This window comes from Bradyrhizobium sp. 33ap4, from assembly GCF_032654765.1.
Classification (GTDB): domain Bacteria; phylum Pseudomonadota; class Alphaproteobacteria; order Rhizobiales; family Xanthobacteraceae; genus Bradyrhizobium; species Bradyrhizobium australafricanum.
Map to the genome: position 1 here is coordinate 1 of NZ_JAUMTJ010000067.1, position 50,692 is coordinate 50,692.

Annotated in this window: 50 protein-coding genes and 2 tRNA genes; 33 read left to right on the plus strand and 19 right to left on the minus strand. The window is 64.0% G+C overall.

What is annotated here, in order from left to right; genetic code table 11:
- Positions 1 to 139: 139 nt before the first annotated feature.
- From Q2M23_RS36040 to Q2M23_RS36055, 4 genes are all read right to left on the minus strand, one after another.
- The gene (locus Q2M23_RS36040) at positions 140 to 1,204 is read right to left on the minus strand and encodes an MBL fold metallo-hydrolase (RefSeq protein WP_026191925.1); all 1,065 of its coding nucleotides are present in this window, start codon (positions 1,202 to 1,204) and stop codon (positions 140 to 142) included.
- Between the two features lie 216 nt (positions 1,205 to 1,420).
- Positions 1,421 to 3,565 (minus strand): methyl-accepting chemotaxis protein, encoded by a 2,145-nt coding sequence (locus Q2M23_RS36045; protein WP_141342965.1) that lies wholly within the window; start codon positions 3,563 to 3,565, stop codon positions 1,421 to 1,423.
- 250 nt (positions 3,566 to 3,815) lie between these two features.
- Complete coding sequence (locus Q2M23_RS36050; protein WP_316398570.1) at positions 3,816 to 4,559, minus strand: outer membrane protein; 744 nt, start codon at positions 4,557 to 4,559, stop codon at positions 3,816 to 3,818.
- 356 nt (positions 4,560 to 4,915) lie between these two features.
- Positions 4,916 to 5,236 (minus strand): hypothetical protein, encoded by a 321-nt coding sequence (locus Q2M23_RS36055; RefSeq protein ID WP_076830928.1) that lies wholly within the window; start codon positions 5,234 to 5,236, stop codon positions 4,916 to 4,918.
- 99 nt (positions 5,237 to 5,335) lie between these two features.
- On the opposite strand from Q2M23_RS36055, the gene Q2M23_RS36060 reads away from it, so the two are divergent.
- On the plus strand, positions 5,336 to 5,461 hold the full coding sequence (locus Q2M23_RS36060; RefSeq protein WP_256527829.1) for a hypothetical protein: 126 nt from the start codon (positions 5,336 to 5,338) through the stop codon (positions 5,459 to 5,461).
- Between the two features lie 56 nt (positions 5,462 to 5,517).
- Here the strand turns inward: Q2M23_RS36060 and Q2M23_RS36065 are convergent.
- Positions 5,518 to 5,592 (minus strand) — tRNA-Thr (locus tag Q2M23_RS36065).
- A 325-nt stretch (positions 5,593 to 5,917) separates the two neighbouring features.
- Here Q2M23_RS36065 and Q2M23_RS36070 point away from each other — a divergent pair.
- The 5 genes from Q2M23_RS36070 to Q2M23_RS36090 all read left to right on the plus strand — a co-directional run bounded on the left by Q2M23_RS36070 (position 5,918) and on the right by Q2M23_RS36090 (position 9,978).
- Positions 5,918 to 6,130, plus strand: coding sequence for a hypothetical protein (locus Q2M23_RS36070; RefSeq protein ID WP_194295391.1), 213 nt, complete (start codon positions 5,918 to 5,920; stop codon positions 6,128 to 6,130).
- Between the two features lie 41 nt (positions 6,131 to 6,171).
- Positions 6,172 to 7,869 (plus strand): FAD-dependent oxidoreductase, encoded by a 1,698-nt coding sequence (locus tag Q2M23_RS36075; RefSeq protein ID WP_316398573.1) that lies wholly within the window; start codon positions 6,172 to 6,174, stop codon positions 7,867 to 7,869.
- 168 nt (positions 7,870 to 8,037) lie between these two features.
- Positions 8,038 to 8,346 (plus strand): UBP-type zinc finger domain-containing protein, encoded by a 309-nt coding sequence (locus Q2M23_RS36080; protein ID WP_057018148.1) that lies wholly within the window; start codon positions 8,038 to 8,040, stop codon positions 8,344 to 8,346.
- A gap of 177 nt (positions 8,347 to 8,523) precedes the next feature.
- Positions 8,524 to 9,024 (plus strand): hypothetical protein, encoded by a 501-nt coding sequence (locus tag Q2M23_RS36085; protein ID WP_057018160.1) that lies wholly within the window; start codon positions 8,524 to 8,526, stop codon positions 9,022 to 9,024.
- A gap of 129 nt (positions 9,025 to 9,153) precedes the next feature.
- A complete protein-coding gene (locus tag Q2M23_RS36090) occupies positions 9,154 to 9,978 on the plus strand; it encodes an alpha/beta fold hydrolase (protein WP_050382324.1) in 825 nt (274 codons plus the stop codon).
- Between the two features lie 352 nt (positions 9,979 to 10,330).
- Here the strand turns inward: Q2M23_RS36090 and Q2M23_RS36095 are convergent, their stop codons facing one another.
- Positions 10,331 to 10,999 carry a TetR/AcrR family transcriptional regulator gene (locus Q2M23_RS36095; RefSeq protein ID WP_410469810.1) on the minus strand — a complete coding sequence of 223 codons (669 nt, stop codon included), beginning with the start codon at positions 10,997 to 10,999 and terminating at the stop codon, positions 10,331 to 10,333.
- A gap of 106 nt (positions 11,000 to 11,105) precedes the next feature.
- Here Q2M23_RS36095 and Q2M23_RS36100 point away from each other — a divergent pair, with 106 nt between their 5' ends.
- From Q2M23_RS36100 to Q2M23_RS36140, 9 genes are all read left to right on the plus strand, one after another.
- On the plus strand, positions 11,106 to 12,044 hold the full coding sequence (locus Q2M23_RS36100; RefSeq protein WP_316398576.1) for an SDR family oxidoreductase: 939 nt from the start codon (positions 11,106 to 11,108) through the stop codon (positions 12,042 to 12,044).
- 29 nt (positions 12,045 to 12,073) lie between these two features.
- Positions 12,074 to 12,733: an epimerase gene (locus Q2M23_RS36105; RefSeq protein WP_253638532.1), complete on the plus strand. Its 660-nt coding sequence runs from the start codon at positions 12,074 to 12,076 to the stop codon at positions 12,731 to 12,733.
- An 84-nt stretch (positions 12,734 to 12,817) separates the two neighbouring features.
- Complete coding sequence (locus Q2M23_RS36110) at positions 12,818 to 13,246, plus strand: DUF2948 family protein (RefSeq protein WP_057018152.1); 429 nt, start codon at positions 12,818 to 12,820, stop codon at positions 13,244 to 13,246.
- A 198-nt stretch (positions 13,247 to 13,444) separates the two neighbouring features.
- On the plus strand, positions 13,445 to 14,740 hold the full coding sequence (hisD, locus tag Q2M23_RS36115; protein ID WP_316398578.1) for a histidinol dehydrogenase: 1,296 nt from the start codon (positions 13,445 to 13,447) through the stop codon (positions 14,738 to 14,740).
- Positions 14,737 to 15,243 carry a UPF0262 family protein gene (locus tag Q2M23_RS36120; protein ID WP_316398580.1) on the plus strand — a complete coding sequence of 169 codons (507 nt, stop codon included), beginning with the start codon at positions 14,737 to 14,739 and terminating at the stop codon, positions 15,241 to 15,243. The genes hisD and Q2M23_RS36120 overlap by 4 nt, the downstream gene beginning before the upstream one ends.
- Before the next feature lie 114 nt (positions 15,244 to 15,357).
- Positions 15,358 to 15,822: a low molecular weight phosphatase family protein gene (locus Q2M23_RS36125; RefSeq protein WP_076828053.1), complete on the plus strand. Its 465-nt coding sequence runs from the start codon at positions 15,358 to 15,360 to the stop codon at positions 15,820 to 15,822.
- Positions 15,823 to 16,019: 197 nt separating this feature from the next.
- Positions 16,020 to 16,649 carry a Maf-like protein gene (locus tag Q2M23_RS36130; protein WP_018269043.1) on the plus strand — a complete coding sequence of 210 codons (630 nt, stop codon included), beginning with the start codon at positions 16,020 to 16,022 and terminating at the stop codon, positions 16,647 to 16,649.
- A 453-nt stretch (positions 16,650 to 17,102) separates the two neighbouring features.
- Entirely contained in the window at positions 17,103 to 17,297 is a 195-nt protein-coding gene (gene yacG / locus Q2M23_RS36135; protein ID WP_057018155.1) for a DNA gyrase inhibitor YacG, read from the plus strand.
- Positions 17,298 to 17,437: 140 nt separating this feature from the next.
- A tRNA-Phe gene (locus tag Q2M23_RS36140) sits at positions 17,438 to 17,513 on the plus strand.
- Between the two features lie 400 nt (positions 17,514 to 17,913).
- Here Q2M23_RS36140 and Q2M23_RS36145 read toward each other — a convergent pair.
- The 7 genes from Q2M23_RS36145 to ectA form a co-directional block, all read right to left on the minus strand.
- Entirely contained in the window at positions 17,914 to 19,230 is a 1,317-nt protein-coding gene (locus Q2M23_RS36145) for an MFS transporter (RefSeq protein ID WP_316398582.1), read from the minus strand.
- On the minus strand, positions 19,227 to 20,477 hold the full coding sequence (locus Q2M23_RS36150; RefSeq protein ID WP_316398583.1) for an MFS transporter: 1,251 nt from the start codon (positions 20,475 to 20,477) through the stop codon (positions 19,227 to 19,229). The genes Q2M23_RS36145 and Q2M23_RS36150 overlap by 4 nt, the downstream gene beginning before the upstream one ends.
- Positions 20,478 to 20,497: 20 nt before the next feature.
- On the minus strand, positions 20,498 to 20,950 hold the full coding sequence (locus Q2M23_RS36155) for a hypothetical protein (protein ID WP_316398584.1): 453 nt from the start codon (positions 20,948 to 20,950) through the stop codon (positions 20,498 to 20,500).
- Positions 20,947 to 21,825, minus strand: coding sequence for an ectoine hydroxylase (gene thpD, locus Q2M23_RS36160; RefSeq protein WP_283812345.1), 879 nt, complete (start codon positions 21,823 to 21,825; stop codon positions 20,947 to 20,949). Before thpD ends, Q2M23_RS36155 begins: the two co-directional genes overlap by 4 nt.
- A 65-nt stretch (positions 21,826 to 21,890) precedes the next feature.
- Positions 21,891 to 22,304, minus strand: a complete 414-nt coding sequence (locus Q2M23_RS36165) for an ectoine synthase (RefSeq protein WP_076827282.1) — start codon at positions 22,302 to 22,304, stop codon at positions 21,891 to 21,893.
- A 15-nt stretch (positions 22,305 to 22,319) separates the two neighbouring features.
- Positions 22,320 to 23,648, minus strand: a complete 1,329-nt coding sequence (gene ectB / locus Q2M23_RS36170; RefSeq protein ID WP_253638567.1) for a diaminobutyrate--2-oxoglutarate transaminase — start codon at positions 23,646 to 23,648, stop codon at positions 22,320 to 22,322.
- Between the two features lie 4 nt (positions 23,649 to 23,652).
- Positions 23,653 to 24,198 (minus strand): diaminobutyrate acetyltransferase, encoded by a 546-nt coding sequence (ectA, locus tag Q2M23_RS36175; protein ID WP_225160841.1) that lies wholly within the window; start codon positions 24,196 to 24,198, stop codon positions 23,653 to 23,655.
- Between the two features lie 250 nt (positions 24,199 to 24,448).
- Between ectA and Q2M23_RS36180 the strand changes: the two genes are divergently transcribed.
- Complete coding sequence (locus tag Q2M23_RS36180) at positions 24,449 to 24,937, plus strand: MarR family winged helix-turn-helix transcriptional regulator (RefSeq protein WP_057017678.1); 489 nt, start codon at positions 24,449 to 24,451, stop codon at positions 24,935 to 24,937.
- A 406-nt stretch (positions 24,938 to 25,343) separates the two neighbouring features.
- On the opposite strand, the gene Q2M23_RS36185 is transcribed toward Q2M23_RS36180, so the two are convergent.
- A complete protein-coding gene (locus tag Q2M23_RS36185) occupies positions 25,344 to 26,147 on the minus strand; it encodes a hypothetical protein (RefSeq protein ID WP_316398585.1) in 804 nt (267 codons plus the stop codon).
- Between the two features lie 368 nt (positions 26,148 to 26,515).
- On the opposite strand from Q2M23_RS36185, the gene Q2M23_RS36190 reads away from it, so the two are divergent.
- Positions 26,516 to 29,359 (plus strand): autotransporter outer membrane beta-barrel domain-containing protein, encoded by a 2,844-nt coding sequence (locus tag Q2M23_RS36190; protein ID WP_316398586.1) that lies wholly within the window; start codon positions 26,516 to 26,518, stop codon positions 29,357 to 29,359.
- A gap of 1,137 nt (positions 29,360 to 30,496) precedes the next feature.
- Here Q2M23_RS36190 and Q2M23_RS36195 read toward each other — a convergent pair.
- Positions 30,497 to 32,284, minus strand: a complete 1,788-nt coding sequence (locus Q2M23_RS36195) for a tetratricopeptide repeat protein (RefSeq protein WP_246786640.1) — start codon at positions 32,282 to 32,284, stop codon at positions 30,497 to 30,499.
- 272 nt (positions 32,285 to 32,556) lie between these two features.
- Here Q2M23_RS36195 and Q2M23_RS36200 point away from each other — a divergent pair, with 272 nt between their 5' ends.
- The 11 genes from Q2M23_RS36200 to Q2M23_RS36250 all read left to right on the plus strand — a co-directional run bounded on the left by Q2M23_RS36200 (position 32,557) and on the right by Q2M23_RS36250 (position 42,091).
- Positions 32,557 to 32,802: a hypothetical protein gene (locus tag Q2M23_RS36200; RefSeq protein WP_229192917.1), complete on the plus strand. Its 246-nt coding sequence runs from the start codon at positions 32,557 to 32,559 to the stop codon at positions 32,800 to 32,802.
- A gap of 32 nt (positions 32,803 to 32,834) precedes the next feature.
- A complete protein-coding gene (locus Q2M23_RS36205; protein ID WP_316398587.1) occupies positions 32,835 to 32,975 on the plus strand; it encodes a hypothetical protein in 141 nt (46 codons plus the stop codon).
- Positions 32,976 to 32,990: 15 nt separating this feature from the next.
- Complete coding sequence (locus tag Q2M23_RS36210; protein WP_316398588.1) at positions 32,991 to 33,965, plus strand: formylglycine-generating enzyme family protein; 975 nt, start codon at positions 32,991 to 32,993, stop codon at positions 33,963 to 33,965.
- A complete protein-coding gene (locus tag Q2M23_RS36215; protein ID WP_316398590.1) occupies positions 33,965 to 35,671 on the plus strand; it encodes an arylsulfatase in 1,707 nt (568 codons plus the stop codon). The genes Q2M23_RS36210 and Q2M23_RS36215 overlap by 1 nt, the downstream gene beginning before the upstream one ends.
- 74 nt (positions 35,672 to 35,745) lie before the next feature.
- Positions 35,746 to 36,759, plus strand: a complete 1,014-nt coding sequence (locus Q2M23_RS36220; protein WP_316398591.1) for an HAD family hydrolase — start codon at positions 35,746 to 35,748, stop codon at positions 36,757 to 36,759.
- 96 nt (positions 36,760 to 36,855) lie between these two features.
- Entirely contained in the window at positions 36,856 to 38,160 is a 1,305-nt protein-coding gene (locus Q2M23_RS36225; RefSeq protein WP_316398592.1) for a DUF3300 domain-containing protein, read from the plus strand.
- A 173-nt stretch (positions 38,161 to 38,333) separates the two neighbouring features.
- Entirely contained in the window at positions 38,334 to 39,758 is a 1,425-nt protein-coding gene (locus tag Q2M23_RS36230) for a lytic transglycosylase F (RefSeq protein WP_316398593.1), read from the plus strand.
- Positions 39,759 to 39,818: 60 nt separating this feature from the next.
- The gene (locus Q2M23_RS36235; RefSeq protein ID WP_233475664.1) at positions 39,819 to 40,163 is read left to right on the plus strand and encodes an HdeA/HdeB family chaperone; all 345 of its coding nucleotides are present in this window, start codon (positions 39,819 to 39,821) and stop codon (positions 40,161 to 40,163) included.
- Positions 40,164 to 40,395: 232 nt separating this feature from the next.
- Entirely contained in the window at positions 40,396 to 41,007 is a 612-nt protein-coding gene (locus tag Q2M23_RS36240) for a DUF502 domain-containing protein (RefSeq protein ID WP_253606523.1), read from the plus strand.
- Positions 41,008 to 41,325: 318 nt separating this feature from the next.
- Positions 41,326 to 41,535, plus strand: coding sequence for a DUF2945 domain-containing protein (locus Q2M23_RS36245; RefSeq protein ID WP_028338922.1), 210 nt, complete (start codon positions 41,326 to 41,328; stop codon positions 41,533 to 41,535).
- On the plus strand, positions 41,528 to 42,091 hold the full coding sequence (locus tag Q2M23_RS36250; protein ID WP_168857746.1) for a DUF488 family protein: 564 nt from the start codon (positions 41,528 to 41,530) through the stop codon (positions 42,089 to 42,091). The genes Q2M23_RS36245 and Q2M23_RS36250 overlap by 8 nt, the downstream gene beginning before the upstream one ends.
- A 41-nt stretch (positions 42,092 to 42,132) precedes the next feature.
- On the opposite strand, the gene Q2M23_RS36255 is transcribed toward Q2M23_RS36250, so the two are convergent.
- Together Q2M23_RS36255 and Q2M23_RS36260 are read right to left on the minus strand one after the other, a co-directional pair.
- Complete coding sequence (locus Q2M23_RS36255; protein ID WP_316398594.1) at positions 42,133 to 43,287, minus strand: caspase domain-containing protein; 1,155 nt, start codon at positions 43,285 to 43,287, stop codon at positions 42,133 to 42,135.
- Positions 43,288 to 43,354: 67 nt separating this feature from the next.
- On the minus strand, positions 43,355 to 44,587 hold the full coding sequence (locus Q2M23_RS36260; protein WP_316398595.1) for a hypothetical protein: 1,233 nt from the start codon (positions 44,585 to 44,587) through the stop codon (positions 43,355 to 43,357).
- Positions 44,588 to 44,784: 197 nt separating this feature from the next.
- Between Q2M23_RS36260 and glf the strand changes: the two genes are divergently transcribed.
- Positions 44,785 to 45,993: a UDP-galactopyranose mutase gene (gene glf, locus Q2M23_RS36265; RefSeq protein ID WP_316398596.1), complete on the plus strand. Its 1,209-nt coding sequence runs from the start codon at positions 44,785 to 44,787 to the stop codon at positions 45,991 to 45,993.
- Positions 45,994 to 46,060: 67 nt separating this feature from the next.
- A complete protein-coding gene (locus tag Q2M23_RS36270) occupies positions 46,061 to 47,329 on the plus strand; it encodes a serine hydrolase domain-containing protein (protein WP_316398597.1) in 1,269 nt (422 codons plus the stop codon).
- 111 nt (positions 47,330 to 47,440) lie between these two features.
- Here Q2M23_RS36270 and Q2M23_RS36275 read toward each other — a convergent pair whose 3' ends face one another.
- Entirely contained in the window at positions 47,441 to 47,728 is a 288-nt protein-coding gene (locus tag Q2M23_RS36275) for a hypothetical protein (protein ID WP_075969423.1), read from the minus strand.
- Between the two features lie 458 nt (positions 47,729 to 48,186).
- Here Q2M23_RS36275 and Q2M23_RS36280 point away from each other — a divergent pair, with 458 nt between their 5' ends.
- From Q2M23_RS36280 to Q2M23_RS36290, 3 genes are all read left to right on the plus strand, one after another.
- Positions 48,187 to 49,488 (plus strand): sorbosone dehydrogenase family protein, encoded by a 1,302-nt coding sequence (locus Q2M23_RS36280; protein WP_316398598.1) that lies wholly within the window; start codon positions 48,187 to 48,189, stop codon positions 49,486 to 49,488.
- A gap of 137 nt (positions 49,489 to 49,625) precedes the next feature.
- The gene (locus Q2M23_RS36285; RefSeq protein ID WP_141340053.1) at positions 49,626 to 49,952 is read left to right on the plus strand and encodes an ArsR/SmtB family transcription factor; all 327 of its coding nucleotides are present in this window, start codon (positions 49,626 to 49,628) and stop codon (positions 49,950 to 49,952) included.
- Positions 49,949 to 50,452 (plus strand): SRPBCC family protein, encoded by a 504-nt coding sequence (locus Q2M23_RS36290; RefSeq protein ID WP_225646597.1) that lies wholly within the window; start codon positions 49,949 to 49,951, stop codon positions 50,450 to 50,452. The genes Q2M23_RS36285 and Q2M23_RS36290 overlap by 4 nt, the downstream gene beginning before the upstream one ends.
- 31 nt (positions 50,453 to 50,483) lie before the next feature.
- On the opposite strand, the gene Q2M23_RS36295 is transcribed toward Q2M23_RS36290, so the two are convergent.
- A complete protein-coding gene (locus tag Q2M23_RS36295) occupies positions 50,484 to 50,633 on the minus strand; it encodes an SDR family oxidoreductase (protein WP_316398600.1) in 150 nt (49 codons plus the stop codon).
- Positions 50,634 to 50,692 lie beyond the last annotated feature (59 nt).

Here is a 50,692-nt window from a genome sequence, read left to right on the forward strand (position 1 = left end):
GACAAAGCTCGCACCAAACTGGGGCGCGCCTATCCAGGCATACCCAAAGAGTCAAAATCACTGTGACGAGCTACTAGCCGGGGCCGTTCGGCTCGATTTCGGTCAAATCGCCGGGCGATGCCTTGCCGCCCGGCCGGGTTCAGGTGGTCTTGAAGCGCAGCATGCCGTCGGCGTGCATTTCGGCCGTCAGGCGGCCCTCGACCAGCATGTAATTGACATGGGCGACCAGCTCACCGGCGGCGAAGCCCATCTGGTGCTCGTCCAGCACGTGCTTGTGGAACACCACGGGCACCAGCTCCTTGGAGGTCTGCGGCACCTCGCGGCAGGCCTCGGCGATCAGCCGGCAGCGCTCCTCATGGTGATCGGCGAGCTGCTTGATCCGGGTCTTCAGCCCGTAGAACGGCACGCCGTGGCCCGGCAGCACCATCACGTCGTAGGGCAGGGTGGTGGTCAGGCTTGCCAGCGAGGCCAGATATTCGCCGAGCGAGTTCTGCTCGGGCTCGACCGCCCAGACGCTGACATTGGGCGAGATCTTGCTCAGCACCTGGTCGGCGGACAGGAACAGCTTGTCGGCCGCGCAATACAGCATCACCTGGTCGAGCGCGTGGCCGCCGCCGGTGATCACCTTGAAGCGCCGCGTGCCGATCACGACCTCGTCGCCATGGGTGAGGCGGTGATAGGACGGCGGCAGCACTGACACGCGCTTCAGGTAATCCTGGCCACGGCCGAGCAGCTTCTCGGTGAGGTCCTCGTCCATGCCATGGCGGCGGAAGAACAGCCGCTGCGCGTTGCGCCGCTCCTCGGTGCCGCGGTTCTGGTGATAGACCGACTGCAGATATTCCACCTGCGACATGAACAGCGGGCAGCCGAAGCGCTCGGTGATCCAGCCGGCGAGACCGACATGGTCGGGATGCGAATGCGTCACGATCAGGCGGGTGACCTTGACGTGTTTCAGCGGCCCCTCGAACAGCGTGGTCCAGGCCGCGATCGATTCCTCATTGCCGAAGCCGGCATCCACCATGGTCCAGCCGTCGCCGTCGGCGAGCAGATAGATGTTCACATGGTTGAGGCGGAACGGCAGCTTCAGCCGCGCCCACAGCACGCCGGGAGCCACCTCCACGACCTGGTCGTGGCCGGGATGGTTCTCCCAAGGGTATCGCAGTGCCTCCGCCGAGGAGTGCACGGGGTCGGTCTTCGTATGCATCCTACCGGCTTAGCGGCACACGGGCCGCCGCGCCAGCCGAAAAATCAGATAGTCGTCCGGAGAATGGGACGAGAAATCGCCGGAATTCCGTAGCCCGGATGAAGCGAACGGTCTTGCGAATACGTGCCCGTCATTCCGGGGCGCCTCGAAGAGGCGAACCCGGAATCTCGAGGTTCCGGGTTCTATGCTTCGCATAGCCCCGGAACGACGCTGTACCTACGCCGCGCGGATGTTCGACAGGAAGCCGTCGATCTCCGAGCGCAGCACGTCGGCCTCGCGGCGCAGTGCGTCGGAGGCGCTCAGCACCTCGCCGGCGGCGGTGCCCGCCTCGGCCGACGCGGTGGACACGCCGACGATGTTGCTCGACACCTCGCTGGTGCCGCCCGCCGCATGCTGGATGTTGCGGGCGATCTCGCGGGTCGCCGCGCCCTGCTGCTCGACCGCGGCGGCGATCGCGGTGGTGACGTCGTTGATCTCGCCGATCGTGCTCGAGATGTTGCGGATCGCGGAGACGGCCGTCGTCGTCACCTCCTGCATGCTGACGATCTGCTGGCGGATTTCCTCGGTCGCCTTCGCGGTCTGGCTCGCGAGGTTCTTCACCTCGGAGGCGACCACGGCAAAGCCGCGGCCGGCCTCGCCGGCGCGCGCCGCCTCGATGGTGGCGTTGAGCGCGAGCAGATTGGTTTGCGAGGCGATGGTCTGGATCAGGTCGACCACGACGCTGATGCGTGCGGCATTGTCGGCAAGCCCCTGCATCGTGCTGTCGGTGGCGCTGGCTTCCTCCACCGCCTTGCGGGCGATCTCCGCCGAGGTCACGACTTGGCGGCCGATCTCCTGGATCGAGGACGACAGCTCCTCGGTGCCGGCCGACACCGTCTGCACGTTGACCGAGGTTTCCTCGGCGGCCGACGCGACGGCGTTGACCAGCGCGCTCGACTGGTCCGCGGTCGCCGACATGCTCTGCGCAGTCGACTGCATCGAGTTCGCCGCGGTCTGCAGGCTGCCGAGCGCGCTGCGGACGTTGGATTCGAACGTGACGATCTGCGCTTCCATGCGCGAGGCGCGCTCCGCCTTGGCGCTGCGGTCCTTGTTCTGGTTTTCCGTGAGCTCGCGGCTCTCGACCATGCTCTCGCGGAACACCTGCAGCGCGTCGGCCATGACGGCGATCTCGTCGCGCTGGCGGCTCTGCGGGATCTCGGTGTCGAGGTCGCCGTCGGACAGCAGCTGCATCGAGCGCTGCAGGCCGCGGATGCGGCGCAGGATGTTGCGTCCGACATAGAGCCAGACGAACAGGAACGAGCCGACCAGCGTCAGGGCGCCGAGGCCGATCATCACCATGGTCGCGAGCGAGATCTGCTGCCGTGCCTGGAAGGTCGAGCTGTCGGTCTCCTTCTGCACCGCGTCGACCAGCTGCTGGACGCTGATGCCGAGCCCGACATTGAGCTTGCGCGTCTCTTCCAGGATGGTCTGGCCGTAGTCGATCGCGTCGAGCTCTTTCTGGCGGATCTTGAACACGCCGGTCTTGCCTTCGCCGAGCACGAGCAGCCTCGAGGCGGTGTCGCGCACCGCAACGATCGCGGGATTGTTCGGCAGGTCCTCGAGGTTGGACTTGACGCGTTCACGCGCGGCCTTGAACTCGGCCTCGATCGCATCGAGCGTTTCGCTGGAATTGGCCGACAGCGCCGCGGTCATGTCGGCGGCCATCAGATTGCCGGCGGCGAGCACGTTGCTGATCTGGCCGACGGTGCGGGCAGCTTCAGTGGCGTCGTCCGCGGAGACTTCGGCCGCGGCGAGGATGGCGTTGAGCCGGGTCTGCGCGTCGAGCATCGCGGGACTTGCGGCGGAGACGAACGCCGCCTGCGCCTTGCGCAGTGCGTTGTACTGCTTGTCGCGCAGCGCGCCGACCTCGAGCCGCTCGCGCGCCGCCGAGATCAGGCTCTTGGTGGCCTCGTCGGTGTTCTTGACGTTCTCCTGCAATGCGCTGACCACGGATTTGTCGGCGCCGAGCTCGATGATCTCGCCGAGCTTGGCGCTGGTGAGCCGCGCGACGTCCTGCACCTTCTTGGTGCGATCGTTCAGCGCGTCCTCGCTCTGCACGGCGAGCAGGCCGGGGCCTTGCGCCGCGAGCGAAGCGCTTTGCGCGGCAAGTTGCAGGCTCGCGGCAAGCCGCGGAATGTCGCGGCCGGAGAGATCGGTCATGGTGCCGCCGAGCTGATGCAGCACGATGCCGGCGCCTGCGCTGATCACCAGCGCCATGCCTGCGATCACAGCGAACGCCGCGAACAGGCTGCCCCTGACGCCCATCTGCGGCAGATGGATACGCTTGAGATTTGGTTTGCCGAGCTTGAACCGAAACGCCATTGCCCCTGTGCCCCCTGGCCCACTACGCTTGGCCACTATCCTTGGCCACTACTCTTGGATGTTTCCCCGGCGCGGGAGTATCGGTGCGGCCGGTTAACAAAATCGGGAAAATTGCGACGATCTGCGGGATTTTTCAGGGCTGCCGCGCAGTGGCGACGTCTCGGTTCGCTGTGCGGAATCGATGCACGCGATCGGATGCAAAAAGGCCGGCGTGAGCCGGCCTTTTCCACGCCTGGTTGTAAGGGCGATCTCAGTAGCGGCCGTAAGCGGGGCCGCCGGGGTTGCCGAGATTGAAGCGGTAGTTGAGGCCCGCCTTCACCGTGTGCTCGTCATTGTGGAAGCTGCCGACCGGCACCAGCGCGCCCGGCGCGGTGAAGCGGCTGTCGCCGAAGTCATAGTACTGGTACTCGACCTTGGCCGACCAGTTCGGCGCGAACATGTATTCGGCGCCGCCGCCGATGGTCCAGCCGTTGCTGTGGTTGTCGCTGAGCCTGAAGCCGACCGGCGCGCCGCCGAGCGTCACCGTTTCGTTGTTGTCGGAATAGGCATAACCGCCCTTCACATAGATCAGGCCCGGACCCCAGGTGTAGCCGACGCGGCCGGTGATCGAGCCGATGCCGCGCTGGTTGTTGTTGTAGACGTAGCCGCCCGGGAAGATCGCGTTGAGCTGATGGCCGCCGACCCAGGAATACTGGCCTTCGAGGCCGATCACCCACATCGGCGACAGCTGCCAGTCGTAACCGGCCTGCACGCCGCCCATGAAGCGGGCGTCGGAGTCGGACAGCGCGAGGCCATTGAAATTGTTGTTCTGGGAGAACACACCGCCGAGATGGCCGCCGAGATAGAAGCCGGTCCAGTTGTAGAGCGGAGCGGCGTAAACAGGCGCGGGCGCCTTCTGATAATAGCCACGGTTGAAATCGGCGGCGTTGGCGGTCGCGCCAAAGGCAGCGACGGCCGCCGCGACGGCGGCGGTTGCGAGCAGGAACTTCTTCATGGGGGTAGTCTCCGGACAAGTCATGAGGCGCAGCGTGAATGGCGCCATCCACGGCGATGGGTTAGACCGCATTTGAATAAAATGCAGTCACCGGAACGCTGCGCGGAGCGTTAAGTCGCAGCCTTTGCGGCGAAACGTTTTGTTGTGCCTAACGAACGCTTAAGCCGAAATGAAGCAAGGCTTAACGCGGTGTGCGCGGCGCGCATTTCCTGTTAACCAAGCCGTCGGTTAGAGCATGATCCGGAAAAGTGCGAAGCGGTTTTCCCTCGCGACAAACGCGGAACGCGTTTGCGCGGAGATCATGCTCAAACAAGGAGCTAAAGCGCGATGATGATTCAACCTAATGTCATCGCGCTTTAGGCCAGGCGCTTGCGCACATCGTCGCGCATCTGCTCGCGGAACGCCTGGCGGCGGGCGGCGCGATCCTTGACCGGGACGTCGTGGCGATCGAACACGTCGAACTTCTCCAGGATCGGATAGTGCTCGCTCGCCATCGCTAGCACGCGCAGCAGGGCGGCGACCTTCGGGGTCGGGCCGGTGACTTCCCACCTGCGCAGTTTTTCGGCGCCGCCGGCGGCCGATAGCCCGCACAGCTTTGCCATGTCAGCCGCCGTCAGCTCGCGGCCCAGCGCCTCGCCGAGATGTTCGCGCAGTTTCTTCAGTTCTGGGCCGGTCACGCTTGGTCCGCTCCGCGATGGCAAAATGTGAAGTGAGTCACATGATGTGCTCGAGGCGCGGGTTATACGCCACGCAGGCGAGTTCTAAAGGAAACCATCATGCACGGCATCATCGAAAGCCTCAGCCCCGAACACGATCAGATCGATTGGAAATGGGTCGGCAGTGTGTTCGCCTTCTACGTCGTGCTGACGATCGGCGGGATGGGTGTGCTGCTGGCGCGTTGATTCCAGCGCACGCGGGCGCACCGCGTGCCTGCGACTGCCATCGTTTGCGAAGATCCTGGTGCTGCCAGACAGGATTGAACTGTCGACCTCTCCATTACCAATGGAGTGCTCTACCACTGAGCTACGGCAGCATGCCCGGGAAAAATTGAATCGGCCCCAAGGGCCCGTCCAAGCGGGCGGTTCTTGCCACAGGCCTCCCTTTGGCGCAAGCGAAACAGCGCCCCTGCCGCCCTTGAAATCGGCAGAAATCGACCGCCTCGCCGATGATTCCGGCCAATCTGGCCGATTTCGGCCGGATTGGGTTCCCGATTGCGCCGAAACTATCCCGATCCGCGCTTGCCGCCGAATCATATCGCCGCAACTGGCCGACCGGGCAGGGTGCGCGGGCATCCGCCATTGGCTATGCTCGGCCTATCCTCCCCTTGCGCAGGGCGGCGGCGGTTCGAGAGTTATGCAATGACAGGCGACCAGGACAGAGGCGGCGGGCAGGCCGGAGCCCGCGTGAAGGATTCACGACAGGATCGTCTCAAGCTGGCGCTGCGCGAAAACCTGAAGCGGCGGAAATCGCAGGCGCGCGGTCGTGACGATGCGGCCTCTTCCGAAGCCGCCCATGGTTCGCTAGATGGCGGCTCACCAGATGACGCCGGCGGAAACGAGCCGCGCCGTTAACCCGGTTCGTGCGCATTGTTATAAGGAAGCGGGTTGCCGAGATGGCTGTAGATGAGACGACGATCGATCGGCTGAGCGCAACCGCCTACGCCTTCCCGCGCCATGAGCAGACCTTTCCGACCCTGACCGCGCACGAGATCGAGCGGATGCGCCGCTTCGGCGAGCCGCGCTCATACCAGGACGGCGAGGCGCTGTTCGAGACCGGCAAGCCCGGGCCCGGCATGTTCGTGGTGCTGTCGGGCAATGTCTCGATCACCCAGCGCGACGGCCTCGGCCATGTCGCGCCGATCATCGACCAGGGACCGGGCCAGTTCCTCGCCGAGATCGGCCAGCTCTCCGGCCGCCCGGCGCTGGTCGACGGCCATGCCGATGGGGTGGTCGAGACGCTGCTGCTGCCGCCCGACCGGCTGCGCGCGCTCTTGGTTGCGGAGGCCGATCTCGGCGAACGCATCATGCGCGCGCTGATCCTGCGCCGCGTCAGCCTGATCCAGGGCGGCGCCGGCGGGCCGGTGCTGATCGGCCCCGCCTCGGTCGGCAACATGGCGTCGCTGCAGAATTTTTTGGCGCGCAACGGCCAGCCGCACCACCTCCTCGATCCCGAGACCGACAAGGATGCCGCCGACATCGTCGCGCGCTATTCGCCGACGCGCGCCGAGCTGCCGCTGGTGGTCTGTCCCAACGGCACGGTGCTGCGCAATCCGTCCGAGACCGCGCTTGCGATGGCGCTCGGCATGATCGGCAACAGCGCGCATGAAAAACTCTACGATGTCGCCGTGGTCGGCAGCGGCCCGGCCGGGCTTGCCACCGCGGTCTATGCGGCGTCGGAAGGCCTGTCGGTTGCGGTGTTCGATTCCCGCGCCTTCGGCGGCCAGGCCGGCGCCAGCATGCGCATCGAAAACTATCTGGGCTTTCCGACCGGCATCTCCGGCCAGGCGCTGGCCGGGCGCGCCTTCAACCAGGCCCAGAAATTCGGCGCCGAGATGCTGATCCCGGTCTCGATCAAATCGCTCGACTGCACGAAAGCGTCCGGCGCATTCGTGCTCGACACCGCCTGCGGGCATACGCTGCGCGCGAAATCCGTGGTGGTCGCCAGCGGGGCGCGCTATCGCCGGCCCGAGATCGACAATCTCGATGCGTTTGAAGGCCGCGGCGTCTGGTACTGGGCCTCGCCGATCGAGGCGCGGCTCTGCGCCAACCAGGACGTCGTGCTGGTCGGCGGCGGCAACTCCGCGGGGCAGGCGGCGGTGTTCCTGTCGGCGCATGCCCGCAAGGTCAACATGATGATCCGCGGCGGCGGGCTCGGAGCCAGCATGTCGCGCTATTTGATCGAGCGCATCGAGGCGACGCCGAATATCGAATTGATGTTCAACACCGAGGTGATCGGGCTCGACGGCGCGGAGACGCTGCAGCGGGTGCGCTGGCGCAGCCGGCTCGCGCCCGACGAGTTCACCATGGATATCCGCAATCTCTTTTTGTTTGTCGGCGCCGATCCGGCGACCGGCTGGCTCGAGGGCTGCGGGGTGCAGGTCGACCGCGGCGGCTTCGTGATGACCGGCGTGCAGACCGGCGAAGGCGCGCGCGCCGTGCCGCTGCTCGAGACCACGGTGCCCGGCGTGTTCGCGGTCGGCGACGTCCGCTCCGGATCGGTCAAGCGCGTCGGCGGCGCGATCGGCGAGGGCGCTCAGGTGGTGGCCGCGCTGCACGGCTATCTCGCTGACGCGGGTGATCACACACTGTAGCAACGTCGATGCGACGCACGCAAACGTTTTCCCGTCATCCTGAGGAGCCGCGAAGCGGCGTCTCGAAGGATGAATCGGCCACAGTGTGGCCGTGCATCCTTCGAGGCTCGCAAGAGCTCGCACCTCAGGATGACGGATCAGATAGCTGCGACAGGTAAGGGCCGAAAAATGACGAAAGGCTGCACCCATATCGCCGGCATCCAGGATGTCACGCCGAGTGCGCTTGGCTGCGAGGAATGCTTGAAGAGCGGCAGCCGCTGGCTGCATTTGCGCATCTGCCGCACTTGCGGCCATGTCGGCTGCTGCGACGACTCGCCGAACCGGCATGCGACGGCGCATTTCCACGCCACCGGCCATCCCGTGATCGAGGGCTACGATCCGCCGGAAGGCTGGGGCTGGTGCTATGTCGACGAGGTGCTGTTCGACCTGTCGAAGCGCAAGACGCCGCATAACGGACCGATCCCGCGCTATTATTGATGAGGCTTCTCGCACGGCGCACGTGCCGCATCGTGTGACATATGTGCGAAAATTTTCAGCAATCGCCCGCGCCGGCAATTTTTGATGGGATGTCGGCCGTCCTGCCATCGAAGCATGTAGCAATTTTCCGTCACGCATCGTAACCTCGCACGCGGGTCTCAACGGGGAGTGCGCCACATGACGACATTGGTGCTCGTGCACGTCATTATCAGCCTGATTGCAATCGTCGCCGGCGTGCTCGTGATGTTCGGGCTGCTCGGCTCGCGCGCGATGCCGGGGCTGACCGCGATCTTCCTCGCGCTCACGATCCTGACCAGCGCCACCGGCTTCGTGATCCCGCCTTTGGTGACCGAGAAGCTGCTGCCGTCGCACATCATCGGCGGGCTTTCGCTGGTGCTGCTCGCGATCGCCTGCATTGCGCTCTATGCGATGCAGCTCAAGGGCGCCTGGCGTCCGATCTATATCGTGACCGCGATGGTCTCGCTCTATCTCAACGTCTTCGTGCTGGTCATCCAGAGCTTCCTCAAGGTGCCGGCGTTGCAGGCGCTGGCGCCAGCCGTGCCGCCGAACCCGCCATCCGGGCCGGTCTTTGCCGTGGTGCAGGGCATCGTGCTGGTGTTCTTCGTCCTGGTGACCATCGGTGCCTGGCGCCGGTTCAGGGCGGTCACGTTCGCCTGATCTGACAACACCTCGTCATTCCGGGGCGACGCGCAGCGTCGAACCCGGAATCTCGCAATCTAATCTCTAGATTCCGGGTACGCTTCGCGTGCCCCGGAATGACGCATTGGCAACAAGAGGAGCAATCAAATGCCCACCATCACCACCAAAGACGGCGTCGAGATTTTCTACAAGGATTGGGGCTCGGGCCAGCCGATCGTGTTCAGCCATGGCTGGCCGCTGTCGTCGGACGACTGGGACGCGCAGATGCTGTTCTTCGTGGGGCACGGCTTTCGCGTCGTCGCCCATGACCGCCGCGGCCACGGCCGCTCCGCCCAGGTCGCCGACGGTCATGACATGGATCACTATGCCGACGACCTCGCTTCCGTCACCGCGCATCTCGATCTGAAGAACGCCGTCCATGTCGGCCATTCCACCGGCGGCGGCGAGGTGGTGCACTACATCGCCCGCCACGGCGAGAGCCGGGTGGCGAAGGCGGCGATCCTGAGCGCGGTGCCGCCGTTGATGGTGCAGACGGCGAATAATCCCGGCGGCTTGCCGAAGTCGGTATTCGACGGCTTGCAGGCTCAACTCGCCGCCAATCGCTCGCAATTCTACCGCGACCTGCCGGCCGGGCCGTTCTACGGCTACAACCGGCCCGGCGCAAAACCGTCGGAAGCCGTGATCCAGAACTGGTGGCGGCAGGGCATGATGGGCGGCGCCAAGGCGCATTACGACGGCATCGTCGCGTTCTCGCAGACCGACTTCACCGAGGATCTGAAGAAGATCAACGTGCCGGTGCTGGTGATGCATGGCGACGACGACCAGATCGTGCCCTACGCCGACTCCGCCCCGCTCTCGGCCAAGCTTCTGAAGAACGGCACGCTGAAGACCTATAAGGGTTTTCCGCACGGCATGCCGACGACGGAGGCCGAGACGATCAACGCCGACCTGCTGGCGTTCATCAAGGGCTGAAGGTGAGAGAGGCTGTGCTCTGCGCCGCGCGTCTCAACATTGCGCAGCCTCAATCCACCTCGCCCGGTGGCTCACTCCTCTCCCCACAAGGGGCAGGGCAATCGCATACGGAATGAACCGATTCTTCCGCGCCGTCATGGCCGGGCTAAACACTTGTCCCGGCCATCCACGTCTTCTCTTCGCGTGGAAACGAAGACGTGGATGCCCGGGACAAGCTCGGGCATGACGAGTTTGTGGGAACTCCGATCGCCTCAAACGGCCATATGCGATTGCCCTACCACAAGGGGGAGGAGTCCGAAGCATGTGCTCGCCTTACGGAGACTATGTTTCGGAAGCGCCGTGATCGGCTGGCTCACTCGAAAATCGCGCGGATCGCGGCGAACAGGCGCTTGGCGACCAGGTCCGGCTTCTCGCGGGCGCCATCGTCGGCCCAGAGCTCGCTGCCGACGCGCATCGCGCCGGTCGTGATCATCGCGACCAGCCGGGCTTTCATCCGGTCGCTCCTGTGGTTGGCGCGCTTGAGCAACGCGTTGGCGAGTTCGCGCTCAAGCCCTTCATATTTGGCCTGATCGCGCGCCTGCAGCGCTGGATTGTCGCGCTTCAGCCGCGCCAGCGCGACCGCCTCGCGCGGGTCGATCTGCTTGACCATGTCGGCGATGGCGTTCTCGGCGGCCTGCAGCATGGATTCAGTGGCCGGGCGCGCCGCAACGGCTGCGATCAGTGCCGCGGTACCGTCCTCCTGCCAGGCCAGCACCACGTCTTCCTTCGAGGCGAAATAGTGAAAGAAGGTGCGGCGCGAGACGTCGGCGGCGGCGACGATGTCGTCGAGCGTGGTCGCCTCGAAGCTGCGCTCGAGAAACAGCATCATCGCCGCCTTGGTCAGCCGTTCCCGGGTCTCCTGCCGCTTGCGTGCGCGCAGGCCCGCCGCCGGCGGCGCCGGATTCGCTTTGGATTGCGCCGACTTGACCGGTTTCTTGGCCGATTTCCTGGCCGGTTTGCGCGCGGGCGCCGGACGTTGCAATTTTTCACCCCTTGCAAAAATGCACTTAGTGCACATTTCGTCGGATGCGGCTGGACCCGCAGGAACCCGACGAGAAACCCGAATCGTGTCGCAAGGAGATATAAGCATGACCGGCTGGAGCACTGCAGACATTCCGCGGCAGGGCGGCAGGACCGCCGTGATCACGGGCGCTACCGGCGGACTCGGCTATGAGACCGCGCTGGAACTGGCGCGCGCCGGCGCCAATGTCGTGCTCACCGGCCGCAACGGCGCCAAGGGGCAGGACGCGCTGGCGCGAATCCGCGCGCAGCTTCCCGATGCCGCGGTGACCTATGAAACGCTCGACCTCGCGAACCTCGCATCGGTTGCCGATTTCGCCGGGCGCTTCGCCGCCACGCATACCACGCTCGATCTCCTGATCAACAATGCCGCGGTGATGTCGCTGCCGACGCGGCAGGTCACCGCTGACGAGTTCGAGATGCAGTTCGGCACCAACTATCTCGGCCACTATGCGTTGACCGCGCTGCTGTTGCCGCAGCTCCGCCGCGGCCACAACACCCGCGTCGTCAATCTTTCCAGCCTTGCGCATCGCTCCGGCGTCATCAATTTCGACGATCTGCAGGCCCGCCGTTCCTACGCGCCGTGGCGCGCCTACTGCCAGTCGAAGCTTGCGATGCTGATGTTCGCGCTCGAACTGCAGCGTCGCAGTGCGATCAACGGCTGGGGACTGATGAGCAATGCCGCGCATCCCGGCTACGCGCGCACCGAGCTGATCCCGAACGGTCCCGGCACCGACAGCCTGTCGTGGCGGTTCGGTCGATATTTGCAGCCGATCATGAGCCACTCCGCGGCGGCGGGCGCATTGCCGACGCTGTTCGCGGCGACCTCAGCCGCGGCCCAGCCGGGCGGCTATTACGGGCCCAACGGGTTCTACGAGTTGAAGGGCCCACCTGCGCCGGCGCGCATCATGCCGCACGCCAGGGACATCGCGGTAGCGCAGCGGCTATGGGATATCTCGGCGGCGCTGACCGGTGTATCGTTTGATCAGGTCGCAACCGCCGCCTGAACGGATCGGGCGGCAGCAGGGCAATCGAGATGAAGGTCATCCTGTTCGGCGCGACCGGCATGGTCGGGCAGGGCGTGCTGCGCGAATGCCTGCTCGATCCCGGCGTCGAGCGCGTGCTCGCGGTTGGGCGCAGCCCGACCGGGCAGCGCGATGCCAAGCTTGTCGAGTTGATCCACGACAATTTCGTCGATTACAGCGCGATCGAGCCTCAGCTTGCCGGCTACGACGCCTGCTTCTTCTGCCTCGGCGTCTCCTCGATCGGCATGGACGAGGCACGCTACCGCCATCTCACCTACGACATCACGCTGGCCGCGGCGACGGTGCTGGCGCGGCTCAATCCCGGCATGGTGTTCACCTATGTCACGGGGCGTAGCACCGATTCCACCGAGCGCGGCCCATTGATGTGGGCGCGGGTGAAGGGCAAGACCGAGAACGATTTGCTCAAGCTGCCGTTCAAGGCCGCCTACATGTTCCGGCCTGCCGGGATCCAGCCGCTGCATGGCGTCCGCTCCAAGACCGGCTGGGTGCAGGCGATCTATCTCGCGACCTCGCCGCTGCTTTCCTTTCTGGTGCGGGTCGCCCCGAGCTACATGACGACATCGGAACAGCTCGGCCGCGCCATGCTGAAGGTCGCCCGCGACGGCTACCCCAGGCCGGTGCTGGAGAGCGAGGACATCAATCGCCTCTGAAGCGTGGTGGGCCGGTTCCCTCGCGCGGCGATTTCGCCAGGTCTCTTGGTACCTCCCGGGCCGCGAGGCGTTATAACCACCGTCATGTCCCCACCCGCGCCGCTGAAACTGATTGCTCTCGATGCCGATGACCTCGCGGTCATCTCGGCTCATGTGCAGGACGCCCACGTCCAGCCCTCCGACATCGTCTGGCGCCAGGACGAGAAGCGGCTCGTGGTCGGCCTGAACCGGCTGGACTGGGAGCAGACCCTGTCGGGCGGCGCCTGCTCGCGGCGGCTGATCGCCGCGCTCAGGTTCGACCGGGTGCTGGCATGCAAGTCGCGCAATATCGACCTGGAAGTCCCGGAAGCCACCCTGGAACTGCTCGGGATCGAGTTCTATGCCTCCGACCCGCCGGGCGGCAGCGCGCTCCTGATGTTCGGCCATGGTGGGGCGCTGCGGCTGGATGTCGAGTGCCTGGAGTGCGAATTGACCGATCTGGGCATCGACGATCTCGGCGTGGCGCCGGGGTGATTGGGCACGTCATTCCGGGGCGGTCCCAACGGGTCCGCGCAAGGCGCGGCCCGATGACAGGCTCCGGACCAGACCCGGAATCTCGAGATTCCGGGTCTGGTCCTTCGGACCATCCCGGAATGACATCCCCCAAGGGTTGACGGCCATTATCCGTCGCGCCATTGAGCAGGGACCCGAATTCCTCCTAAGAAAGCCGTCATGCCCGTTCGCCTGGACCGACAGAGCGCCGATTTCGAGCAGCGATTCCGCGATTTCCTGGCGGCCAAGCGCGAGGTGTCGGCCGACGTCGAGCGCGCCACCCGCACGATCGTCGACGACGTGGCGGCCCGCGGCGACGCGGCGCTGCTCGAGGCGACCAAAAAGTTCGACCGGCTCGATATCGACGCGGCCGGCCTGCGCATTACCGCAGCCGAGATCGACGCCGCGGTGGCGGCCTGCGACCCCAAGACCGTCGAGGCCCTGAGGTTCGCGCGCGACCGGATCGAGACCTTCCACCGCCGCCAGTTGCCGAAGGACGAGCGCTTCACCGATGCCGCCGGCGTCGAGCTCGGCTGGCGCTGGAGCGCGGTCGATGCGGTCGGCCTCTACGTGCCCGGCGGCACCGCGGCCTATCCGTCCTCGGTGCTGATGAACGCGGTGCCGGCCAAGGTCGCCGGCGTGCCGCGGGTGGTGATGGTGGTTCCGGCGCCGGACGGCAAGCTCAACCCGCTGGTGCTCGCCGCCGCCCATCTCGGCGGCGTCTCGGAAATCTACCGCGTCGGCGGCGCCCAGGCGGTGGCGGCACTGGCCTACGGCACCGCGACAATCGCGCCGGTCGCCAAGATCGTCGGCCCCGGCAACGCCTATGTCGCCGCGGCAAAACGGCTGGTGTTCGGCAAGGTCGGCATCGACATGATCGCCGGCCCCTCCGAGGTGCTGGTCATCGCCGACGACACCGGTAATGCCGACTGGATCGCGGCCGACCTCTTGGCCCAGGCCGAGCATGACGTCAGCGCGCAGTCGATCCTGATCACCGACAGTGCACGGCTCGCCGCCGACGTCGAGCGCGCGGTCGAGACGCAGCTAGCGACCTTGCCGCGCGGCGAGATCGCCCGCACCTCGTGGAACGACTTCGGTGCCGTGATCAAGGTGGCAAAACTCGACGACGCGGTCGAGCTCGCCAATGCGATCGCGGCCGAGCATCTCGAGATCATGACCGCGGATGCCGAGGGCCTGTCGGACAAGGTCCGCAACGCCGGGGCGATCTTCCTCGGGGCCCATACCCCGGAGGCGATCGGCGACTATGTCGGCGGCTCCAACCATGTGCTGCCGACCGCGCGCTCGGCGCGGTTCTCCTCGGGCCTCGGGGTGCTTGACTTCATGAAGCGAACCTCGATCCTGCGGTGCGGGCCGGATCAACTCCGTGCGCTCGGGCCCGCCGCGATGACGCTCGGCCAGGCCGAGGGTCTCGATGCCCATTCACGTTCCGTCGGATTGCGCCTCAACCTCTCATGAACAAGCCACCAGACGACGAGGATTCCAACAATCGCATCGTCGCGGTGACGCTCGACGAGGAATCGATCGGCCGTTCCGGGCCCGATATCGAGCATGAACGGGCGATCGCGATCTACGATTTGATCGAGCAGAACCTGTTCGCGCCCGAGGACGCCGCCGGGCCGGGGCCTTACACCCTGCATATCGCGATCACCGGCAACCGGCTGATGTTCGATATCCGCAAGGAGGACGGCGCGCCGGTGGTCGCGCATCTGTTGTCGCTGACTCCGTTCCGCCGTGTCGTGAAGGACTACTTCATGATCTGCGACAGCTACTATCAGGCGATCCGGACCGCGACGCCGGACAAGATCGAGGCGATCGACATGGGCCGCCGCGGCATCCATGACGAGGGCTCGCGCACGCTGCAGGAGCGGCTCAAGGGCAAGGTGCGCGTCGATTTCGAGACCGCGCGGCGGCTGTTCACGCTGATCACTGTGCTGCACTGGAAGGGTGAAGGCGCATGATCCCGTTAAGTGGATACCGGTTTTCGGATCAGATTATGCGCCAATCGAAGTGGCGCATGATCGGTGAAGCGGTGATTGACGGGGGCGTACCCCGATCGAAAAAAGCCTGATCGCATGGAAGCGCCGCGCGCGCGCAACCCCCAGGCCGTGCTGTTCGCATGCGGCCTGAACAGCGTGCGGTCGCCGATGGCCGAAAGCCTGCTGCAGCAGATGTTTCCGCAAGGCCTCTATGTCCGCTCGGCCGGCGTCAAGAAGGGTGAGCTCGACCCGTTCGCCGTCTCGGTCATGGCCGAACTCGGCCAGGACATTTCCAGCCACAAGCCGCAAACCTTCGAGGAGCTCGAGGACTGGGAGGGGCTGAACTTCGATCTCATCATCACGCTGTCGCCGGAGGCGCACCACAGGGCGCTGGATCTCACCCGCACGCTCGCCGCCGATGTCGAATACTGGCCGACGCAGGATCCGACCGGCACCAGCGGCAACCGCGAGCAGAAGCTCGCCGCCTACCGCGAGGTCTGCGACGGCCTGTTGCTGCGCATCCGCCGCCGCTTTGCCAGGGCCGGCGCGGCAAACCTGTGAGGCTCGGCGAGGCGAGGGGACCAGCTTGTTCCGATTCGCAGAACCGCCGCTTGTCGCCAGACTGACAAACAGCTGTGCTTATGGGGCCTGGTCTCAGGCGGGGGCGCGATTCGCGGCCGGTTCCAAGGTTGTGCATCCATGCCCCATCCGATAGGTTCCGCCCGCGTCTGTCCCCCCGATTCAGCCCAAAAGCCCGCATGCTAGGCCGTCCCAAATTCGTTCTTGCTTCCGGTTCGCCGCGGCGGCTGGCCCTGCTCAACCAGGCCGGCATCGAGCCCGATGCGCTGCGCCCGGCCGATGTCGACGAGACTCCGCGGCGGGGCGAGTTGCCGCGCGCCTGCGCCAACCGCCTGGCGCGCGCCAAGGCCGACGCGGCGCTGAAATCGGTGCATCTTGACGACGACCTGCGCGGCTCCTTCATCATTGCCGCCGACACCGTGGTCGCGGTCGGCCGCCGCATCCTGCCCAAGGCCAATCTGGTCGACGAGGCCGCGCAGTGCCTGCGGCTGCTGTCGGGCCGCAATCACCGCGTCTACACCGCGATCTGTGTGGTGACGCCGCGCGAGGCATTCCGTCAGCGCCTGGTCGAAACGCGCGTGCGCTTCAAGCGGCTCAGCGAGGACGACATCCAGGCCTATATCGGCTCCGGCGAATGGCGCGGCAAAGCCGGCGGCTACGCGGTGCAGGGCATTGCCGGGTCGTTCGTGGTCAAGATGGTCGGCTCCTACACCAATGTGGTCGGCCTGCCGCTCTACGAGACCGTGACCTTGCTCGGCGGCGAGGGCTTTCCGATCCGCCACGGCTGGCTCAACTCCGTCGCGGTGTGAGGTATCCACTGAGGTCGTATCGCATCGCAGATGCGATACGGATGGGGCTCTTTCCTCGTGAACGACTCGCGATGAGACCCCACCCCAACTGCTCCACATCGTCATGGCCGGGCTATGCAACGAGGCCGATAGCCGGACGCGATAGCCTGCCGCAGGGGCGCGCTGCCAAAATATCGAAAACAACCCCATGCAAAGTAGCCGGCGGCTGCGGGCGTTCGACACGACAACTTGACTCGTCGGGCAAATCAGCGGCATTCTTCCATTATCCAGAAATCGCGGAGACGCCCTTCGCTCCGAGGCTATCGCCCTGCGCTTGCGGGCGAGGCCGCCGTCTCGAGCCACGAGGCCAAGCACCTGCGCGGCCGGCGAAGACGCATATGCGATTGCCCTACCCGTAAGCAGGGAGGGAACGCAGCGGAACATGCGGCAGATGATGTAAACTCCGGCTCAGCCATGACCGACCAAGCCCGAACGCCCAAGGCCATACCCTCTGCCACCCCGCGCGCCTGCCCGATCTGCGGCAAGCCCGTCGAGCAGGCCTTCCGCCCGTTCTGCTCGGCGCGCTGCCGCGACGTCGATCTCAACCGCTGGCTGACCGGCCGCTATGTCGTGCCCGGCCGCGAGGACGACGCGGAGGACCCGGAATAGCCAAGATTTCCCAACAAGTTGGGGAAAGAGTGCCGGGCGGGCCGCGGCCGGCGAAGCCTTTGGCGAAGGCGGGTGGACACGACGCTCCGACCTCTCTATAAACCGCCCGCTCGCTCCGGCCTTTTCGGCCCCGCGGGTATGCCCAGGTAGCTCAGTTGGTAGAGCATGCGACTGAAAATCGCAGTGTCGGTGGTTCGATCCCGCCCCTGGGCACCACTCCTGAACAGATTTATGAAACCAAGGTTTGGGTTGACCCTTTCGGCCGAAAACGGACCGGATGCTGTCATTTGAGCCGACGGTCCTCCGACGCGATGATCGCGTCGACCACGCTTGCGAGATAGGCCTTCCGAGCAGCGACGTCGCCCGACACGAGTTGCTGACGCATCAGGCGGGTGAACCGATCGATAGCGATCGGGTCAATCCGGATGGGGGGGCACTCGACTTCTTCGCATAATGGAGAGCCACAACGGCCCTACCCCGGCTTGCCATCAACGCGGCGATCCGGTTCTTGAGGGATCCGGATCCATCGGTACCGTCGATAGCGCCGGTCTCAATGGCCGCATAAAGGCGCTCCAGCCGTTCCTCGGTCTCGGAAGTTTGGCGTGCTAGCTAGAGCCTATCGCGCGAAAGGATCTTCATAAAGAGTCCGTCCAGCTGTCTCCGGCATGAAGCGCAGCGCGATCAGCCCAACAACGCATGTAGCCATCATGTAATAGGCCGGCATCAGCTCGTTCCCGGTAACAGAGATAAGGCCGCTGTTGATTGCCGGCGCCGTGCCGCCAAAAATGGATGTCGAAATGTTGTAAGCGCCGGCGAAGCCGGCGAAACGCACGTGGGTGGGAAACATGGCCGGGAAAGTCGCCGAAATGGTCGCGAGTTGCGGTACGTAGAGCAGCCCGAGCAGAATGAAGCCGACACAGGCGCCGACGAGGCCCGTGCCCATGAGCATGTAGAGAGGGGCCACCAGCAGAAACAACCCGATCAGGGAGAAGCTCCACATCGGACGGCGCCCGATTCGGTCCGAGAGCCGGCCAGCAAATGGCAGGAACAGCATCATGAACAGCATGCCGAGGAGCGGCACCGCAAGCGCCTCATCCGGCGACAGGCCGATGCGGCTCTGAAGATAGGTTGGCATGTAGCTGAGCAGCGTATAATTGACGACATTGAGCGCAACCACCAGGCCGCCGACGACGAGCATAGGACGCCGGTGACGTGCCAGAAGGGCGATCAGGCCTGGTGAGGATCGTGCCTGGCTTGCGGTTTCGTGGGCACGGAAGACCGGCGTATCTTCCATTCTCGCGCGCAGATACGCGCCGACGAGGCCCATTGGCGCGGCGACCAGAAACGGAACGCGCCATCCCCAGTCGTGCATCGCCTGATCACCCAGAAAGAGCGAGAAGGATAACATCAGGAATGCGCCCAGCGAGAAGCCGGCCAGCGTTCCGAACTCCAGGAAACTCCCATAAAAGCCGCGTCGGTCATCGGGAGCGTACTCGGCCATGAACGTCGCGGCGCCGCCGTATTCGCCACCGGTCGAAAAGCCCTGTACGATGCGGAGAAGAACGAGCGACAGTGGCGCCCAGAAGCCGACGCTGTTGTAGGAGGGAATAAGCCCGACGCACAGCGTCGCGCCCGACATCAGCAGTATCGTTAGCGCCAACACGGATTTTCGGCCCACCCGGTCTCCCAGCGATCCCCAGAATATCCCGCCTAGCGGCCGTATGAGGAAGGAGATCGCGAACGTAGCCAACGCAAAAAGCACCGCTTCCCCGACGTCTCCGGGAAACAGTGCCGCGGAAATGTACGTCACGCCATACGCATAAATGCCGTAGTCGAACCATTCCGTCGCATTGCCGACGGCAGAGGCGGCAATCGCACGGCGCAACGTGGCGCGATCAGCAGTTGGATCAGGTGCGGAAACAGAGGCATTCACGATTGCTGTTCTCCGATCACCGCTGCGTCGGGCGTATTGGGGTCAAGCAGCGATGCAATCGGCGTCGTGCGTGGAAGAATCTGAAAGTCCTGCTGCTCGGGTGCAGGAACAGGTGGGGTTGCCGTCTGCCGCCACATGCCGAACGCGGCCGCGCCGCCGGCGCAAAGGGCGATGAAAAGGAAAAGCCCGCCTCTGCTCCAGCCTGTCATGAATATCGCTCCACCGATCGGCCCGAGCGCGGCGCCGACGGAATACAACAGCACCAGCCGTCCGCTTGCGGCGATACGTTGTGCGGCGTGCAGACGGTCGTTGCAATGGGCCACGCAGAGTGGATAGAGCGCAAAGCTGAGACCACCAAACATTGTTCCGAGAATCAGCAGCCACGGGCCGACCGACGAGAGAAAGGAGATGACCAAGCTGATACACAGGGTTGCCGCGAAACTGAGCACGATGACCTGGCGACGATCATAGCGGTCGGAAATGCGTCCGAGCGGCCATTGCAGGATCACGCCGCCAAGAATCACGATCATCATGAAGTGGGCTGTCTGCGATAAATCGAACCCTAGGCGTCGAACCTGCACTGCGGCCAATCCGTAAAATGCCCCTAACATCAAGCCGGTCGTCATTACTCCGACAGCACCGAGGGGTGATGCGGCAAAGAGTGTTCGGGTTCCGAACGCCGCGGCTTCGGCAGGCGGCGGCGCCGAGTTGCGTGTGAGACAAAGTGGAATGATCGCGAGCGAGATTAGCATTGACGCTAGTTGAAACGGAACAGCAGGCAAATCACCGCTGGCTCCAAGCAGCAACTGTCCCACCGCCTGTCCGCAATATAGTGCAACCATGTAGGCCGCTAGAATGCTGCCGCGCGAGGCCGCGTCAGCGCGTTCGTTTAGCCAGCTCTCGAGACAGACGAAGACGCCGGCGACGCAGAAGCCGTCGATCAGCCGCAGTCCCGACCAGAGCAGGGGATGGATGATTTGCGCGTAGCCGAGCGTGCTCGCGGAGAGAAGCGCAACGAACGCCGCAAAGGCGCGGATATGTCCCACGCGCCGGACGATACGCCCCGAGCGCAGGGCTCCGACGACCAGCCCGGCAAAATAGGCGGTCGCCACCGCGCCGATCACGATCGTGCCCTGTCCCGCCCGCTCGAGCCGCAAACCCAGTAGCGTCGCCATAAACCCGCTTCCCGCCATGAGCATAAAGATGGCGAGCAGCAGGCTACGAACCGGGGAGATTGCCGCAAGCATGACGATTGCGACGCGCGCCGTCAGGCCGCGCGCCGGCCTTCCGCTTCCCCGTCGGCCTCCACCGGGACACGATGCAGAACCCTAGCGCTAGCATCGAAGTGGCAAACGGTCACGACGAACTGAACGTCAGCATTGCGAATCTGATGCCGCGTCGCAATCACGTCGATTCGTACGTTATCGAGGGCTCGGAGCGCATCGAACACCAAGCCTGGCCAAGCGATGTCGCTGTCGGCCATCGCTTGACGCCATCCGTCCGCGCCGTCATCGGCAACAAGGCGTGCATAGATACCAGGCTCGTAGGTCTTCTTGTGCTCCAGCAGCAGGTCAGTCATCCCGGCATAGGCGGAGACGACAAAGGCGCGATTGTAAAGGTCCTCGCCCTTGCGCTCCGCGATCGGAACGTCGTCGAATAGCGTGCCAGTCGCGGCCATCGATGTGCCGCCGATCTTCTCGACACTATGAAAACCGCTCATGCGAGAGCATCCTCCATCAACGGGCCGTGCTGAGGCACGAGAGCTTTCGGGTCGCTGCGCGCGGCAACGAAGCTCGGCCGCGGTTTTTTGACGCCGAATGGCGCCTGCAGCCGGTTGCTCACGGCGTTATAGACGAAGAACGCGTTAGCGCGTGGAAATGGCGTGATGTTGCCGTTCGATCCGTGCATCGTGTTGCAATCGAAGATCACCACCGTGCCCGCCTTACCGGTCGGCGCCACGATGCCGTGGCGGTGCGCCAACTCGGTCAGACTTTGCCGGTCGGGCACGCCATACTCCTGCTTCTTCAGTGACGTGCGATAGTGGTCTTCCGGCGTCGCCCCAATACAGGTCAGGAAGACGCGGTGCGATCCGGGCATCAGCATCAGGGGGCCATTGTCCGGCGTATTTTCCGCCAGCAGGACTGACATGGAGAGTGCTCGCATGCGCGGCATGCCGTCTTCCACGTGCCAAGTCTCGAAGTCGGAGTGCCAGTAGAACTCCTTGCCTTCGAAGCCGGGCTTGTAGTTCAGGCGTGACTGATGGATGTAGACCTTGTCGTTCAGCAGGAACTGAGCGATGCCTGACAAGCGTGCGTCGGCGGCGAGGCGCCCGATCACTCTACTCTGAGAGTGGATCTCGAAGACCGAACGGATTTCTTGGCTGTCCGGCTCGGCGATGATCGTTTCCGGATTGAGGCCGTTAGGGCTCGATAGCAGTTTCTTTGCCTGCGTCTGCAGGTGGTCGACTTCCTCGGGAGAGAGGACATCCTTGAGCACGAGGAAGCCATCGCGATCGAACTGCTCGGCCTGCTGCCGCGTTAGCGGTGCGCTCTCGCTCCAGTCGCTATGAATAACGGGATCGAGACGCGGAAGCATCTGGGCCTCCGAGGTGAGACGGGATGGGTAAATGTCTGTCAATGCCTTTCCCTCTTTCAGTTGTTTCAGGAGTTAACGGCCGCCTCGCGCGGCGCTTCGACATCAGTCGGATAGGCACCAGTCTCATCGTGCACTTCCTGGCCGGTGACCGGCGGGTTGAACACGCAGGCCGTCAGGAGGTCAGTGTCCGGGCGAACGATATGCTGGTCGTTCTTGTTGAGGGCGTACATGATGCCCGGTGCGAGCTTGTGCGTTTCGCCGGTCCCGAGGTCTTCGATGGTCCCGGTTCCCTTCAGTATGAAAACCGCCTCGAGATGGTTCTGGTAGTGCATCTTGAGTTCTTCGCCCGCGTACATCGTCGTAATGTGGAAAGAGAAGCCCATGCCGTCGCTCTTGAGCAGAAGGCGGGCACTGTCCCAGCCCTTCGATTTGACGAGACGATCGGTCTTTTGAATGTCGCGGAGTTGACGAACGATCATTGTTCTTTCCTTTCGTTATTCGGCTGCAATGCCGTAGCTGCCGGTCCGCACCGCGCGGACCGACTCCTCGATGATGTCGAGGCCGGCCGAGAGAGCGGCGTCGTCGATAATGAGAGGTGCAAGCACCTTGACGATTTCGTCGTGTGCGCCGCTCGTTTCGATGATGAGTCCGGCGGCAAAACAGGCGCTGGTGATGGCATCGGCAGTTTCACCGGACCCGACGTCGATGCCGCGCATCATGCCGCGGCCGCGTGTCGAAAGGCCGAATCCAGAAGCGATGGCATCCAGGCGTCGTGCGAGCAATCGTCCCTTGCGCTGGACGTCCTGCTCGAACTCGTCATCCTTCCAGAAGTTCCGCAGAGACGCGGTGGCCGTGATGAAGGCGTGATTGTTGCCCCGGAACGTGCCGTTGTGTTCGCCGGGCAACCATTGATCCAACTCGGGTCGGAACAGTGTCAGCGCGAAGGGAAGCCCCATGCCGGACAGCGATTTTGCCATGGTGACGATGTCGGGCGTAAAACCCATGCCTTCAAAGCTGAAAAACGGACCGGTGCGTCCGCATCCGGCTTGAATATCGTCGACGATAAGGAGTGCGCCGTGGCGTTTTGCGATATCGGCGATTGCACGCAGCCAATCCGGCGATGCGGTGTTGAGACCGCCTTCGCCCTGAACCGTCTCGACTAGAATCGCGGCCGGCGCATCGAGCCCGCTGGAAGGGTCGGACAGCCGCCGTTCCAGCAGCGCGGCGGTGTCGAGATCCGGGCCGTGATAGCCATCGTAAGGCTCGTGGCTGACATGGCTGAGTGGTACGCCCGCGCCGGTGCGCTTGGCGGCATTGCCGGTGCAGGCCAGCGCACCGAGGGTCATGCCGTGGAAACCGTTCGTGAAAGCGATCACCAGTCCACGGCCGGTCACCTTGCGGGCCAGTTTGATGGCGGCCTCGACCGCGTTAGTGCCGGTCGGTCCGGTGAACATCACGCGGTAGTCCAGCCCGCGTGACTTCAGAATCAGCGACTCGAATGTTTCGAGGAACTCCGCCTTGGCGTCGGTATGCAGGTCAAGCCCGTGCGTGATGCCGTCAGTCGAGATGTAGTCGATCAGCGCTTGCTTCAGCGCGGGATGATTGTGTCCGTAATTAAGCGTCGAGCATCCCGACAGGAAGTCTAGATAGCGTCCGCCCTGATTATCATACATCCAGACATTGTCAGCTCGGCTGAACTGGCGCGGCATGGTGCGCGCATAGCTCCGCACGACCGACTCCCGGCGTTCGTAAATGGATCGGTTCGGGATATGGCTGGTCGGCTTGGGTCGTGTATGGCGAGCAAGTGTGGTTGTTGTGGTCATGTCGTCAGTTCTCCTGATCTCTGGCTCCGGGCTGTCGGTTTGGCAGGGGGCCAATGCGGGCCAGCCACTCTGTGGCGTGCTTACCGGCGAAATGCGCGTCGCACTCGAACATCACACTGCGGATCAGCGGAGCGCCCCACGCGCGGGCCAGTCCGTTGAACAATGCCCAGGATGGAGCGTTGTCGTCGGTCACTGTGGTGAGGAGATACTTGGCACTTTCGGCGGAAGGGCGATCCAGCAGCGCGTTGATCATGCGCTGAGCAAGGCCTTTGCCGCGCGCCGCCTTCGCGACCGCGACCTGCCAGACGAAGAAGCTGTTCGGTTCCGAAGGCGGGCGATAACCTGAAACCCATCCTAGAATTTGCGCGTGACGTTCCGCAACGAGGCAGGAGTCCGTGAAGTGCGTGCACTGGAGGAGGTTGCAATAGGCGGAATTGGAGTCCAGTGGCGCGCAGGCTGCGACCAGGCGGGTAACCGCGGGGCCGTCAGCGGGCGACGGCTTTCTCAACTGGAACGCTTCGTTGACATCCGGAGCAGCGTCGAAAGCCACTGGCGAGGATCCACCGAAAGCGTCGACCCGAGGGCCGGTTATTGCTTCAGATTTCGAATTAATCGCTTCATTCTCCGAAATATATAGCGCTTTACCTTATAGGAAAATAAGTGGCGAAATCTTGAAAATTGGCTTGAGATCTCACATCAAAAGCTTCGTAGATATTTCGTTATCCGAATAAAATTTGAAGGGCTGACTTGGAACCGGTTACGATTCGCCTCGGCGCGGCCGTAGCTATAAGAAAAGCCACATGAAATCAGAGATCGCCTCACTGACGCTGCGCGCCCTGCGAAGAGTGCTGCGGGCAACTGAGATCGGCAGTCGCCAGCTGGCCATTGCGACCGGCCTTACGACATCGCAATGGCTCGTGTTGCGAGAGATCGACGCGCGCGAGAAAACCACACCGGGTGTCATTGCGCAGGCGCTTCAGTTCGGTCAGGCAACGATCACGACGATCGTCGATCGGCTTGTGGCGCTCGATCTAGTGCAGCGCCAGCGTAACGCAAACGACAAGCGCCAGTTCCTTCTGACGGCGACGCCGGCAGGCAGGGACATCGTGGCCAACGCACCCGACTTGCTTCACCTGACGTTTACAGATCGCTTCGTCCAGTTGCCGCAATGGGAGCAGGCCATGATCCTTGCTGCAGTAGAGCGGCTGGCCATGCTGATGGACGCGCACAACATCGATGCCGCGCCATTGCTGGACAGCGGGGCCATCGATCGATCCCAACCCAGATAGGTCGATTGCCTCGACTGCGTGGACGGCTCGACAGAGCCGGATCTTCCCGCGCAGGTCACTTCCCCGGCTGAAGCAATTGCCGGGTACGGCGTTTTCCTTGGTGGCCGACATATCGTCAGAAGCCGACGTCGGATCGGATGATTGCGGAGTCGGACGAGCAACTCGGGCCGCATCGAAACCTGCACCGAATGTCGGTATCGGTGGCTGCGCATCCAGCAATCGCTCCGCGCAGGCGCTCGTTCCGGCGCAGCGTGGAGGGCGAAGCCGGATGTTGTCGTCGATCAGACTGGGCAGCTCGGGCGCACACGATCCTTCGGCCGCGCAGGCGCTGTCGACGCGACCGGCAGGACTTGGAGCAGGCGGCCCCTGCAGGCCGCCTGTAGATCAGTCTGAGAGCAGAAGAGCCCTATTGGCAGGGGTGCTGGAGTCCGTCGGATCCCTTGAAAAAGGTGCCAGGCCTGCAGACGATGCCGTTGTGCGACGCGTAACTGTTCCAGTCGCCGTTCCACGCATAGTAGTCGCCATACGCGGCGGGCCGATCGTAGGTGCCGTATGCGGCGTAGGAATTGCGCCAGCCGCCGAAGGGAGCGGTCGCGATCGCCGCGGCGGTTCCGACGGCAGCGCCGGCCACGCCGGCAGCGGCCCCCACCGGCCCCACGGGTTCGCGATAGGCGGCTCGCCGCTGATAATAGCCTCTCCTGCTGTCGTACGGGCTCCCGGCTCCTCGGTTGAGGCAGTTGGCGCTGGCGAATTGAGATGAACAGGCGGCCGGGTTGGAGAAGACCGCTTGCGCCGATGCGGGGCTCGAAACTGCCGACGCCACTATCACAGCCGCGCCAAGAACTCTTAGACTCATCATGGCTTGCTCCCTGGATTTGGTTTGCTCGCAAGTTCCCGTTTTCTCGCACCTAACCAAATGCAACCTCCGGAAGTGGTTCCTGCGCATCTCGTGCGCGGCATCAAATCGACGTGACTTGCCGATCGATCTGGAATGCGACTTCAGCAGAAGCGGCATGGATGCGGCAGGGAGTCGCGGCGTAGCAAGGATGCTGCGATCAATGCCCAAACGATGGGACGGCAATTCCATTCGTCCGACGAATCCGGACAGAGGCGAGAATGCAAATTGATGAAAGGTTGCGTCATCGCGGAACTGCCCGATGACCGCGCCAAGTCGCGTCGGACGTGCGCGAGAGAGCACGACGGTTGGCACGAACTGCTCCTGCTTTTGCACCGCGACCGAACAACCCGTTCTTTTCAATTTGACGTTGTTGAGAACGACAGGTTTGGAAGGCGGCGCAAATGAAGTGCTTTACCGGCTCGACTCTCCTTGGATCTTGCGCGCGCAATCGCATGGAACAGGCGTCGACGCGCGCTGCCCTGCAATCATTGGTCCAATTCTTCGGGAATAAGCCGGGACCATGTGTCGCGACCTGTCTGAGCCGGTTCCGGCTCGCCGCGCTTGCCTTGATGGCGTCGGCCGCTCTGGTTGATGCGGCCTCGGCTCAGTCCTGCACGGTCGCACCGGATTCGACTGTCTCAGCAACGAGTGGAAGCTGCGCGATCGACGCGAATACGACGTTGACCGGAACGCCTGCCGTTCACGCAAGTACGAGCGCTCAGATCACGACCAACAACGTCAACATCAACCCATTCAATGGCGGCAGTATCGGCGGTTTGGCGGACGCTGCAGGTACGATCATCTTCAGTTCCGGGGCGAGCATCAACGGCAACTGGAGCACTGCCGCGTCGGCACAAAGCGGCGGCCAGATCATCTTTCAGTCGGGTTCGATCATCAATCCGGCCTTCGGCGGCGGAGGAACTGCGCTGAGCGCTGATGGAACGGGCAGTCAGATCAGCGCGACAGGACTCACCATCGGTCTCAACGGCGCCGGCAACAACGTCGCTGCGAAGGCGGCCAACGCGGCGACGGTCAGTCTGCTCAACAGCTCAATCGCCTATGCGGTCGGCGGTGGCGGCAACACCGGCCTGTGGGCAACGGGCACCGGCAGCCAGATTAGCTCGACGGGTACAACCATTTCGATGCCCGGCGGCGGCGGCAACGACGTTGGCGCGCGCGCGGACTCCGGTGGGTCGGTCACGCTGACCGGCGGCACCGTCAACGTTGAGGGGAACGGCGGCGGCGAAACCGGCCTGTTGGCGCAATCGTCCGGAAGCACTGTCACGGCAAACGGCGTTGCGGTCACAGTTTCCGGCGGCGGTGGCGATGTCGGCGCCAAGGCACTCGACGGCGGCGCGATCACCTTGAGGGGAGGCAGCGTCGCCGCGACGGGCAGCGGCGGGGGCGAGATCGGCCTGCAGGCCAGCGGCACCGGCAGCACGCTCACGGCGAGCGGCGTGACGGTAACGGTTCCGAACAGCAGCGGAGGCCGCGGAGTGCAGGCCGACAATTCGGGCAGCGTCACGCTCGACGGCAGCTCGACGGTCACCACATCAGGCGCAGGCACCCATGCGGCCGGCGTGACAAGCGGCGGTACGCTGAGCATGACTGGTGGCTCACTGACGGCCAATGGAGCCGATGCCAACGCGCTCAACATAAGCGGCGGTGCTGCGACGCTCTCCGGAGTCACCATGACCAGTCCGAACGGTGCGTCGATCGCCGCCCCGGGCGGCACCAGCAGCGTGAACCTGACCGGCGTGACTGCGGTCGTGAACAACAATCAATGGCTGAACGTCAGCGGCGGCTCCACGCTCAACCTCGTCGCGGACAGTTCGACCCTGCAGGGCGTTGCGCTCACCGACTCCGGCAGCACCTCCAGCGTCGCGCTGAAAAACAATTCGCTCTGGACCATGACCGGCAACTCGAACGTCACCAATTTGATCAACGCTTCGAGCATCATCCAGTTCACGTCCCCTGTCGGCGATCCGACGCAGCTGTCGAGCTACAAGACGCTGACGGCGGTGAACTATGTCGGCCAGGGCGGTACCATCGGGCTCAATACATATCTTGGCAGGGACGGTTCGCCGTCGGACAGGCTCGTCATCAATGGCGGCACGGCAGGCGGCAACACGTTCCTGAAGATCAGCAACACCACGGGCGGCGGCGCGCTCACGACCGGCAACGGCATCCTCGTCGTCGACGCGATCAATGGTGCGACGACGACGGCTGGTGCCTTCAGCCTGTCTCACCCGGTCTTGGCCGGCCCTTACCAATATTCGCTGTTCCGTTCGAGCGTCGACTCCAGCAACCCGCAAGCCTGGTATTTGCGCGACACCCTCGACTGTGTCGCTCATCCCAATCTGCGCGCCTGCGGCGGTGGCGGTCTCATCAACTGCTCCAATCTGCCCAACGTGCCTAGGTGCGGCGGCGGAGGTGGAGGCGGCGGAGGTGGAGGCGGCGGCGGCGGAGGAGGCGGCGGTGGCGGCGGTGGCGGTGGAGGTGGAGGTGGAGGCGGAGCCGACGGTGGCGGCGGCGATATTCCCGACTACCGCGAGGAGACGTCGCTCTACGCGGCAATTCCATCGATGACGCTGTTGTACGGACGCAGCCTGCTCGACACGCTGCATGAACGCGTGGGCGAGGAGGAGGACGAACGCTTCCGCGCCAATCCCGAGAACGCCAGGGTCGGATGGGGTCGCGTGCTTGGGGTCAACGGCGTGCATCAGGGCGACAGCTTTGGCGTGTTGGGTGGCGAAGCCGGACCGCACTTCAGCTATGATTTCCTGGCGCTGCAGGCGGGCATGGATGTCTATCGACACGACGGTCCCGACGGTTCGCGCGACCAGGCGGGGGCGTATTTCGCGATCGGCGGCGCGCGCGGGCGGGTCACCCATTTCGATGGCAGCCAGGGTGACAACACCTTCTCCGCCTACACGCTCGGTGGCTACTGGACGCATTTCGGACCGACCGGCTGGTACATCGACTCGATCCTGCAAGGCACGTTCTACGACATCACGAGCAGCGCAAATCGCGGCATTCCGGCGCTCAAGACCGGTGCTCAAGGTGGGGCTGCGTCGGTGGAGGGCGGATATCCCTTCAAGTTCGCCGGCGGCTTCTTCATCGAGCCGCAGGCGCAACTGGTGTATCAGAACATCCACATCAACGACGCCAGCGACATCGCGGCGCAAATCCGCTTTGCGGACGTGGATTCGCTCGCGACCCGGATCGGTGCCCGATTTGGCCGAACATGGGCGGTCGATGACAGTCCGCGTACGCTGACGGCCTGGATCCGTCCGAGCCTGTGGAACGAATTCCTCGGCAACCCGAAAACGCTGTTCTCGTCGGACACCGGCTTCGTTCCATTCCAGGCGAGCCTCGGCGGCCTGTGGGGCGAGATCAATGCCGGCATCAGCGGACAGGTAACGTCGACCACGTCGCTTTATGCCAACGCTTCCTATCAGAGCCGGTTCGACGGTGGCGGCTTCTCCTACGGCGGGAAAGCCGGACTGCGCGTTAACTGGTAGCGCGCGAGGGCGTGACGCCGGCCCAGACAGGGTCGGCGAAACGCACTCGCGCAGGCATAGCGGACGAGGAAGTGCCTAACAGACCCTCACGCTTTGCTGAACATACGCGTAACCGTTCCACACGTTTCGCGTCTGATAGCAGGAGTTGTAGGCCGTCGCGGCTCCGATGGCTGCGCCAGTCGCCAAACCGGCTGCGGCAGCTCCGGCGCCCCAACCGCCTCGATAGTAACCGCCACCGCGGTAATAGCCGCCGCCGGCCCAACGTGCGCGGCCGCCGTGCCAACCGCCGGCATGCCATCGCGTGCCGCCGCCGTGCCAACCAGGCCGCATTCCTCCGCCGTGGAAGTGAGCCGATCGAGCGCCGGCTCCTCTGGGCCGGGCCTGGGCGTCATAAGGGAGTATCATTGCTGCAGATGCGATGAAGCTAAGAACCAGCAAAGCCTTGGTTGGTCGCATATCCGGACTCCTTGCAAGGGTGTCTCAACCAATCCCGCTGAACGTGCTTCGTTCCGTTGGTTCAACTGCGTGCCACGCTGGCACAAGATGCATGCTCAATACAGCGCGTCGTGGCTTCGGAGCGCAAGCGTAGCAAGCGGTATTGTCGAGCTCGATCCGTCGGACTTCGTCGGCGCTGGGCAGGTACGAACGTGTTCGTACCTTGAAGACCTCCCTGGGTGAAACAATGCTGACGCTTACTGCCGACGCGGCAAATTGGCGAACTGGTACGGCAGCTGGTCCACTACAGGGAACAGGGAGACGACTATGTGGAAGATATGTGTGCTTAGTACGTTGGTCTTGCTGGTTGCGGTTCCGGCAAATGCGGCTCCGAAGAATAGTGGCAAGAATGTCGATGCAATTCGTGCTGAATGCTTCAGGCAGGCGAATGAAGCCGCTGCCGCCGGCGGTGCGAACATGACAAGCGGGGCGACTGCCGCCCGAAACTCGGCGGGCTATTCCGCCTATCGGGATTGCGCGCGAAAGAACGGCATTCGCCCGTAAGCATCGCTTTGGTTTCCGCTAACCCATGGAAGGCCGCCTTCGGGCGGTCTATTCCATGCGCAGTGAAAAACGGCGACGGCGACATGGCCGTCGAAAGCCGAAGATGCCGGCTGAGCGGCGCCAAAACTGCAGGGAAGGTCAGCTTGCGACGAGAGCCTGGGCCTTGCGCAATCCGGCCACGAGTGTGTCGACAACCTGATCCGCCGCTCCGTTGCGGCGCAAGAAGCCGGCCGGATCATCGGCCAACGCTTTGTACCGCGACATTCCTTTCAAGGCCGTTTGGGTCGCATCGCGGCGCCCCAGCTCTGTATTCGCTATCGCAATCAACAGTTGGCTGAATCCGGAATCGCGCAACGATGCCGTCTCGGCCACGTCGAGCATCTGCTTGTATTCACCCTTCAAGTAAAGGTCGACCGCGATGAAATGAAGATACCAGGCTGGCGGATGCAACGTGCGCTCGATCGCGCGCTTGAGCATCGGCACGCCTTCCGAGAAGTTCCCGCGGATGGCGAGACGCCAGCCGAATTGGGCAAGAATGTCGGGATCGTTGGGGTTGAGGTCGATCGCCAGATGGCTGATGCGATCACTATCGGCGTAACGTCCCGTGAAATGGTAGGCCGCAGCCAGGGCCTTCAGCGCCAGGGGACTGTTCGGCTGCAGGGCGATGGCGCGCGACGTTGCCTCAAGGGCCTTGTCATACTCCGTTTGCGGATTGCCGTCGGCTGAATAGCCCAACCGTCCGGCGTCGAGATGCAGCCATCCAAGCATGGCCCATGAATCGCTATACTGCGGATCCCGCTGAACGGTTTGCTGAAGACACTGCATGGCCGGATCGAAGTCGACGCGCCGGAAAGTGCTGCGATAGGCCTGAGCGCGCAGGACGCAGAGATAGCTTTCCATATTCCTCGGTGGATCCGCGCGAATGTCGTTTCTAACCACGCCGTAGGATTGGCCGACGACGGTTGCGATTTCGCTCGCGAGCTCGCGCTGGACATTCATGAGCGACTGAGGATCGAACGGTCGAGCATATGTCCGCATCCATACGATCTCGTCGTTCTCGGCGTTGAAGACAGTCGTTGTGACTTGCACTTCTTCGGCGCTCGTTTGAACGCTTCCACGGACGACATAGGAAGCACCGAGAGGACGACCAGGTTGGGGCGCCTCGTCGCCTTTTGCGGAGAGGGCATTCGACGGCGACGTGTAGAGCCGGAATCCTCCGAAGCGAAACAGGTTGCTGGTCAGTTCCTGTCCCATGCCGATGGCGAAGAGCCGCGTGTTCTCCCCGGGAGTCAGTGGCGTGAATGACATCACGAGGACCGCGGGTTCGCGTGGCGTCATTGGGGACGGAGGCGGTCTTGCTGCAAGCCATATCCAAGCCACCACGCCGGCTGCCAGCGCGGCAGCGACGGGCCCATAGCGCCTGATGCCAGGCTTGGTCGTCCAATTCGCACGTGTAGCAGCAGCAGTTGTCGAATCATCGTGCAGTTCAAGAGCAGGCTCGCGAGATGGAGCGTCGGCAGTATGCATTTTGTGCCACTCAAAATGGGGCACATAGGAGCCTTTTGGAATTGTGATGCGTACCGGATCATCGCGGCCCGAATCCACGTAGTAGCTATCGAGGTCGCGGCGCAATCGTCGAGCTTCAAGACGGACGACAGGGTCAGCTTGGGGATCGAAAGAGTCGTCGCGCCGAAACACGGCCAAGGCAATTGTGTAGCCCTTCAGGCTATCAGCGCGGCCTGCAAGCGTCTCGTCGACAATGAAACGAAGGAAAGCTTGCCGCCGTTCGCTCGCCTGGAAATGCGGACTCGAGAGGATGCGGTCCAGCTCTTTCGCTACATGCGCCGGCGGCACCGCGGAATCATCACAACGCGGGATATCGGATGAGCCGCTGACGGCATCGTGAGCGAAGGGTACATCAGGCATCAACCGGCAACCCCAATCGTCGGTCGACGGTAGGCCTTCTCAGTACATGTTGCAACTCGTAAGCGAAGCAAGCAGCCGGCGCTGACGCGACAGCTTTCAATCATCGGAACAACGAGTTCCCGACTGCAGCGACAGCTGGTCGCATCGGCCTTGAAGCCGTCGCGCCTGAGACGGCGCGCTCAACGAGCGTCGCGCCGTGTACGAACATGTTCGTACCTTGAAGCCTCGATGAACCAGCAGCAAAGGTCACGTTGGCCACAAGCGAGTTCATCATGGAGGAGTTCCGCGCGATTGTGACCCGCTTTCCGCTGCGCGAACTTGACATTCGGCGCTGCTTCAATCGCGACGCGCAGTTTAGAGCGATTTGCGCAGATTATGACGAAGCTGTGAAAGCGCTTCGTCGTTGGCAACAAGCGGCAAAGCAAGGAGACCGCGAAGGAAGTCGGAAGGCCGCGGATTACGAACGGCTCGTTGCCGAACTGGAAGCCGAGGCTCTGGTTCATCTGAACCGGCCGTGATCGAGGGGGCGTTCGCATAACTGGAGCAGTGCGTGGACAACGCGATTTTCGTCAACCTTTCGATATCAGGCGTGCTTGCCGCGGGCATGCTGCGTGCTGCGATCGGTCAGACACAGAACCTGCGCAGCGAGGCCGCCGAACCGACCAAGCACGCAATCGGCCGCAACGAGTAACTGGAGGCGATCTTCTTGAATATTGCCGAGAGACCGGTCGCGAACGTGGACGAAACCGGCGCGTCAGACAGCATCTTCATTCCCGGCGGCACGTTTCGCATGGGATCGGATCGGCATTATCCGGAAGAGGCGCCGTCCCACATGGTGAGCGTCGACGGGTTCTGGATGGACCGCACGCCGGTGACGAACCGGCAATTCAAGGCGTTCGTGCGTGCCGCGGGCCACGTCACCTTCGCCGAGGTCGCGCCGGATCCCAAGGACTATCCGGATGCGCTCCCGCACATGCTCTTCACCGGATCGCTGGTCTTCACGCCTCCGGATTATCCGGTCGATCTGCGCGACTACAGCCAATGGTGGACGCTGCTCAAGGGCGCGAATTGGCGGCATCCTTACGGTCCGAAAAGCAACATCAAGTCGCTGGACGACCATCCCGTGGTGCACGTCACCCATGCTGACGCACTCGCCTATGCGCGATGGGCCGGCAAGGATCTGCCGACGGAAGCAGAGTGGGAGTTTGCTGCGCGCGGCGGCCTCGATGGCGCTGAATATGCCTGGGGCGATGAATTCGTGCCGGGCGGCGTGCATCAAGCCAATACGTGGCAAGGTCACTTTCCGTTCGAGAACCGGTGCGAGGACGGCCATGCGCGCACCTCGCCGGTGATGACCTATCCGCCGAACGGCTATGGCGTGTTCGACATGATCGGCAATGTCTGGGAGTGGACCAGCGACTGGTGGGCTCCGAAACACCGCGCCGATGCAAGGAAGGCCTGCTGCATTCCCCAGAACCCGCGGGGCGGCTGCGAGCATGACAGCCACGATCCGTCGCTGCCGCTTAGCAGGATACCGCGCAAGGTGATCAAGGGCGGCTCGCATCTCTGCGCGCCGAACTATTGCCGGCGCTATCGACCGGCGGCGCGCCATGCCGAGCCGATCGATACTTCGACCAGCCATCTCGGATTTCGCTGCATTACACGTTCAGGGAGAAAGTGATGACTGAGAAGACAACGACAGACACCTTCAGCCGCCGCAACCTGCTCGCTGCCTCTAGTTCGCTCGCCACCATCGCCGCCTTCTCGGCGATGGCGCCCATCGAGACCGTCCAGGCGCAAGGGACCACGCAACCCTCGAGCGCGGCCGGCGGCGCAAAGCCGAACATCATCCTGATCCTGTCGGATGATTTCGGTTATGGTGACTCCGGGCCCTATGGCGGCGGCGAAAATCGCGGCATGCCAACCCCGAACATCGATCGTCTCGCGAATGAAGGACTGCAATTCATGTCCTTCTATGCGCAGCCGAGTTGCACGCCTGGACGTGCCGCGGTGCAAACCGGCCGAATTCCAAATCGCAGCGGCATGACGACCGTCGCGTTCCAGGGCCAGGGCGGCGGCATGCCGGCGGCGGAATGGACGCTTGCCTCGGTTTTGAAGACCGGCGGTTACAAAACGTTCTTCACGGGCAAATGGCACCTTGGCGAGGCCGACTATGCGTTGCCGAGCGCGCAAGGCTACGACGAGATGAAGTATGCCGGCCTTTATCATCTCAATGCGTACACCTACGCCGATCCGACCTGGTTTCCCGACATGGACCCCGAATTGAGGGCGATGTTCGAGAAGGTCACCAAAGGCGCACTTTCCGGAAATGCCGGGCAGCCGGCGAAGGAAGATTTCAAGATCAACGGCCAGTACGTCAACACGCCGGACAAGGGCGTGGTCGGCATTCCCTTCTTCGACGACTACGTCGAGAAGGCCTCGCTCGAGTATCTGGACCGCAACAAGTCATCGGGCCCGTTCTTCATGAGCATCAACTTCATGAAGGTGCACCAGCCCAACATGCCGGCGCCCGAATTCCAGGGCAAGTCGATGTCCAAGAGCAAGTATGCCGACTCCGTGGTCGAGAACGACACGCGTATCGGCCGTATCATGGACAAGGTGCGGTCCCTCGGCCTCGACAAGAACACCTATGTGTTCTGGACGACGGACAACGGCGCCTGGCAGGACGTCTATCCGGACGCCGGCTACACACCGTTCCGCGGCACCAAGGGCACGGTTCGCGAGGGCGGCAACCGCGTCCCGTCCCTTGCATGGGGCCCAGGCATCAAGGCCGGCACCAAGAATTCCGACATCGTCGGCGGCCTCGATTACATGGCAACCTTCGCAAAGCTCGCGGGCGTGAAGCTGCCGGAGAACGATCGCGAGGGTAAGCCGATCATCTTCGACAGCATCGATATGTCGCCGATCCTGTTCGGAACCGGCAAGTCCGAGCGCAAGAACTGGTTCTATTTCACGGAATCCGAACTCTCGCCTGGCGCCGCCCGTGTCGGCAACTACAAAGCGGTGTTCAATCTGCGCGGCGACAATGGCGCAAAGACCGGCGGCCTGGCGGTAGACAGCAACCTCGGCTGGAAGGGGCCGGAGTCCTATGTGGCGACCGTTCCGCAGGTCTTCGATCTCTGGCAGGACCCCCAGGAGCGGTACGACATCTTCATGAACAACTACACCGAGCACACCTGGTCCTTGGTTTCGATCAATGCTGCGATCAAGGATCTGATGCAGACCTATGTGAAGTATCCGCCACGGAAGATTCAGAGCGAGACCTACGCGGGACCGATCACGATCCAACAGTATGAGCGGTTCGCGTTCTTCAGGGATCAACTCGCCAAGGACGGCTTCCAGATCGGCTTGCCTACCGGCAACTGATCGATGCAAATGGAGCGGCCCCCACTCTCGGGGGTCGTTCCTCTCTGAACGGCTGAAGTGGAGGACGGAGATTCGTGAACGGAAGCTTGGTTGACCGCCGTACGATCCTGGCCGGTCTGCTGGTGTCGGCGGCCACGCTGTCGGTCTCCGGCCGTATCGCACGCGCGCAGAGTGATCCTCTTCCTTCCTGGAATGACGGCCGGGCGAAGCAGTCGATCCTGGACTTCGTCGCCGCGGTGACCAAGGAAGGAGCGCCGGATTTCGTGCCGGCGCCGGAACGCATCGCGACATTCGACAATGACGGCACGCTGTGGTGCGAGCAGCCGATGTATGTGCAGCTTGCGTTTGCGCTCGACCGGGTGAAGTCCCTCGCCCCCAAACATCCGGAGTGGAAGCAGAAGCAGCCGTTCAGGGCGGTTCTCGACAACGACATCGCAGCGCTGGCCAAGGCCGGCGAGAAGGGCCTGGTCGAAGTGGTCATGGCGACCCATGCCGGCATGACAACGGCCGAGTTCGCGCAGATCGCCGGCGACTGGATCAAGTCGGCGCGTCACCCGAAGTTCAACCGGCCTTATACCGATCTCGTCTACCAGCCGATGCTGGAACTGCTCGCCTGTCTGCGGGCCAATGGCTTCAAGACCTTCATTGTCTCGGGCGGCGGCATCGAGTTCATGCGGCCATGGAGCGAGCGGGTCTATGGCATCCCGCCGGAGCAGGTCGTCGGATCGAGCATCAAGACGAAGTTCGAGATCGACAAGGGGAAACCGACACTGATCCGGCTGCCGGCGATCGATCTCGTCGACGACGGACCCGGCAAGCCGGTCGGCATCAACTCGCATATCGGCCGCCGGCCGATCGCGGCCTTCGGCAATTCGGACGGCGACTTCCAGATGCTGCAATGGGCGACGCAATCATCGGGGAAACGCTTCGGCCTGATCGTGCATCACACCGATGCCGAACGAGAATATGCATACGATCGGAAGTCCTCATTCGGCAAACTCGACAAGGCGCTCGACGCGGCGAACTCCAATGGCTGGATCGTTGTCAGCATGAAGGACGACTGGAAACGCATGTTCCGCTTTGAATAGAGGCCGAACGATTGCGTAGGCATCGCTGACGCCCGGCGCCGCGGAGCACGCCGGCGCCGCCGGTGATGCAAGCGAGACGAAGAACGAGGAGGCATCATGACACGACTTCTTCCAGGATCGCGCCGGCTCACCATTGCGAACGCGGCGCTGGCGGTTGGCCTGATGCTCGGAGGCTCGGCATACGCGCAGACACCCGCGGACCAGAAGCCGGCCCAGGACCAGGCTGCCGCGCCGGCGCCGGCCCCGACAGCCAGCAAGCTTCCGAACGGACAGATCGAGCAACTGGTCGCGCCGATCGCGCTCTACCCGGACGCGCTGCTGTCGCAGATCCTGATGGCATCGACCTATCCGTTGGAAGTCGTCGAGGCGGCGCGCTGGTCGCAAGACAACAAGACCGTCACCGGCAAGGCGCTCGAAGATGCCATGCAGAAGCAGTCGTGGGATCCGAGCGTCAAGGCCCTCGCGGCGGTGCCGCAGGTTCTTCAGATGATGAACGACAAGCTCGACTGGACCCAGCAGCTTGGCGATGCCTTCCTCGCGCAGGAGCAGGACGTGATGAGCGCCGTGCAGACCTTGCGCCAGCGCGCGGAGGCCGCGGGCAATCTCAAGTCGACGCCGCAGCAAAAGGTGATAAAGAGCGCGCCTCCTGCCGGTGTGACCGCGCCCTCCGGCATGCAGCAGGCGATCTCGATCGAGCCGGTCGATCCCGACCAGTATTACGTCCCGGTCTACGATCCCGGTGTCGTCTACGGGGCCTGGGATTATCCCGACTACCAGCCGTTCTATTGGTCTCCGCCAGGCTATGTCGCCGCGGGCGTGATCGGCTTCACCGCCAGCGTGGCCGTCGGCGCTGCGATCTGGGGCGGCTGCAACTGGTGGGGCCGCAACGTCTACGTCAACGTCAACCGATATAACCAGTTCAACCGCACCAACATCAGAAACACCAATTGGGCCCACAATCCGGCGCATCGCGGCGGTGTCGCCTATCGCGATGCCGGCGTGGCGAGGCGGTTCGGCAGTGGCAATACCCCCGCCGCGCGCGAGGCGCTGCGCAATCGCACCGGTGGTCCCGGCGGCAGGATCTCGAATGCGGGTGCCGGCCGGGCCAGGACCGCGGTCTCGCAACGCGCCGGCAATCGCGGTGCCTCGGTATCGCGCCGCACCAGCAGCAGGAGTGTCACGCATGCGCGTACGGGTGCGGGCAATCGCGCGGCGGTCTCGCACAGGAGCGTCACGCGCTCGCGCGTCAGCGGACGTGTTCACGCGGGCGGCCGGCCGGCCGCGATTCGCGGCGGCATGCGGGCCGGCGGCTTCCACGGAGGCGGCCGCGTGGGCGGTTTCCGCGGAGGTGGCGGCTTCCGGGGAGGGGGCGGTTTCCATGGCGGTGGCCGGCGGCGCTGATCAGAGTGCCTGGGCTCGCGCGTCGACATCTGCGACGCCCAGGTTGCTGCATAATTACAATACATCTTCCACGAAGAGAGGTAACGTCCAGGCAGATTTCAGCGGCACGTTTCAAATGATTGGGTTGGATCATGAATTCTTCATCAACCTGCGCAAGTTCCAGGATGTTCGCCATGGCCTTCGCAACCGCCGCCGCCGTCGTCGTGGCAGAAAAATCCGCCAGGGCCGATCCACAGGTTCTGGCGCTGCCGTCCCTGAAGGTCTGGGAGGGCGACTTCGATGGCATGCTGAAGCGCAAACTCGTGCGCATCCTCGTGCCGACCGACAGGACATCGTTCTTCATCGACAAGGGCGAGACACTCGGCTTCGAAGCCGAGCTCGGCGCCGAGTTCGAAAGCTGGCTGAACAAGCGGTACGGCAAGAAGAAGCAGAGGATCTATGTCGGCTTCGTCCCCACCAGGCGCGACAGACTGCTGGGTGACTTGATCGCCGGAAAGGGCGATATCGCCGCCGGCCTGCTCACGGTCATGCCGGATCGGAGCAAGTTGGTTGACTTCGCTGATCCTTGGGCATCCGGCGTTCGCGAAGTGCTCGTGACGGGATCTGCGGCGCCGAGCATCGGCTCGCTGAACGAGCTCGGTGGAAAGACGATTTTCGTCCGGGAAGCCAGCAGCTATTTCGAGCACCTGAACGCGCTCAATGCGGACCGGGCAGCCAAGGGGCTGGAACGCATCGTCGTCAAGCCAGCCGACAAGAACCTCGAGGACGAGGACTTGCTGAAGATGGTGAGCACCGGCCTGTTGCCCTGGGCCGTCGTCGACCGCTTCAAGGCGCAGGCGTGGGCGGGCCTCCTGAAGGGGCTGACGGTGCGCGACGATATTGCGATCAACGAAGGCGGCGACATCGCCTGGGCGATCCGCAAGGACAGTCCGGCGCTCAGGAAGGAGCTCGCTGAATTCGTCAGTACTCACAAAGTCGGAACTGAGTTCGGCAACGACCTGCGTGCACGCTATTTCAAGACGGCGAAACCGCTGAAGAACGCCCTCGCGCACACCGAGGCGGAGAAGTTCAAGGCGCTGCGCGGATCTTTCGAGAAGTACGGGGTGCAATACTCCATCGACCCCGTCCTGCTCGCTGCACAGGGCTATCAGGAGTCAGAGCTCGACCAGGCCTGCCACAATGCCTCCGGCGCCACCGGCATCATGCAGATCAAGCCCAGTACCGCGAAGGAGAAGCCGATCGAGATCACCGGCGTCGCGGCCAGTGCCGACACCAATATCCACGCCGGCTCCAAATACCTGCGCTACCTGGCGGATACCTATGTCGACGCTTCGGTCACCGATCCGCGCGAGCGCGTGTTCATGGCCCTGGCGGCGTATAATGCAGGCCCGGGAAACCTGAAGCGTTTCCGGGACTATGCGAGCAAGCACGGCTTCGACTCGACCGTCTGGTTCGACAATGTCGAGAACGGCGCGGCTGCGATCGTCGGGCAGGAGACGGTTCAGTACGTCGGCAAGATCTACAAGTACTACATCTCCTACGAGTCGCTTCGCTCGCCCGCTCCGGCGAGCGCAACGGCCGACCCATCGCAGAAATGATCGGTTTGTTCAAAGTGTTCGCTGGCTTGGGTGGTGGACCAAAATCAAGAGGAGCTAATCATGAAACGCAAATCCTTCATGAACCAGATTGGGCTCAGCCTTGGCGCTCTCGTCATCTCGATTGCTTCTGTTCATGCCCAGGTCCCGCTCTCGACCTACATGGACTCGAAAGGGTTCATTGATGTGCAGGCTTTGACCTGCGCGCAACTCGCCAACACTTATCAGGAGGACGCCGACTTTCTCGCGATTTGGTACAGCGGCTGGTACAACGGCCTCGCGAAGAAGCATTTTGCCCATATTACGCGGACCAAATCTGGCGAGCACGAAGTCATTGTGTATTGCAAGGCCCACCCGGAACTCAAGGTGATCCAGGCCATCGACGTTCTCTTCAAGAACGAGAAATGATCGGCGGCTCCCCGAGGCAACCGGTGCGGCGAGACCGGGATGTCTCGCCGCCCTGCCCGTTTACTCGCCAAGCATCGCAATGATCCGCATCGGGACGCGATGGTTGTGGCGACGTGGGCGGTCTGTTGACGCCCGGTGGCCATGGCCGTTCTTGTAGATCCGGGCGAGTTCTTTCGGCTGTTGGCGAAAGGCCCGGTTTCAAACGGTGTGTGCAAATGGAGAGGCCGCGGCAATGAAGGAGTTTTTGAAAACGACCCTAATCGGAGGCGCACTGTTTCTCCTGCCCGTCGCTCTTGTACTGGCGATTCTCAGCCACGCGATGCGTCTGGCGGTGAAGGCCGCGCTTCCGGTGTCTCATGCCCTTCATTTCGACCAGATCGGAAAGGTCGCAGGCATTGGAATTGTTACAGTCGTGGCAGTGGCTTTATTGATCCTGGTGTCGTTCCTCGCCGGCATCGTCGCGCGAACCAAAACCGGCTCTCGGATTAGCGCGTGGGTCGAAAAATCATTTCTTGGCAGCCTTCCGCAGTACCAGATGGTGAAGAGTATGGCTCAAGGCCTTGCTCAGGCCGAAGGCGCGAGCGATGAGTTCAAGCCAGTGCTGGTGAACGTCGAGGGTGGCTGGCAGCTCGGATATCTCCTCGAGACACTCGAGAACGACTGGGTAGCTGTCTTCGTCCCGCAGGCGCCGACGCCGTTGGTCGGCATTGTCAGATATTGCTCGGTCGATCGCATTCGTCCTCTGAGCATGTCGATGTTGCAGGCGAGGGCAATCGTAACCAATGTCGGCATTGGATCCGCGGCGGCCCTCAAAGGAGAAGATCTGAGCAGGGCAGCAACTTGATTCCGCGGATCCACGTAAGTGACGAGGGAATCTGACCGAGCTTTCTGTCAGGCTTGCGCGTTGAGCCATATAGCTTGTAACTTGCTGCATCCGTTGCCGGTATCGCTTCGTCGATCAATCCCGCTATCGAATTCCGGACGGCGGCGGCAAGCTTCCGGGATGCCGCAACCAGACCATCAATTTGCGCTTGAACCCCCAATGCGAGGCAGGAACTTGGCCGGCTGTGAGCTCGTTTGCTCCGGCGGGCTTTTTTAGTCCCGTGCCGTCGATTGGCGGCGTATCGTACGATCAATTTCGCGTCTGAAGGAGCCTGCAACGATGGCCAGGAAATTCAAGGTCGGCGATCACGTCAGCTGGAATTCCGAGGCCGGCCGCGTCTCGGGCACCATCATCGCGGTTCATACCAGCGATTTCGACTACAAGGGGCACACCCACCGCGCCTCGGAGGCCGATCCGCAGTACGAGATCAAGAGCGACAAGACCGATCATGTCGCGGCCCACAAGGGCAGCGCGCTGCATCATGCCTAGCAAAGACGTGGCGCTTCCGTTCTTCACGATCGGTCATTCCACCCGCAGCCTCGAGGATTTCATCGCTCTCCTCGGCGCGGCCACGATCGAGCGTATCGTTGACATCCGAACGGTGCCGCGGTCGCGAACCAATCCGCAGTTCAACAAGGATACGCTGCCCAAGCCGCTTAAGGCCGCGGGCATCTCGTATGAGCATCTGGCCGATCTCGGCGGGCTCCGCGGCAAGGCTCGAAGCGTGGCGCCGTCCGTCAACGGGTTCTGGAGCAACGAGAGTTTTCACAACTACGCCGACTATGCGCTGTCGCCGCAGTTTCATGCGGCGCTCCAGCATCTGCGCGACGAGGGGCGCCGGCAACGCTGTGCGATGATGTGCTCGGAAGCCGTGTGGTGGCGCTGCCACCGCCGCATCGTCGCCGACTACCTCATCGCGTCCGGCGAGACCGTCGTCCACATCATGGGGGAGGGGCGCCTCGAGCCCGCCCGTCTTACCGAAGGCGCCGTCGTCCAGGGCGACGGCACGGTGGTCTATCCGGCTACGGGTGAACTGGATTTATGAAAGGAGTGAGGCTTGCGGCTGCACCGTCGCGCCGCGCCCGCTCACTCCACACTGCGCTTCCAATAGCCGGTGCCGAGCTTGCCGGTGATCACGGCAATGGTGTCGCGGATCTCGTAGGAGCCGCCGTCGCTGTAGTTCCTCAGTCCTCTCAGCGCATGCAGCGTCCAGCGGCCGTTGGCGAAGCTGACGGTGCCTTCGTGCGGGCGCGCGGCGCGGGAGGGCTCGGCGTGGAATTGGTAGGTGCCGTCGGCCATGATCCGCCAGATCCAGCGCGACTGGCCGCGACCACCCGGCACCATGATCTCCCAGGTGCCGACCAGCGCGGGATCGATCGCGCCGGCTGCTGTCGCCGATGGCGCTGACAATGCGGCGGCTGCCGGCGCAGCGTTCGCCTGTTTCGTGGCGGCGGCGTCGGCGGGCGGAGCGGCCACGAGATAGATCGCCTTGCGTGACAGCGAGCCGTACACAAACGGCTGCTGCGCGTTGCGCGTCGCCTCCATCACATCGTCCCGGACGTTGCGGAACATGAAGGTGACCTCGACGCCCGGCGTCTCGATGTTGTGGAGCAGCGCCGCGGCGAACGGGCTGTTGCGGCCGTCGCCGTCGAGCGCAATGGTGCCGTCGCGTGCGGCATAGGCGACCAGCACATTGCCGACCGGCTCGATGCGGCCGAGTCCGCTGCCGGCGGCGGCGCGGGTGGCGAGCGAGCGGCTCATCTTCGCCGCGAACGGATTGTTGCGACAGGCATCGAGGATGACGAGGCCGAGGCTTGCGGTGTTGGCGACCTGCAGCATCACGCTTTGCAGGCTGATCGCTTCATTGGCGGCGTCGGTATCGCGCTTCAGCTCGGCATCGACCGGGATCAGCCAGTTGTCGCCGTTGATCTCCATGCCGTGGCCGGCGAAGTACACTGCCGCCATGTCGGCGCCGGCGGCATTGCGTCCGAAGGCGATCAGGCCGCGCCGCATCTCGTCGAAGCCGGCATTGGTGATCAGCGTCACGGCAAAGCCGAGGCGCTGCAGCGCGGCTGCGATATCGCCGGCATCATTCGGCGGATTGGACAGCGCCGGCACGCTCTTGTAGGCGCCGTTGCCGATCACCAGCGCCACCCGCTTGCCGTCGGCCGCAGCCGGCGCGGCGAAGCCCGCCAGCGCCGCGGCAACGGCCAGTCCCGAGACAAACGCGCGGCGGTTCATGCTGGCCCCGATCGGAGTGACGGGTGCATGGTAGCGGGCGCGACGCGGCCACGGAAATGGCGCGCGATCAGGCCGCCTGCTTCGGCGTCCAGACGCCGGCCGGCACCGGCTCGGCCGGCAACAAGCTGGCGCCGGCGGCGCCCGCGATCGACATCGTGATTTCGTGGATGTCCTGCACCGACCGCTGCATCGAGAAGCGCGGATAAAGCTCGCGCAAGGTGGTCGCGGCCGCCGCCTGCGCTGCTGAGGGATCGGCCAGCACGGCCTCGACGGCGGCGGCGATGCTGGTCGTGTCCTGGCCGAAGCTGAAGCGGGCGAGATGCGGCATCTCCGCGGCCGAGAAGCGGTTGGCGTCGAACACCGGCACGGTGCCGGCGCCGAGCGCGAAGAACACCCGGTCATGCACCGACAGGTCGATATTGGGATTGAGCGAGACCGCGGCAAGGTAGCTGCCGAGGCCTTCGCGCATCGCATCGAAGGTCATCGCGCCGAGCACGCGGGCCGGACGCCCGCTGACGTCGAGATCGCTCCAGCCGCCGCCGATGAAGTCGACCGGATAGTCGGCGAGCACCGCACCCACCTCGCGGGTGCGCACGCCTCGTGTGTAGTTGTCGAGCCGGGTCAGGATCACGTTGAACAGGTCGCCGCCGGGCTTCAGATAGACCAGATGCTGCTCGGCGACGTCGACGATGATCTTCGGAAATGTGCCACAGGTCTTGCCGCGCGCCTCGGCGATCGCGTCGAACAGCAGCGCGAACAGCTTTGGCGGCATCGTCTTGCGCCAGCCGCGCTCGAGCGCCACCGGATTCCAGCCGGACTTGGCGAAGATCAGCCGGCCGTTGCGCTGCTCGGGCGGCAGGCCGCCGAAGAAGCCGGGATCGGGAATGCCCATATGGGTTGCGAACACGGCGTCGTTGGCCCCCAGATGATCGCGGTTGAATGCGGCATGGTCCGGAAACACGTAGCCATGCGCGGTGTAGCGGCTCTCGAGCCCGTGACGCCTGGCGAAATAGCAGGGGTGATCGCAGAACCAGGTGAAGACGGGGATCTGGGCGACGTCCCAGAACAGTCTGCCGTCCTTGGTGTGGATATCGAGCCCAATGCCGGAGAAGCCGAGCGCCATGGTCTCGGCGCGCCGCGGCAGCAGGGCGTTGAGCCGGGCCGAGAAATCCGGCGCCAGCAGATCGAGCATCCTGACCTCGTGCCCGAGCCGGTCGAGCTCGGCGGCCGCCATCGCCAGGATGCCGCGCAGCGAATCATAGGTGGTGTTGCTGGAGTACAGGACGCAGATCACGGACATGGGACCTCCGCGCTTGACGGTGTTGCTGCTCGCGCGGGCATTTCCGTCGCCTTGCATGCTGTCAGTTGAACGGCCGAGCCGGCCGTTCCGGGCTCGGAATTATCCTGATGAGCGGATTTATTTCGCCGGAAACGGTCGTGCCGGCACGTTGAAGCTGCGTCGGGCGCCGTCGCGATCCGACATGAGGGCGAGAGCGCATGCAGCTTGATGGCTTCGACGTCGTCGTGGTGGGGGCGGGCTTCTTCGGCGCTGTGATCGCCGAGCAGGTGGCGAGCAGGCTCGGCCGCTCCGTCTGCGTGCTCGACCGCCGTCCGCATATCGGCGGCAACGCCTATTCGGAGCTCGACCCCGACAGCGGCGTCGAGGTGCATCGCTACGGCACGCATATCTTCCACACCAATTCCGAGACCGTCTGGCGCTATCTGCACCGCTTCACCGAGTTCACCGGCTACCGTCACCGCGTCTTCACGGTGGCGAAGGGCCGCGTCTATTCGATGCCGATCAACCTTGCGACCGTGTGCGCGGCGTTCGGGCGCGCCATGACGCCGGACGAGGCCCGCGTCGTGATCGCGGCGCAGGCGGCCGCGCACGGCGCCGCGGGGATCGGCAATCTCGAGGACAAGGCAATCGCCTCGGTAGGCCGCACGCTCTACGATCTCTTGATCCGCGGCTATACGCAGAAGCAGTGGCAGACCGATCCGCGTGAGCTTCCGGCCGACATCATCGGCCGCCTGCCGGTCCGCTTCACGTTCGACGATCGCTACTTCGCCGATCGCTATGAGGGCATGCCGGCAGGCGGCTACACCGCGATCTTTCGCCGGATGCTCGATCATCCCAGGATCGCGGTCCACCTCGGCGTCGACTATTTCGACGTCGCCGACCGCATCAATCCGCGGCAGCTCGTGGTCTATACCGGTCCGATCGACCGCTTCTTCGGCTATGCCTGCGGCCATCTCGGCTGGCGCACCGTCGACTTCGAGCGCGAGGTGCACGACGTCGCCGACTACCAAGGCGCCGCGGTCATCAACTATGCCGACGCCGAGGTGCCGTACACCCGCGTCCACGAGTTCAGGCATCTGCATCCGGAGCGGGCGCATGCGCAAGGCCGGACGACGATCTATCGCGAATATTCCCGCTTCGCGGGCCGGAGCGACGAGCCGTATTATCCGATCAACACCGCCGCCGACCGCGCCATGCTCGCCTCCTATCACGCCATGACGGCGTCGCGGCCGAATGTCATTTTCGGTGGCCGGCTCGGCTCGTACAAATATCTCGACATGCACCAGGCGATCGGCGCGGCACTGAAGACGTTCGAGCTCGAGGTCGAGCCGTTCTTCGCGCAGCAAAGCATGCACCGGCGTGACGCGGCCGCGCGCCGCGAAGTCTTGTCGCCCTTGCCGGCGTGATCTAATCCTGCGAGCTGCGGGCAACGAACGCCATAACAAATCGCCCGCGGTCCCCGGTGAGGAAACAATGAGAAAAACCGTTATTGCCGCGGCTGCCGCCGCCACTAGCCTTGCTGTCAGCATCGCCCACGCCGCGCCGCTTCCGGAAACGTCGGCGCACCAGGCCGGTTTCTCGGAGCGGGGGCTGGTGCGGCTCGACGACTTCTTCGCGCGCGAGATCGCGGCCAAGCGCGTGCCCGGCGCCGTGGTGGCGATCGCGCGCGACGGCAAGCTCGTGCATTACAAGGCGTATGGCCAGCTCGATCCGGTGAAGGGCACGCCGATGCCGATCGACGCGGTGTTCGCGTTGGCGTCGATGACCAAGCCGATGGCGGCGGTTGCAGGCCTGACGCTGATGGAGCAGGGCAAGCTGCCGCTGCAGGCCAGGGTCGCCGAGTTCTATCCGGCGTTCGCCGACATGAAGGTCGGCGTGCAGCAGGCCGACGGCTCGCTGAAGATGGAGCCGCAGGCGCAGCCGATCTTCATCCACGATCTCTATCGCCACACCTCCGGCCTGATGTATGGCGGCCGGCCCGACAGCTCGAGCGCGCTGGCGCGGCTCTATCCCGACGGCACCGCGCCGGCGGTCGAGGGCGATACCCAGGCCTTCATCGACCGCATCACCCAGCTGCCTCTGGTGCATCAGCCCGGCACCGAGTTCGAGTACGGCTTCTCGATCGACGTGCTCGGCGCCGTGGTCGAGAAGGTCTCAGGCCAGCGGCTTGGCGAATATCTCGCGGCCAATGTCTGGAAGCCGCTCGGCATGAAGGATGCGACGTTCCACCCGGCCGAGGCGCAGCGCGCGCGGCTGGCGCGTCCGTTCCCCAACGATCCGCTCACGGGCAAGCCGCAAGCCATCAAGCTGCTCGATACACCGTCCAGGTTCGATTGCGGCGGCGCCTGCTCGTTCGCCACCGTCGGCGACTATCTGCGTTTCGGGCAGATGCTGCTCAATGGCGGCGAGCTCGACGGCAAGCGCATCCTCAGCCCCAAGACGGTGCATCACATGACGTCGAACCATCTCGGGCCCGAGATCAAGAACAACGTCGCCGCGGTCGAACCGCATCGCGGCGGCTTCGGCTTCGGGCTGTCGGTCGCGGTGCGGACCGGCGAGGGGCTGTCGTCGGTGCCGGGCAATCCCGGCGAGTTCACCTGGAACGGCGCTTACGGCACCCAGTTCTTCTGCGACCCGAAGGAGCGCCTTGTCGTCGTTGTAGGAACCGCAGCTCCGGGCGAGCTGCGCAAATATTATCGCGAGAATGTGCAGGACATCGTCTACGGCGCGATGGTGAAGTAACGCCTCAGCAGAAAAATCGGACCTCACGTTGCCAGGTTTGCATACGTGGAACGTGGAACAGCAAAAAGGCCCGTCGCTCAAGCCGAGCGACGGACCTTAAATTTTGCGTGGCTACCAGCGCCTGTAGACGCCGGTCAGCGTACCGTTGTTGTTCCCTTCAGGACCCACGTCACCCTGGGTCGAGCTCGGCGTCGGGTGGTTGGTGCCGTTGAACGAACCGTACCAGCCCGGCTCCGCTGGAGAGTACATCACGTCAGGCTGCACGGCCTGATAGCGGGGGCCGCCGTAATATCTCGGACCAGGGTTCCCATAAGGATAGTAGCCTTGTGCGAACGCGCCTGCCGTTGTTGCGATCAGGGACGCCGCGGCGAGGGACAATATCTTGGTCTTTCGTTGCATTCACACTCTCCTTGCTGGTGTCCCGACCAACGACCGCCATGGAGCGGCGTTCCTGATCTGCCATGCATCTCGCAAAGGCAAATCTGCGCGAGCGTGGGATCAGGTTCTTGTGAATGGGCTTGTGCTCCGGGAGGGCGCAGCCGGGCTATGCCCGGCAGGATGCATCCGTCGCCGGCGCGTTATGCTTCTATGGCTATAACGGCGGATGCGCGAGCAGCGCCTCGAAAAGCCGGGGCGGTTCGTAAAAGGAAGCCCGCCACTGCGGCGGGCAAGGTCTCAGGGAGGAAAAACGCCCTGACAAGGGAGCGTGCAGCCAGTCTCCCCGATTCGTGCGCGGCTGCGAAGATCGTATAACTACTGTCATCAGGGCCGGCATTATGCGAATGCTGCTGGGGCCGCGGCCGGTCGGCAAGGGAATGACAAGGCGCGCTAACACTGCGCAATTACAGGGGAAGTTCATGAGCACGTCTGGAGTTTTTGCCCGCGTCGTCGCGGCGATCGGGGCCGGCGCCCTGGCGTGGCGGCGGATGCAGGGCGCGCAGCCCGCGCCCGCCTGGGGTAGCGCGCCAGAGATCCCGCAGGCCAAACCCCAGGGCGCGATCCCGACGCTCAAGATGCCGACGGCGCGGGGCTGGGACAACGACCAGAAGCCGGTCGCCGCGCCCGGGCTCAAGGTCAACGCCTTTGCGGCCGGGCTCGATCATCCGCGCTGGATCAATGTGCTGCCCAACGGCGACGTGCTGATCGCGGAGGCGACGCAGATCGCAGGAAAGCCGCGCAGCGTCTTCCACTATGCGATGCAGGCGACGATGCGGCGCGCCGCGGCGCTCGGCGTCAGCGCCAATCGCATCACGCTGCTGCGCGACCGTGACGGCGACGGCGTCGCCGAAAGTCGCGGCGCCTTCATGGAGGGTTTGAGCCAGCCGTTCGGCATGGCGCTGGTCGGCGACACCTTCTATGTCGGCAACACCGACGGCGTCGTGGCGTTTCCCTACACCGCGGGCGCCGATCGCATCACCGCGCCGGGACGCAAGCTCGTCAGCTTCAAGCCCGACGGGCACTGGACGCGCAGCCTGCTGCCGAGCGCCGACGGCAAGAAGCTTTATGCCGGCGTCGGTTCGCTCAGCAACATCGCCGAGAACGGTTTTGCGGTCGAGGAAGGCCGCGCCGCGATCTACGAGCTCGATCCGGCAGGTGGCACCAGCCGCATCTTCGCCGGCGGCCTGCGCAATCCGGTGGGCATCGCGTGGGAGCCGAGCACCAATGTGCTGTGGACCGTCGTCAATGAGCGCGACGGCCTCGGCGACGAGACGCCGCCGGACTATCTGACCTCGGTACGCGACGGCGGCTTCTACGGCTGGCCTTATTGCTACTGGGGCAAGACGGTCGACGATCGCGTGCCGCAGGATCCGGCGATGGTCGCCAAGGCGATCCAGCCGGACTACGCGCTCGGCGGCCACACCGCCTCGCTCGGCCTGTGCTGGATGCCGCAGGGCACGCTGCCGGGTTTTCCCGACGGCATGGTGATCGGCCAGCACGGCTCGTGGAATCGCTCGACGCTGTCAGGCTACAAGGTGGTGTTCGTGCCGTTCGCGGACGGCCGTCCCGCGGGGCCGCCGCGCGACATCCTTTCGGGCTTCCTCGCGCCGGACGAGAAGGTGTCGTACGGCCGCCCGGTGGGCGTCGCGCTCGGCCCCGACGGCTCGCTGCTGGTGGCCGACGACGTCGGCAACGTGATCTGGCGCGTGACGGCGGCGTAAGCGCCTGCACTTGCGGCAAGACGACTCGAACGGCGCGGCTTCGATCGGAGCCGCGCCGTTTCATTTGGAACAGAGCGTTAGCCTTGACTTACCGTAAGTGTAGACTTACGTTAAATCCAACAACGGACGACACGATCATGATCAGCGCCGAACGCGCGCTCGACGCGCTGGGAGACCCGACCCGCCGCCTGGTGTTCAAGCGGCTGCGTGAGGGCAATCGATCGGTGCAGGAGATCGCCGACGGCCTCAAGGTGAGCCGTCCGGCAGTGTCGCAGCATCTTCGGGTGCTGAAGGACGCCGGCCTTGCCGTGGTGCGGATCGAAGGCACGCGGCGGCTCTATGCCATCGACACCCGCGGGTTGGAGAGCCTGCGCGGCTGGCTCGACGGATTCTGGGACAAGACACTGACCGCCTTCAAGCAAGCGGCCGAACGCGAAGCCGCCAAAGAGAGGAGATCCCGATGACGATGCAAGCGACCTCCGACAATTACGATCCCTACAGCGTCCGCAAGGTGATGAATGTCGAGGCGCCGCCGGCGGTGGCCTGGCGGGTCTTCACCGAGCAGATGGGCACGTGGTGGCCGCTCGCGCATTACAAAATCGGCAAGACCAATGCGGTCGATGCAATCATGGAGCCGCGCGTCGGCGGCCGCTGGTACGAACGCGGCGACGACGGCAGTACCTGCGACTGGGGCAGCGTGCTGCTCTGGGAGCCCCCGTCGCGCCTCGTGCTGTCATGGGATATCACCGCGGACTGGCAATACGATCCGAACCTGAAGACCGAGATCGAGGTGCGCTTCATTGCCGACGGCAAGGACGCCACCCGCGTCGAGCTCGAGCACCGCAAGCTCGACCGTTACGGCGCCCGCGCCGCCGAGATGCGCCGCATCTTCGATACCGAAGGCGATTGGGGCCGGCTGCTCGCGATGTTCGCGGCACGCGCCGCGCAGGGGCCGAAAGCATGACCGCGCGCGGATCGGCAATAGCGCGGCGATGTCAGACAGTCCTGATCTCGCCGCCATCGATGCGCAGCACGGTGCCGGTCATCCAGCGCGCCGGCGGCGACACGGCATAGGCGACGAGGTCGGCGATCTCCTCCGGCGTGCCGAACCGCCTGAGGCCGGCCTGCCTGAGAGTCTGACTCATAAATCACCCAACCTTAGCTGCAGCCGCGAGTCTGCGGGTCAGGAGCCTGATGTGTGCAA

What these genes read in the sequence shown, in the direction of transcription:
- Q2M23_RS36040 (WP_026191925.1), bottom strand. Translation starts at nt 1,204, where the DNA reads ATGCATACGAAGACCGACCCCGTGCACTCCTCGGCGGAGGCACTGCGA.
- Q2M23_RS36045 (WP_141342965.1), bottom strand. Translation starts at nt 3,565, where the DNA reads ATGGCGTTTCGGTTCAAGCTCGGCAAACCAAATCTCAAGCGTATCCAT.
- Q2M23_RS36050 (WP_316398570.1), bottom strand. Translation starts at nt 4,559, where the DNA reads ATGAAGAAGTTCCTGCTCGCAACCGCCGCCGTCGCGGCGGCCGTCGCT.
- Q2M23_RS36060 (WP_256527829.1), top strand. Translation starts at nt 5,336, where the DNA reads ATGCACGGCATCATCGAAAGCCTCAGCCCCGAACACGATCAGATCGAT.
- Q2M23_RS36070 (WP_194295391.1), top strand. Translation starts at nt 5,918, where the DNA reads ATGACAGGCGACCAGGACAGAGGCGGCGGGCAGGCCGGAGCCCGCGTG.
- Q2M23_RS36075 (WP_316398573.1), top strand. Translation starts at nt 6,172, where the DNA reads ATGGCTGTAGATGAGACGACGATCGATCGGCTGAGCGCAACCGCCTAC.
- Q2M23_RS36080 (WP_057018148.1), top strand. Translation starts at nt 8,038, where the DNA reads ATGACGAAAGGCTGCACCCATATCGCCGGCATCCAGGATGTCACGCCG.
- Q2M23_RS36085 (WP_057018160.1), top strand. Translation starts at nt 8,524, where the DNA reads ATGACGACATTGGTGCTCGTGCACGTCATTATCAGCCTGATTGCAATC.
- Q2M23_RS36090 (WP_050382324.1), top strand. Translation starts at nt 9,154, where the DNA reads ATGCCCACCATCACCACCAAAGACGGCGTCGAGATTTTCTACAAGGAT.
- Q2M23_RS36100 (WP_316398576.1), top strand. Translation starts at nt 11,106, where the DNA reads ATGACCGGCTGGAGCACTGCAGACATTCCGCGGCAGGGCGGCAGGACC.
- Q2M23_RS36105 (WP_253638532.1), top strand. Translation starts at nt 12,074, where the DNA reads ATGAAGGTCATCCTGTTCGGCGCGACCGGCATGGTCGGGCAGGGCGTG.
- Q2M23_RS36110 (WP_057018152.1), top strand. Translation starts at nt 12,818, where the DNA reads ATGTCCCCACCCGCGCCGCTGAAACTGATTGCTCTCGATGCCGATGAC.
- hisD (WP_316398578.1), top strand. Translation starts at nt 13,445, where the DNA reads ATGCCCGTTCGCCTGGACCGACAGAGCGCCGATTTCGAGCAGCGATTC.
- Q2M23_RS36120 (WP_316398580.1), top strand. Translation starts at nt 14,737, where the DNA reads ATGAACAAGCCACCAGACGACGAGGATTCCAACAATCGCATCGTCGCG.
- Q2M23_RS36125 (WP_076828053.1), top strand. Translation starts at nt 15,358, where the DNA reads ATGGAAGCGCCGCGCGCGCGCAACCCCCAGGCCGTGCTGTTCGCATGC.
- Q2M23_RS36130 (WP_018269043.1), top strand. Translation starts at nt 16,020, where the DNA reads ATGCTAGGCCGTCCCAAATTCGTTCTTGCTTCCGGTTCGCCGCGGCGG.
- yacG (WP_057018155.1), top strand. Translation starts at nt 17,103, where the DNA reads ATGACCGACCAAGCCCGAACGCCCAAGGCCATACCCTCTGCCACCCCG.
- Q2M23_RS36150 (WP_316398583.1), bottom strand. Translation starts at nt 20,477, where the DNA reads ATGCTTGCGGCAATCTCCCCGGTTCGTAGCCTGCTGCTCGCCATCTTT.
- Q2M23_RS36155 (WP_316398584.1), bottom strand. Translation starts at nt 20,950, where the DNA reads ATGAGCGGTTTTCATAGTGTCGAGAAGATCGGCGGCACATCGATGGCC.
- thpD (WP_283812345.1), bottom strand. Translation starts at nt 21,825, where the DNA reads ATGCTTCCGCGTCTCGATCCCGTTATTCATAGCGACTGGAGCGAGAGC.
- Q2M23_RS36165 (WP_076827282.1), bottom strand. Translation starts at nt 22,304, where the DNA reads ATGATCGTTCGTCAACTCCGCGACATTCAAAAGACCGATCGTCTCGTC.
- ectB (WP_253638567.1), bottom strand. Translation starts at nt 23,648, where the DNA reads ATGACCACAACAACCACACTTGCTCGCCATACACGACCCAAGCCGACC.
- Q2M23_RS36180 (WP_057017678.1), top strand. Translation starts at nt 24,449, where the DNA reads ATGAAATCAGAGATCGCCTCACTGACGCTGCGCGCCCTGCGAAGAGTG.
- Q2M23_RS36195 (WP_246786640.1), bottom strand. Translation starts at nt 32,284, where the DNA reads ATGCCTGATGTACCCTTCGCTCACGATGCCGTCAGCGGCTCATCCGAT.
- Q2M23_RS36200 (WP_229192917.1), top strand. Translation starts at nt 32,557, where the DNA reads ATGGAGGAGTTCCGCGCGATTGTGACCCGCTTTCCGCTGCGCGAACTT.
- Q2M23_RS36215 (WP_316398590.1), top strand. Translation starts at nt 33,965, where the DNA reads ATGACTGAGAAGACAACGACAGACACCTTCAGCCGCCGCAACCTGCTC.
- Q2M23_RS36225 (WP_316398592.1), top strand. Translation starts at nt 36,856, where the DNA reads ATGACACGACTTCTTCCAGGATCGCGCCGGCTCACCATTGCGAACGCG.
- Q2M23_RS36230 (WP_316398593.1), top strand. Translation starts at nt 38,334, where the DNA reads ATGGCCTTCGCAACCGCCGCCGCCGTCGTCGTGGCAGAAAAATCCGCC.
- Q2M23_RS36235 (WP_233475664.1), top strand. Translation starts at nt 39,819, where the DNA reads ATGAAACGCAAATCCTTCATGAACCAGATTGGGCTCAGCCTTGGCGCT.
- Q2M23_RS36240 (WP_253606523.1), top strand. Translation starts at nt 40,396, where the DNA reads ATGAAGGAGTTTTTGAAAACGACCCTAATCGGAGGCGCACTGTTTCTC.
- Q2M23_RS36245 (WP_028338922.1), top strand. Translation starts at nt 41,326, where the DNA reads ATGGCCAGGAAATTCAAGGTCGGCGATCACGTCAGCTGGAATTCCGAG.
- Q2M23_RS36250 (WP_168857746.1), top strand. Translation starts at nt 41,528, where the DNA reads ATGCCTAGCAAAGACGTGGCGCTTCCGTTCTTCACGATCGGTCATTCC.
- Q2M23_RS36255 (WP_316398594.1), bottom strand. Translation starts at nt 43,287, where the DNA reads ATGAACCGCCGCGCGTTTGTCTCGGGACTGGCCGTTGCCGCGGCGCTG.
- Q2M23_RS36260 (WP_316398595.1), bottom strand. Translation starts at nt 44,587, where the DNA reads ATGTCCGTGATCTGCGTCCTGTACTCCAGCAACACCACCTATGATTCG.
- glf (WP_316398596.1), top strand. Translation starts at nt 44,785, where the DNA reads ATGCAGCTTGATGGCTTCGACGTCGTCGTGGTGGGGGCGGGCTTCTTC.
- Q2M23_RS36270 (WP_316398597.1), top strand. Translation starts at nt 46,061, where the DNA reads ATGAGAAAAACCGTTATTGCCGCGGCTGCCGCCGCCACTAGCCTTGCT.
- Q2M23_RS36275 (WP_075969423.1), bottom strand. Translation starts at nt 47,728, where the DNA reads ATGCAACGAAAGACCAAGATATTGTCCCTCGCCGCGGCGTCCCTGATC.
- Q2M23_RS36280 (WP_316398598.1), top strand. Translation starts at nt 48,187, where the DNA reads ATGAGCACGTCTGGAGTTTTTGCCCGCGTCGTCGCGGCGATCGGGGCC.
- Q2M23_RS36285 (WP_141340053.1), top strand. Translation starts at nt 49,626, where the DNA reads ATGATCAGCGCCGAACGCGCGCTCGACGCGCTGGGAGACCCGACCCGC.
- Q2M23_RS36290 (WP_225646597.1), top strand. Translation starts at nt 49,949, where the DNA reads ATGACGATGCAAGCGACCTCCGACAATTACGATCCCTACAGCGTCCGC.
- Q2M23_RS36295 (WP_316398600.1), bottom strand. Translation starts at nt 50,633, where the DNA reads ATGAGTCAGACTCTCAGGCAGGCCGGCCTCAGGCGGTTCGGCACGCCG.